We start from the raw sequence: 42,042 nt of genomic DNA, 5'->3' as shown, positions 1-42,042 counted from the left end.
CCGCCGCGTCGATGTCCGCCAGCCGCACGGTCAGGGCCCGGGCGAGGTTGGGCATGTTCGCGGCGGGATGAAGATGGACCACCACCGATGCCCGCCATGCCGCCGGATCCGTCATGCCCGCCGGGGCCCGGATCTCGGTATCCAGCTGATAGCGGCCGGCCGGAAGCTCACCATCAAAGCCGGGCAGGCGGAACGGCCGCAGGAACACCGCGGTGGATCGGACGATGCGGTCGGCCATGATGGTCCTCCTCCTGTCTCGGGGTCCGCTCGCGACCCGCTGAGGCGCTTCATGCCCGACGAGCGTCCGGAGCGGTCGTCCGCGCGGTGCCGGTATTCACAGGTCCGACGGGACGACATTTGCATTCGCGACCGCGGCACGATCCCGGCGCAGGGCACCATCCAGGGCGCGGAGATCGATTGGACGCCTCTCGCGCCGGTTCCAGTGCTCGATCGTGATGTAGAACTGGATCTCCCGCCAGCAAACTTCCTTCGGTTGATGGCTGGCATCGACCTCGGCCCAGATCTCGTACGTCCCCGGTGGGAACAGGTTGCCACCCAGGCGGAACGCGGCCTGGAAGGAAACATTCCAGTGGAAGGTGCGCCGTTTCATGGCAACTCTCCTTTGCAAGCAACCGTGCAGCGCTGATGCGGGCCGTCTTGCGTCGCATGGCGCGCCGTCCTGAAGGGCCGGATCTCGGCGGCCCTTGTGTTCGGGATCTGTCGTTCCCATATCGAGCCAGGGCACGGGTCCTGCACCGCGCCGCCTTTCGGACCAGGGCCGGGACTGGAGGCGCCTCTTGAAGCCCGCTTCTTCCCGAAAATCCCTGCGGCTTCCCTCCTGCAGCCTCGACCGGCGCGTGCCTGCCGGAACCCCTTCAACCGGAGAGCCCCATGGCCAAAGGCATGAACATCCGCGGAAACCGGCAGACGAAAAAGCCGAAACAGCCGAAGAAGGCGCCCGCCGTCGTTACGGTGACGCGCACCCACACGGCCTTGGCGCCGTCGTCGGGCTCGGGGACCCTGAAGAAGCCCTGAACGGCACGACGCGGGATGGCGGGTGCATCCGCCCGCGTCCCGGCGGCGGCGGGAATGTGAGCGAGACCACGGACCTCGATGACAGAACAAGGAACAGCCATGCGATCCTCCAAGCCCGACCCCGTTCGCGCCGGCCCTGGTCATGCCGCACAGCGCGCCGACGCTGCCTCCAAGGCAATTGTCGCCGCCGAAACAGATGCGCGGAATGCGCAGGTCGCGCGCCAACGGGCCGCCCGGCTCGAACGCGACGCGACGCTCGCGGCCTTGCCCGCGGCGCCCAAGCCGGTGCGGAAATCCGGCCGGAAATGACCGCCGTTCCCTGGGGAGCCGCCCGGTTCGACCACGGATAATGAGAACCGGCTCTTCCCTGCGAAAGAGCCGGCCCGCCGTCACGAAACGAACTGCCCGAATATCGCCGCATCATCAGGCACCGAGGAATTCCCTCTCCCGTCGCAGGCCCCGTCCGGACGTGCCGCACCCGAGCCCTTCATCGCCGTCGCAGCGTGTTCTGCCCGACGCTGATCCCGGCGATCAGCCGGGCCGCCTCCCTGTGCAACTCGGCATCACCGTCCTCGGGATGCCCCGCATGGGCCGCCGCCGCATCCTCGAGGAGGCCCACGATCTCGGCCTCTGGCAGGATCTTCCTGTCGAACAGCGAGAGGAGCAGGGCCTCGCAGATCGCGAGGGCCGCGACTCCTGCAGTGTCCGGGGGAGGCGCTTGCATGGTGGACCTTTACGACAGGTGTGGTGATCGGATGCTTGGCTGCCGATGCCGTCGAGTATCGCAGCAATCGCGGGGCGGGCACTGATCCAGAGCAGCGTCATGCCGGTTCGCTGTGATGGACAGGTTCGACGTCAGCCGCTCTTCGACGGCCGGGGATGCCATGCCGATCGCGAACCGCCCTCTCGGCCGCAAGCTCGACGCCTTTGCCGCGTGCTTTCCGAGGAAGAGTTGACGGTTCTCGAGGCCATGCATCAACGCCGTCGCGTCTATCCGCCGGGGCAGGCATGATCCATCAGGGGCAGGAGCGGCGCTCGCCCCATGTCCTCGCCTCCGGCTGGGCATCGTCCTGCAAGCTGCTCCCGGACGGGCGCCGGCAGATCGCCGATGTCCAGATCCCGCGTCATTTCCTCGGGCTTCGGTCGCTGCTGTTCCGCACGTCCGACGTCATGCCGGTGACGAGGATCGAAGCCTCCGAAGTCTCGATCCAGGATCTCCTCAGGGACTTCAACCGCGTGCCGCGTCCGGCGGCGGCGGTGCCGTGGGCGGCCTTGCGCGACGAGGCCATGCTGGTTGAACATCTGGGCGTCGGGGCGTGCTAGGCGCGGTGGTTCTTCTGGCCCTCGTGGGCAGGGTCGTGGCAACGGTGGTGAACTGCATGACCATCACGACCTGCCTGAGGCCATCCGAGGAACGGGGCGCCGTGGCGGTGCTGTCAGCCGCTCCGCAGGCCGGCCGGATGTGAGCCGTCGGGCGCGGCGTCCCCGTCGGCCGCGCTCCAGTCGAGGCCCGTGAAGGCCTCGCGGAAGGCGAAGGTCACAAGATGCGAGTCGATCACGAAGCGCGTCTGGATCAGCCCCTTGGGGTCCGGCGCCTCGATGCGGACCGTCAGGGCCCCCTCGTCCGCCACCAGCGCCGCGGTGCCGGTCAGGAAGGTGCAGGTCGCGCGGTGATCCTCGAGCTGCACCTCGACCTTGTGGGCGAAGTGACTGCCCAGCTGCCGCAGATATTTCGCCGCGTGGGGCGTGGCGTATCGGGCGGTCGTGGTCAGCATCTCTATCTCCGACTGTTTTTCTCTGGATATGGGCTGGACCGGAGGCGCGCAAGGCCTTAGGTGTCGTCCCGATGCGTGGAGCCAGTTCAAGCCACACGCCGGAGCATCGAGAGGAGATCGCCATGATCCGTCTTGCGTCCGGCCTGCTGGCCGGGCTTCTTCTGGCGGCACCCGCAAGCGCCGCGACCGTCGAAACCGCCCTCGGGCCGGTCACCGTCGGACAGGTGCCCGAGAGGGTCGCGGTCTTCGACATCGCCGCGCTCGACACGCTGACAGCCCTTGGCGTTCGCGTGGATGGCGCGCCGGTGCAGACCTTTGTGCCGGGGCTGGCCGATCTGGATGCGGCGCCCGTCGGCACGATCTTCGAGCCGGATCTCGAGGCGCTGTCCGCGCTGGCGCCCGATCTTGTGATCGCGGGGGGCCGCTCGTCGCCGCAGGTGAAGGCCCTGTCGCAGGTGGCGCCCACGCTCGACATGACCATCGGGCCGGACCTCATCGGCGATGCGCGGCAGCGGCTTGCGGCCTACGGCACCCTGTTCGGGCGGGAAGCCGAGGCCGAGCGGCTCGACGCCGCGCTGGGGGCGAAGCTCGACGAGCTTGCCGCCGCGGCCGAGGGCAAGGGGAGCCTTCTGATCCTGCTGACCAACGGCCCGAAGATGTCGGCGTTCGGGCGCGGATCGCGCTTTGGCTGGCTGCACGAGGCGACCGGCATGGCCGAAGCGGTGCCCGAGCTGGAGGCGGCGACCCATGGCGACGCCGTGTCGTTCGAGTTCATCGCGCGGACAAACCCGGACTGGCTCTTCGTCATCGACCGGGGCGCGGCCATCGGCGCCGAAGGCGCCTCGGCGCGGGCCGTGCTCGACAATCCGCTGGTGCGGGACACGACCGCCTGGACATCCGGTCAGGTGGTCTATCTCGATCCGGCCGAAGTCTATGTCGCGGGCGGCGGCTACCGCTCGCTCATGGGCACGCTCGAGGATCTCGTCACAGCCCTCGCCCGATGATCCTGCGCCTGATGCTTCTGGCGCTGGTGGCGCTGATGCTGGCCAGCCTCGTGGTCGGGGCCGCGGGGCTGGGTCCCGCGGCGCTTCTGGCCGATCCGCAGGCGGGGCTGCTGCTGGCCGTGTCGCGGGTGCCGCGGACGGCCGCCGTGGTGCTGTCGGGCGCGGCGCTGGCCGTGGCGGGGGTGGTGATGCAGCAGGTCGCGCGCAACCGATTTGTCGAGCCCGGCACCACCGGAACCGCCGAGGGCGCGGCGCTCGGCCTGCTGGCCGTCACGCTTCTGGCGCCGGGGGCCCCGGTCTGGATCAAGATGGCCGCGGCCAGCGGCGCGGCCCTTGCGGGCGCGGGCCTCTTTCTTGCGCTGATCCGGCGCCTTCCACCGCGCGAGGTGCTGCTTGTCCCGATCGTGGGGCTGGTGCTGGCCGGCGTGCTGCAATCGGTGGCCAGCTTCATCGCCTGGAAGGCCGACATGATGCAGCTGATCGGCATCTGGCTGATGTCGGGCGAGTTTTCGGGCGTGATCGCGGGGCGCTACGAGCTTTTGTGGATCGCGGGGGCGGCGGCGGCGCTCGCGTGGTTCGCGGCGGATCGGTTCGCCATTCTGGGCCTCGGCGAGAGGACGGCCACCGGCCTCGGGCTGAACGCCGCCGCGGTGATGCGGCTGGGGCTGGGCGTCGTGTCGCTGGTGACGGCGATGGTGGTCGTGACGGTGGGGATGGTGCCCTTCGTGGGGCTGGTGGTGCCGAACCTCGTCTCGCGGGTGATGGGCGACGACCTGCGCGCCTCATTGCCCGTCGTGGCGGCCGCCGGCGGCGCGCTGGTGCTGGCCTGCGATCTGGTCGGGCGGCTCGTGCGGCATCCCTACGAGGTGCCCGCCGGCACGGTGCTCGGTGTCCTCGGCTCGCTGCTCTTTCTCTGGCTTCTGTGGAGGCCCGTCCGTGGATAGGGCGCTTTTCTGGCTGGCCGCGCTGGCCCTGATCGTCTGCGCCACCTACCTGCTCTGGGGGCTGGGCGGGACGAACTGGCGGTTCGTCCTGGGCCTGCGTTCGGTCAAGCTGGCGGGGCTGGTCGTGGTGGGAACGGCGATCGCCGTGGCGACGGTCCTGTTCCAGACCGTCAGCGGCAACCGCATCCTCACGCCCTCGATCATGGGGTTCGACGCCCTCTATGTGCTGATGCAGACCACGCTCGTGGCCAGCCTCGGCATCACGGCCCATGCGCAGCTTCCTTCCAGCCTGTCCTTCGCGGTCGAGGTGGCGGTGCTGGTGGCCACGGGCCTTCTGCTCTTCGGCACGCTGCTGCGGCGCGGGGCTCAGGACATGATGCGGATGATCCTGACGGGAGTGATCTTCGGCATCCTGTTCCGGTCGCTCTCGTCCTTCCTTGCCCGGATCCTCGATCCGAACGCCTATTCGGTGGTGCAGGCCGAGAGCTTTGCCTCCTTCTCGCGGGTCGAGGCCGGGCTGCTGCCGCTGGGCGCGGGCCTCTGCCTTGCGGCGGCCGGCACGGCGCTGGCGCTGGCGCCCCGGCTCGATGTGCTGGCGCTGGGGCGGCGGACGGCGGTGCCGCTGGGACTGGCCTACGACCGGCTTTCGCTTGGGGTGCTGACGCTGGTCGCGGTGCTGGTCGCGGTCTCGACCGCGCTCGTCGGGCCCGTGGGCTTCTTCGGGCTGATCGTGGCCGCCCTCGCCCATTCCCTCACGACAAGCGCCCGCCACCGCGCGCTTCTGCCCGCCGCGGCGCTGGTGGCGATCGTGCTGCTCGTGGGCGGGCAGACACTCTTCGAGCGGGTCCTGGGGATGGGCGCCACGCTCAGCATCGTGGTCGAGTTCGCGGGCGGGCTGTTCTTTCTGTGGCTTCTGATGCGGGGACGGGTGAAATGATCGAGATCGAGGATGTCTCGCACCACATGGGACCGGCGCGCATCCTGGACCGCGTGACGACGCGGCTGCCCAGGGGCCGGCTGACCGCCCTGATCGGGCCGAACGGCGCGGGCAAGTCCACGCTCCTGAACCTCGTGGCGCGTCTTCTGCCGCTGTCGGCGGGCCGCATCCGCGTCGAGGGGATGGACGTGTCGCACACCCCCTCGCACGAGCTTGCGCTGCGCATGGCTGTGCTCGGGCAGGAGACGAGCGTGTCCAGCCGGCTCCGGGTGCGCGAGCTGGTGGGCTTCGGGCGCTGGCCGCACCACCGCGGCCGCCCCTCGCCCGCCGATGCCGCCGCCGTGGAGGAGGCTTTGGCCGCCTTCGACCTCGCATCGCTGGCGGGCCGCTTTCTGGACGAGTTGTCGGGCGGGCAGCGCCAGCGCGCCTTCGTGGCGATGGCCTTCGCGCAGGGCACCGACTGGCTGCTGCTCGACGAACCGCTGAACAATCTCGACATGGCCCACGCGCGGGCCCTGCTCGAGCGGTTGCGGGCGGCGGTGCGGGACGGCGGCAAGAGCGCGGTCCTCGTGGTCCATGAGGTGAACTACGCCGCCGCCTGGGCCGATCACATCGTGGCCTTGCGCGACGGGCGGATCCTGGCCGAGGGCACGCCCGCCGAGGTGCTGACGCCGGCGGTGCTGCGCGATCTCTACGGCATCGACATCGCCGTGGGGGAACATGCGGGCCGCCCGCTGGTCCTGCATCACGCCTGAGGCCGGGCCCTCCGGCCGGGCCGATCAACCGAAACCCAAGGCCCGGCCGGACGGCCGGGCCGGTCACGAAACCCAGGGCCCGGCCGGACGGCCGGGCCGTGCACGGGGCTCAAGGCCCGGCACTCCGGCCAGACCTTGCACGACCCCCGACCTCCCCCGGCCAGGGCGGGCACCCGAGGGCGCCCCGCCCCGCTCAGAACCGCGTCACCGCGCTGAGGGTGATGGTCCGGCCCGGCTCCTTCAGCGAGGTGACGGTGCCATATTCCGCGCCATAGGTCGCACGGTCGGCGAAGGTCGTGTCGAACAGGTTGTCCACCTGCAGTCGAAGCGTCAGGTTCTGCGCCTGCGGCGGCACATATTCGGCAAAGACATTGACCACCGAATAGCCCTCGAGATCGAAATCGGCCGCTTCGGGCATGTCGTGATCCAGCGCAAGGTCGAGCCCGCCGCCGAGGCGCAGGCCCGCCAGCGTCGTATCCTGCTGGACTTCGAACGCGGCCACGGTGCCCAGAGGCGCGCCGAAGTCGAGCGCCTCGTAGCCCGCGGCCTTCTCGCCATCCACCTTCACGTCGCTGTGCGACAGGGTGAAGCGCGCGAACCCGCCCTCCCAACCGTAGGTGGCGCCAAGGTTGAAGCCGCGGCTCTCGAAGTCGAAATTCTCCGAGGCGCTGCGGGCCCGGTCGATCTCGGTCAGGAACAGCTCGCCCCCCAGCTTCAGCGCGCCGCCATCCCAGTCGAAGCCGAGGCTGGCGTTCTGCGCCCGCGAGGGCCGCAGGTCCGCATAGCTCCAGCCCGGATTGAAGATGTAGTTGTCCTCGATATCGACGCCGCCAAAGATCGAGGACAGGCCACCGCGCAGCGTCAGGCTCTCGGTCAGCGCATAGCTGGCCGACAGGTTGCCCGAGCCGCCCGAATGGCGCTCGTCGCTGCCATCGACGCCCTCGAACTCCTGACGGTCGAAGCGCCCGCCAAAGGACAGGCGCCACCGCTCTGTGGGCTCGAGCCGGGCCTGCGCGAAGAGGCCGATGTTGCGCGACGTTTCCTCAAGGAACTCGCCGTAGGTGGGGCTCGAATATTCCCCGAACCGGCGCTGCCAGTCGATGCCGGCCGAGATCCGGTCGGTCGCGTTCAGGTGAAAGTCGTTCTGCAGCGTGGCCGACCAGGTGCCCGACAGGCCGTTGCTGTCGTAGGGCTCGGGGATGACGATGTCGCTCTCCGAATAGCCCAGCCGGACGCTCGGATCCCACAGGCCCCCGGCCTGCGTGTTCTCGTAGGACAGCGACCAGCTTTCCCGCGTCGTGTCATAGCGGCGGAGCGAATCCTCCACCCCGTTCAGGCCGCCGAAATTCGCCCGGAACTGGCGCAGCTCGTCATCGCGCAGGCGCAGGGCGGACAGCTCGACCCGGTGCCCCTCGGGGGCCTCGTAGGCCAGCTTGCCCAGAACGCTCGTGAGGTTCGCCGCCGTGCCGAGCCGGGTTTCGCCGTCGCCATCCTCGTAATCCTCGCCCGTGGCGCGCTTGCCGTAGGCCAGCCACTCGAAGCCGCCTTCGCGCCCGGCCAGCGTCAGTGCGCCCTGCGCGGTCTGCCCGTTGTCGCCATAGCTCAGGCGCAGGTTGCCGCCGAAGCTCTGGCCCTCGGCCAGGATGTCGGCCGCATCGACCGTCTCGAACACGACCGAGCCCGCCAGCGCGTAGGGGCCCGCGTCGGCCGGCGAGATCGTGGCATCCACCCGCACCTGCTTGAGCAGCCCCGGATCGATGGCGTTGGCCGAGACATGGTGGAAGGCGCGGTTGTTCTGGGCCGCCCCGTCGATGCTCACGCCGAGGTTCAGCATGTCCACGCCGTTGACGAAGATCTTCTGCGTCAGCGGCAGCGCGCCGCCCACCGACACCGAGGCGATGCCCGCGAAGACATCCTTCAGGTCGCCCGTCCGGGCCCGCTCAAGCTCGGCATCGGCGACATACATCGAGGTGGCACGGTCGGCGGCCTCGGCGAACTCGTCGCGGGACTGCACGACGATCGGATCGAGCGAAAAGGCCAGATCCTGCGCGAGGGCCGCGGTGCTCGGTCCGACGACAGCGGCACTGCCGGCCAGAAGCCGGATCATTCGGGAAGACAGGGGGGACATGGGACTCCAGGTTCTCAGCGGATGCAGGGGGTGCGGGCTGGGACGAGGAACCTGGCTCCGGTGACGCTACTGGAGGCCTGCGCCGGATGCAATCGCATGTTCGGACGGCGCGGGGGCGCGCCGCCCGAGTTCTCGATATGATCGCGGGCCCGGACGCGGGATGCCCATGCACTCCCCTCGGCCGGGGCGCCGCGCGAGGCTCAGAACCGCTTGGTCACTTCCAGAACCACCTCGCGGCCCGCGCCGTAAGAGCAGACATAGGCGGTCTGGCAGCCAGTCACGTTGGCCAGCAGCGTCACCTCGGTCCCGTCCGCGGTGGTGAAGCGGTAGGAAGGCGCCAGGGTGCCGCGGAAGCCCTCGTTCAGGTCGTCGTACCTGTCGCCGCCCTCGATCCGGCCGGTCAGGCGGAACGAAAGACCCGCGTCGAGATCGCGCCCCCAGTCCAGCTCCAGCCAGGCGCTCGTGGCGTCGTTGAGGCCGAACGTCAGCTCGCCGATGTCGCCGCCCGGCCGCTTCGAGACGTAGTTGACGAATCCCGCCGGGGTTCGAGCCGCCATAGAGCGCCGAGGACGGGCCCCGCAGCACCTCGATCCGTTCCAGCGTGTAGGGGTCGATGTAGAACGAGCCGAAGGCGAACGAGAGGTTCCGGGCATTGTCGAGGAAGACGCCGGTCTGGTCGGCCTGAAAGCCGCGGATGCGCAGCCAGTCGTACTCGTTGTCGTCGCCGAACACGTCCGAGGTGACGCCGGCCGTGTAGCGCAGCGCCTCGCTGACGCTCTTGGATTCGCCGCCCCGGTCTGCGGTTCCTCGGCGGCATCTGGCCGAACGACCCCACAGGGGGCATCATCCGTTCCCGTCCGGTCGCTGCATCGCGCCCAGGATGGTTGTGAGATGCCTGCGCATTGCGCCTTCGGCGGCCGGCGCGTCGGCCCGGGCAATCGCCGCGACGACATCGGCATGCTGATCGCTGTGCAGGCCGGTGAATTCCCCGACGCCGATCCTGCGGTAGGTCCGGTCCCATTCCCGTTGCCAGGCGGCGCGGCGCCGGGCGCTGGCCAGGTAGTCGAGAAACCCCAGGAGCAGGGGATTTCCCGCCACCTCGGCCACGCCGCGATGGAAGGCGGCATCCGCCGTCTCGGCCTGCCCGCGATCGGAAGCGCCCCGGCCCCGGGCCACGAGGCCCTGAAGATAGGCCATGTCGCGCGCCGAGGCGCGTCGGGCCGCTTCGGCCGCAATGGGCGGCTCGATCATCAGCCGGGCCTGCATGAGCTGATCCGGGGCGGTCGCACTCAGCAGGATCGTTTCCTTGACGGGGTGGCCAAGCGGGGCGGGTCCGCGGAAGGTGCCCTTGCCGACCTGCCGCCAGATCTCGCCCTTCCGCTCCAGCTCGAGCAGCGCCGCGCGGACGGTCTGGCGGCTGCAGCCCAGCAGACCCGCAAGCGCGCGTTCGGTGGGAAGACGATCGCCGAGGGAGGGGGCTTCCGCGTCGACAAGACGGCGCAACCGTTCCAGGGCAGTGGCCGGACTCGTTCTTGGCACGGGATCATCCCTCCGGGACTTCGCGGACCAATTTGCAGACCATTCCGGCGGCGGGCAAGAGCAGAGCGGTGATTCACCGGCCGGAGCTTGCCATGACCGTCTATCTTGTCCTGATCCTCGCGGGCCTTGCCGCGGGCGCGCTGAACGCCGTGGCCGGAGGGGGGACCTTCCTGTCCTTCCCGGCTCTGGTCTGGACCGGCGTGCCGCCGATCATGGCCAATGCGACCGCCACCCTTGCGGCCCTGCCCGGCTATCTCGGAAGCGCCTGGGCCTTCCGGGCCGACATCCGGCAGGGGCGCGGCCTTCCGGTGCGCCTGGTCCTGCTGGTGTCGGCCGCGGGCGGCATCCTCGGGGCGGCCCTGCTGCTGGTGACGCCGAACGCGGTGTTCTCAGGCATCGTTCCGTGGCTGCTGGCCTTCGCCACCGCGGCCTTTGCCTTCGGGCCTGCGATCACGCGGCAGGTCGCCCGTGCCGGACGGGGCGCGCCCGGTCTGCCCCAGTCGGCGGCTGTCCTGCTGGCCGTCACGACCTATGGCGGCTATTTCAATGGCGGCGTCGGGATCCTGCTGCTGGCGGCCTTCGGCCTGATCGGCCTGACCGACCTCAAGGAGATGAACGGGTTGAAAAATCTGGTCTCCTCCGTTCTCTCGGCGGTGTCCGTGGCGGTGTATGTCGCAGCCGGCCTGATCGTCTGGAAACAGGCGCTCGTGCTGGGGGCGGCCTCGGCGGTCGGCGGATATATCGGCGCGGCGCTCTCGCGGCGCATCCACAATGTGAAGGCGATCCGGGTCTTCATCACCCTGGTCGGTGCGACCATGTCGCTCGCCTTCTTCCTGCAGTGACACCGTGCCCGGAGTCGCTCAGGCGAACGGGCCGTGCCTGTCCTGCAGCGGCCGGATCGCAGGGTCCGGCCGAAACGGGGCCTGCGCGCCGGAGGGGTGGGCCATGACCCACATCAAGGCGAGGGCGGCTTGCCCTGCTATCGTGGCAAGCGACTGTGATCCGACGGCGGACGTCCCGTCTTCGGTCATTCATGCTGACGTTGGTTCGTATCGAGTGGTCGATCCTTCCGGGATCACGCGATCCTCCTGCGAACGGCCTACGAAAGGGGACTGCCGTGCTTGAACAGGCTTCCAGACCGCGGCGACGCGGCTTGCGCCGCGTTGCGATGGTGCTGCTGGCGGGCGTTGCGGGGTTTCTGGTCGTGACCTCACCCGCCACCTGGTCGATGATCCATCCGACGCGCGATCAGGCCGACGCGGGCCCGGCCGATCTCGAGAACGGCCGGACGATCTTCCTTGCCAGCGACTGCGCCACCTGCCACGCCACGCCGGGCCAGCCCGACCAGACGAGGCTGGGCGGCGGCCGCGTGCTGGACACCGACTTTGGCCGGTTCCACATGCCCAACATCTCGCCCGATCCGGTGGACGGGATCGGCAACTGGACCCTGGCCCAGTTCACCCGCGCGGTGCGCGAGGGGGTGGGTCCCGACGGGATACTGCCGGACGGGCAGAACCTCTATCCGTCCTTCCCTTACACCTCGTACCAGCGGCTGGACGCCAACGACGTGCGCGACATGTATGCCTATATCATGTCGCTCGAGCCGGTGGCGGGACAGGTGCCCGAGCACGAGCTGACATTCCCCTACAACATCCGCCGCGGGATCGGCCTGTGGCGGCTGGCGTTCCTGGACGGCCAGCCCCTGCCCTCGGCCGACGAGGACAGCGCCGACCCGCATCAGGCCCTGCTGGCGCGGGGGCGCTATCTCGTCGAAGGCGCGGGCCATTGCGCCGAGTGCCACTCGCCGCGCAGCTTCATGGGCAACGTGATCGCGGACAGCCGCTATGGCGGCGGGCCCACCCCCGACGGCCACGGCCATTTCCCCAACATCTCGCCGGATGAGACCGGGATCGGCTTCTGGTCGGTCAATGCCATCGCCAACTATCTCGAGACCGGGATCAGCCCGATCGGCAAGAAGGCCGGCGGCGACATGGAAGAGGTGATCCTGAACACCGCTCAGCTCTCGCGCGAGGATCGCCTCGCCATGGCGATGTATCTCAAGTCCGTGCCCGCCGTGGACGCGCCCGGCCCCGGCCGCCCCGAGCCGAACCGGACCCCGACGGTGGTGATGCTGGAGCGGCCCGCGGGCCAGGCGCCGGTGCTGCCGACATCCCCTGTGGCGGTGCTGGCCGAGGCCGCGGACGTGCATGTGGTGACGACAAAGCCGCTGTTCCTCGATCCGACCGGTGTGGGCACGGAGGGCGCCGAGGATGGCAAGCTCCTTGGCGGGGCGCGCCTCGAGGTGCTGGCGCGCGAGGGCGACCGGATGCAGGTCCGCCTCGACGGCTGGCAGGCCGTGGGGGCCGAGCAGGTGGTCTATGCCGAACGCGGCCAGCGCATCCTGCTGGCGGTGCTGGGCGATGCGGCCATGGCCGCGGTCAGCCGCAAGGCGCCGGAGGAAGATCCGGGCACCGGGCAGCCCTGGGCGCGGGCCAGCCTGACCGCCTGGGTGGATGGGCAGGGGCTTCATGCCGATCTGCCGGCGCTCTGGGGCTATGCGGGCGATCTGTTCAACAGCAGTTGCGCCACCTGCCACAGCCTGCCGCACACCGACCGCTACCTCGCGAACCAGTGGATCGGCAACCTGAACGCGATGAAGCGTTTCACCTCGCTGAACGACGAGCAGTATCGTCTGCTGCTGGCCTATCTGCAGAACCATTCCAGGGATGTCGGGCCACTGGCCGAGGCGGAGTGAGGCGCCTCGCCGCCGCCTCCGCAGGACAACATCCGACATTCGACGACAGAGGAGACACCCTCAGATGAGCAATTCGTGCGGCAGACCGGGCGACGATCGCAAACGCGGCCTCTCGCGCCGGGGCTTCCTGCGCCAGAGCGCGACCGTGGCGGCCCTCGGCATGGCGGATGCCGCCCTTCCGCGCGGCGCAGCCTTCGCGCAGTCGGCCGGGACCGAGATCCTGACCGGCTGCCACTGGGGCATGTTCCGCGCGACCGTCGAGAACGGGCGCGCCACCGCGATCCGGCCGTGGGAGGGGGATCCCTGGCCCTCGCCGCAACTGAAGGGGGTGCTGGATTCGATCTATTCGCCCACGCGGATCAAGTATCCGATGGTGCGGAGGGCCTGGCTGGAACAGGGGCCGGGCGCGGACCCCGCCGGCCGCGGCACCGATGATTTCGTCCGGGTGAGCTGGGACGACGTGACCGAGCTTCTCGCGCGCGAACTGGTGCGGGTGCGCGACAGCTACGGCCCCGAGGCGATCTTCGGCGGCTCCTACGGGTGGAAGAGCCCGGGAAGGATGCACAACTGCCAGACCCTGCTGCGGCGGCTCCTGAAGCTGAACGGCGGATTCACCAGCTCGATGGGCGACTATTCCACCGGGGCGGCCCAGGTGATCCTGCCCTATGTGACCGGCTCGATCGAGGTTTACGAGCAATGCACGGCCTGGCCGAACGTCGTCGAGAACACCGAACTCATGGTGTTCTGGGGCGCCAACCCGCTGCGCAACTCGGAGATCTGCTGGCAGGTGGCCGACCACGGCGCCTTCCTCGGGATCGACGGGCTGAAACAGAAGGGCACCAAGGCGATCTGCATCGACCCGATCCGCACCGAGACCGCGCAATATCTGGATGCCGAGTGGATCGCGCCCCGGCCGCAGACCGACACCGCGATGATGCTGGGCATCGCCCACACGCTCTACAGCGAAAACCTGCATGACGCGGAGTTCCTCGCGAAATACACCGTGGGCTTCGACCGCTTCCTGCCCTACCTGCTGGGCGCGAGCGACGGCACGCCCAAGACGGCCGACTGGGCCGCGAACCTGTGCGGCATCCCGGCCGAGACCATCCGCGATCTGGCACGCCGTTTTGCCGCCAACCGCACCATGCTCGCGCTCGGCTATTCCACCCAGCGCCAACACCATGGCGAGCAATCGACCTGGATGCTGGTCACGCTGGCCTGCATGCTGGGCCAGATCGGCCTGCCGGGGGGCGGCTACGGGCTCAGCTATCACTATGCCAACGGCGGCGCGCCCACGCATCTGTCGCCGATCCTGCCCAGCATCACCGACACGCCCGGCCAGTCGGCCGGCGGCGGCGCGGCGTGGCTTTCGGCGGGCGGAACGGTCGTGATCCCGGTCTCTCGGCTGGTCGAGACGCTGCTGAACCCCGGCGCGACGATGGACTACAACGGCACGAAGATCACGCTGCCGACGCTGAAACTGGCCTGGTGGGCGGGTGGCAACCCCTTCTCGCACCATCAGGACCGCAACGAGATGGTGCGGGCGTGGCAGGCGCTCGAGACCTTCATCGTGCAGGACTTCCAGTGGACGGCGACGGCCCGCCACGCCGACATCGTGCTGCCCGCCACCACCTCCTACGAACGCAACGACATCGAGCAGGTGGGCGACTACGCCCTCAGCCACATCGTCGCGATGCGCAAGCTGATCGAGCCGCTGCACGAGGCGCGGTCCGACTATGACATCTTCACCGCGGTCGCGGACAAGCTGGGCTTCGGCTACGCCTATACCGAGGGCCAGACCGAGATGGACTGGATCCGCAGCTTCTACGAGGCGGCGATGATCGAGGCGCGCGCCAAGGGCATGGAAATGCCGGTGTTCGACGTGTTCTGGAACAGCAACCAGCCGCTGGCCTTCCCCCTGCCCGAGGAGCAGCGCCAGTTCGTCCGTCATGCCACCTTCCGCGCCGATCCGCTGCTGAACGCGCTCGGCACGCCCAGCGGCAAGTTCGAGATCTTCTCGCGCGCGGTTCAGGCGATGGGTTATGACGATTGCCCGCCGCATCCGACCTGGATGGAACCCATCGAGCGGCTGGACGGCCCCACCGCGAACTATCCGCTGGGCGTGGCGGCCAACCATCCGGTGAAGCGGCTTCATTCGCAGCTCTGCGGCACCATCCTGCGCGAAGACTACGCCATCGCCGGGCGTGAGCCCTGCTGGATGAACCCGGCCGACGCGGCGGCGCGCGGGCTGAAGGACGGGGATCTGGCCCGCGCCTTCAACGACCGGGGCCAGATCCTTGTCGGCATCCGCATCACCGACGAGATCCGCCCCGGCGTGGTGCGCATCGACGAAGGCGGCTGGTATGACCCGGCCGACCCCCGCACGCCGGGCAGCCTGTGCCGCTATGGCGATGTCAACGTGCTGACCACCGGCATCGCCACCTCGCGGCTGTCGCAGGGCAACTGCGGCCAGACCGCCGTCTGCGAGGTCGAGCGCTACGAGGGGACGCCCCCCGAGGTCCGGGTTTTCCTCGAGCCGGGGGCGTGATCCCGGCCCGGGCAGGCGCGGCGCCGCAAAGGCTTCGGCAAAGCGGCAGGACCGGCCCCGGCATTGCCTGAGCCGGAGATCCTGGCCACGCGCGGGGCCCTTCCCGGAGGACCATGCCTCCGCGCCCCTCCTGCGGCGCCCATCTGCGAGAGCGCCGGGCGTCAGCGCATGGCGACGGGGACGCTGGCCGGCATCCCCGCCCCTGGCACCGCGCCTCCCTCACGGGCGTAGAGCATGGCGACCGGGGGCTGCGGCAGCGAGATCCCGGCCCGGCGCAGCGCCGAATCCACCTCACGCCAGATCGCATCGCGGCAATCCCATTCGTGATCGAACCGACCAAGCCAGTAGCGCAGCGCATACCGCACCCCATCGGGCTCGATGGCCTGGATGCGCACGTCGGGCGCGGGCGACTGGCGGATCAGCGGCGCGTCGCGCAGGGCCTTGTGCAAAAGCTCCGCCCCTTCGGCCGCCGGAGTGGCATGTCCCAGCTTGATCTCCATCTGCGCCCGGAATTCGGACCGGGGCGCGCTGTAGTTGACGATGCGCTGACGCGAGACCTGGCTGTTGGGCAGGATCACATAGGTCGAGTCGCGCGTCAGAAGCCGCGTGGTGCGCCAGCCGATCTCGACCACCCGGCCCTTGCCCAGCCCCTCGATATCAACCCAGTCCCCGATGCGGAACGGCGCCTCCAGCCCCAGGGCGATTCCCGAGAGCGTATCGGCCACCACGTTGCGGATCGCGAAGCCGAACAGGGCCAGCATGACCCCCGACCCCGCCAGCGCGCTGCCGGCGCCGTGGCCCAGGATGAGCAGCACCCCCGAGACGATCGCCGTCAGGAACAGAAGGGCCGAGACGAGATCGCCGAGCAGCTTCGGCAGCGGTCGGCTGTGCGGCCTCAGCCGGGCCAGCAACTGACCCAGGATCCGGCTGAGAAGCCAGGCGACGCCCAGATAGGCCGCCATCTGCAGCGCGTTCTGCCCGTTCCGGCCAAGCGGCGCCATGTCGAAGCGCCGGCTCACCTCGGCTTGCGCGAAGGTCATGCCGGCGATGCCGAGCAGCAGAAGCGCGGGCGCGATCAAGGGGCGCAGCCTGATCACGGCCGCCTCCCGGGCGGACGGGGTGCGGCTGCGCCGTTCCCGGCAGGGCGGCCGATGTGGGCCATCGGCCCCCCCTGAGAGGGTGGCCTTGAGCCGACCCCCGCCGGGGCGAACCCGACCCGGCAGGAGGGACAGCGTCCGGCGGCGGCCCGGGGAATGGCCGCGCCGCATTCGGCACAACGGGTGGGTATCATCCGATGCGACATGGCAGCCTCCCTCCCCGGCCGTCAGGACAGCTCGGGGCGCGGCGCGGCCGGGGCCGCAACGGGCCGGGGCTCCGACCCGACCTGCAGCACGGTGAGGCTGCGCCGCTCTCCGGCACGGGTCTGCCACTGGAACCGATCGCCCGCCGACAGACCCAGCAGGGCCACGCCCACCGGGGTCAGGATCGACACGGATCTGCGGCTGATGTCGGCATCTTCGGGCCAGGACAGCGTCACGCGCCGGTCACGCGCGCCCTGATCGTCATGATACAGCACCTCGCTGCCGATGGTGACGACATCGGACGGCAGGCGGGCGGGGGCCAGCAGTCGGGCGGATGTCAGCTTGTTGATCAGCGGATAGGCCACATCGGGCAGCCGCGCGATGGCGGCGCCGGCAAGCGTGTCCAGGCGCTCGATCAAGGTGACGTCGATGGCCGGCTGCGAACGGCGCGGAGTGGGGGACATGAGGAACCTCCGTAAAAGGGACTGGAAAAGGGGGAATTGGGCGGACCCGGCGGCTGGCTGGCCACGGCAGGCGCCCGGGAGACCCCCGGACACCCGCCATGCGCCCGCGAGGCCCGCCCTTCGGCAGGCCCCTTTTGGGCAGCCAGCGTCAGCCGATCAGCGCGGCCGGAGCATCCCGGCCCGGCGCGGCGCCGGACCCATGCGGGACGCACCCCGCGCCCGGAGGCGGCGGGACTTCGGAAGGGGATGGCATGATGGCTCCTTGCGGACGATGTCCGCCTGGCAGATCCGGATCTGGGAAAACGACAGCGCCCCGGGAAGAGGCGTCAGCGGGTGACCGCCTCTGCCCGGGGCAGAGCGTGCGTGAGCGGCGAACCGCAGAAGACCCGGAATCCGGCCATATGAAGGAGCGTCAACATGCGGTGAAGGTAGGCCCCTGCGGCCGTCAAAACAAGAGCGCCTGGCGAATCCCGCGAATAGCCCCGCACTGTGGCCTTTCTGGCACGGTCCTGTTGCAGCCACCCCGCGCCTGCCCGGCGGTGCGCGCGGCCGGAGCGTATTGCCACACCCACCCCGAAAGGCGGAATAAAAGCTTTTCCAACCGCGCAGGATCCTGTTCACCTGTTGGCGGCACAAGATCCGATCTGGTCTTGAAGACTTCTGATTCCCACGGAGAATTTGAATGACAATCAAGCTGCGCCTGACGGCGAGCTTCCTGCTGTTCTTCTGCCTTTCCGGGCTGTCGGTCGGTCTGGCCGGGCTGGGCCTCTGGCGCACCACCGGCACTCTCGACACGCTCATCCATCGCGACTTCGGCTATGTGCGCGCAGGCGACCGCCTGATCGCGGCGCAGCTCGAGTTCGACATCGCGCTGCACAACTATGTGCTGGCGGGGGATCCGGAAGAGCGTGAGGGCTACGCCGCCGAGCTCTCCGACCTGCGCCGGGAACAGGCCGATATCGTGGCCGGGCTTGAAGCCACCATCGACGCGGACGGGCTGGAAAAGCTGGACCTCTTCCGCGACCTCGGGGCCGGGGCCAACGAGGTGGCCGACGAGGTGATGCGGCTCCTGCAGGCCGAGGGCCGCGACGCGGCCCTGGCGTATCTCACGCGCGAGTCCCAGATCGCGCTGTTCGACGCCCGGATCGTCCTCGCCGACTTCCGTGACGGCTACGCCGCCCTCATGGAAGAGGCGACGGACGAAGCCGTGGGCAGTACCCACTCGACGCTCGTCGCGCTGGCGGCCCTGGTCGCGGCGGCCCTGCTGATCGGGGTCCTCGTCGCCGCGCATCTGATGTGGACCATAGGCCGGGGCCTGAACCGGGCGCTGGTCGTCTCGCAGCGGGTGGCGGCCGGAGACCTGACCTCGACCACGGCCGTGTCCGGGCGCGACGAGATCAGTCACCTGCTCGCCGCCAACGATGCGATGGTCGTCCGGCTGCGCGAGATCGTGACCGCAGTGGCCGCAGCCTCGCGGCTGCTGTCCGAAGGCGGGGAGCGCATCGCCCGCAGCGCCCAGCGGCTCAGCCAGCGGGCGAACGAACAGGCGGAGTCCACCGCCCTGGCCTCGGCCTCGGTCGAGGAAATGGCCGCGAGCATCCAGCAGACGGCTGACAATGCGCAGCAGACCGAGCAACTGGCGGCCAGCGCGGCCGGCGAGGCGGCCGAAGGCGGCCGCGCCGTCGTCGAGGCCGCCGACGCGATGCAGCGCATCGCCGAGCGGATTCTGGTGCTTCAGGAGATCGCGCGCCGCACCGATCTGCTGGCGCTGAACGCCGCGGTCGAGGCGGCACGCGCCGGCGAACACGGGCGCGGCTTCTCGGTCGTCGCCTCCGAAGTGCGCAAGCTGGCGGAAAACAGCCGCACCGCGGCGGTCGAAGTGTCCGATCTGTCGCAGAGCACGGCCGATCTGGCAGGGCGCGCCAATGGCGTGATTTCCCATCTGGTGCCCCGGATCCAGCAGACCTCGAGCTATGTCAGCGAGATCTCGGACGCCTCGCACGAGATCTCCGCCGGCGCGCAGCAGGTCGCCGGAGCGATCGGCCGTCTCGACGAGACGACGCGGCAGAACTTCGCGGCGGCCAAGGATCTGGCGGAAGAGGCCGAGCACCTGCTCGATCAGGCGAAGCTGCTGGACGAGGCCGTTTCCTACTTCCGACTGGAGGACGCTGACGGAAGCGCCCCCGCGGCACCAGAGCCGGCGGAGCACCCCGCCGCGCCGGACACCGCACCGGACACGGGGCCGGATCCGGCGACCGGCGAAAGCGGCGCCCCTTTCGGCCAGGACCCGCGGGAGCGGCGCGGCGCACGCAGGCGGATCGGGGCCCTGGCCATCGGGAGCAACCTCGGCTGAGCGCCGGCCCCCGCCGGACCGGCGCCGGTCCGGCGGGGGCCTTCCGCGCCAGCCTTCGGGCGCCGTCGGGGCCGCGGCTCGGCAGACCGACAAAAGTCAGCGACCATACCAATGCGCACGCGACCAGGACTTTCCGGAGTGGTATGCGCATTGGTCACCGAGAGATTCTCATGAACATGTCGCCCACGACGCACCCTCAGGACCGGACGCCTCCCCTTCGCAGGAAGCGTGGCAAGGGGGAAGCGGCCGGCGCGCCCGTGATGTTTCCGCCTGACCCGGACCCGGAACCCGGATGGCAGCCGCCCCTGCCCCTTGCCCAAGACCTCCGGCAGACGACGGCCGGGCTTCACGAGCGGACTGAGACGCTCCTCGGCCTGCCCGACAGCATCGCGGACCGGGCCGACTACATGGCCTGGCTCGGACATTATCTTGCGCTTTACGAACCGCTCGAGAACCGCATGGCCGCCTTCGACGGCTGGAGGGAACTGGGGCCGTTCGACCCGGACCCCGGCCATTCGCGGCGCCTGATCCGGGATCTCGACGACCTCGGCATCGACGCGCGGCGTCTCGGGCGCGCCCCTGCCGCGGTCTGTCCCTCGCTTGCAAACTTTGCCCAGGCGCTCGGCGCGCGCTATGTGCTCGAAGGTTCGGCGCTTGGTGGGAAGGTCATCCTGCGCCATCTTCAGGCGCGGATCGGCGACGCGATCGGGCCGGCCACCGCCTTCTTCGGCGGCCCGTCCCATCCCGAGGCGGGGCACTGGCGGAGCTTCAAGGCCGCGCTCGACCGGTTCGGCGACGAACATCCGGACGAAAGGGCGGATGTGCTGGCCGGAGCCGCGGCGACCTTCATGGCGCTGCTGGAATGGTTCACTCCCTTCATGGCGGAGCGGCGGGCGTGACCGCCCCGCGCCGTCAGAAGGCCCCTCGCCTGCCGGGACGCGATGGTCCCCGATCCCCGCGAGTGCAAGGACACATCCTCATGACGGCCGCCTGCGACCCTTCGATCTGCGAGACGGAACCCATCGCAACGCCCGGCGCGATCCAGCCGCACGGCGCGCTGGTCACGGCGCAGGCCGACAGCGGCCTCGTCGCCCACGCCAGCGCCAACCTGGCCGAGATCCTCGGCCTGCCGGCGGCCGCGGCCCTGGGCCGTCCCATCTGCGACGTGATCGGGCACGTCAACGAGGTACTTCTGCGCGAGGCGCGCCGTCGCGGCTCCGAGACACTGGAGTCGATCGGATCGCTGCGCCGGGCGGACGGGCGGCTGCTGCATCTCCATGCCTTCCAGTCGGGCGACTACATGTGCCTCGACCTCGAGGCGGTGCGCGACGAAGACGACCGGCTGCCGCCGGGGCTCACCCAATCGGTGATCGAGACCTTCTCGGCCGCCGTGACGCAGGTCGAGCTGTGCGAGCTTGCGGTGCATGGGCTGCGGCAGGTGACGGGCTATGACCGGGTGATGGCCTATCGCTTCGGCCCGGACGGCCATGGCGAGGTCATCGCCGAGGACCTCAGGCCGGATCTCGAGCCCTACCTCGGCCTGCGCTACCCGGCCTCGGACATTCCGCAGATCGCGCGGGCCCTCTACCTGCGCCAGAGGGTGGGCTCGATCGCGGATTCGCACTACAAGCCGGTGCCGCTGCTGGGCCATCCCGGGATCGACGCTCTCGACCTGACGCACAGCGCCCTGCGCAGCGTCTCGCCGATCCACCTCGAATACATGCGGAACATGCACACGGCCGCCAGCCTGACCATCGGACTGGCCGATGGCGACAGGCTGTGGGGGATGCTGGTCTGCCACAACATGACCCCCCGGACCGCCGGCCCCGAGCGTCGGGCGGCGGCGGGCATGATCGGTCAGGTGGTCTCGCTGCTGCTGAGCCGGCTGGGCGAGGTCGAGAATGCCGCCGAGAAGCTGGCCCGGCAGGCGACGCTCTCGACGCTGGTCGATCGGCTGTCGATCGGGGACACGCTGGCCGCGGCGATCACCGCGGCCGATCCGCTGCTGCTCGAACTGGTCGGGGCCAGCGGGGCCGTCGTCCGACTGGAAGGGCAGGAACTGCATTTCGGGCGGATACCGCCCGCCGACGCGGTGCGCAGGGCCCTGGAGATCCTGGGCCCCACCCGGCCGCCAGAGATCCTGGCCATCGACGATGTCACCCTTCGCCATCCCGAACTGCCGGAACTGGCCGCGGCGGGAAGCGGCCTCCTCCTGCTCCCCCTGCCCTCGGGCGACGGAGACCTGATCGCCTGGTTCCGCCCCGAGCATGTGCAGACCATCACCTGGGGCGGCAATCCGGCCGAACATGGGACCTGGAACCCGCAAACCCGGCGGATGAGCCCGCGCGCCTCGTTCGACGCCTGGAAGGAGACGGTCACCGGCCGCTCGCTTCCCTGGACCTCGATCGAACTGGCCTGCGCCCATGACCTGGGCGAGGCCATCACCGCCGAGATGGCGCAGCGCACCCGGGCGGCGCTCGCGCGCCTGCGCCACTACGATCCGCTGACGGGCCTTGCGAACCGCAGCTTCCTTCAGGAATGTCTGGCCAACGCCACGCTGGCCGGCGGGCCGGATGTGGCCCTGCTCTTCATCGACCTCGACCGGTTCAAGGCGGTGAACGACTCCATGGGCCACGGCGTGGGCGACGGGCTGCTGATCGAAGTGGCGCACAGCCTCGTGGCGAGCGTGCGTCCCGAGGATCTGGTGGTCCGGCTGGGCGGCGACGAGTTCGTGGTTCTGTGCCACGGGCTGGACAGGGCCGCGGTGATGGGACTGGCCGAGCGGTTGCGGCAAGTGCTCGAGCGGCCCTTCGAGGTCACCGGCCGCAAGTGCCACATCTCGGCCAGCATCGGCATCGCGATGTCCGACAGCATCGGCGAGCTCGATCTGGTGCGGGCGGCCGACATCGCGATGTATGCGGCCAAGAAGAACGGCGGCAACCGGGGCGAGCTGTTCCGTCCCTCGCTCTACGAAGAGACGACGCAGCTTGTCGAGCTTGACAACGACCTGCGCAATGCGCTCGAGAACGGCCAGTTCCATCTGGCCTACCAGCCGATCTTCGCCCTGGCCCCCGGGACGGAGCGGCTGGTGGGCTTCGAGGCCCTGCTGCGCTGGGAGCATCCGCACTACGGCTCCCTTCAGCCCGGCGTCTTCATCCCGATGGCCGAAAAGCTGGGCCACATCCATGTGCTGGGCGACTGGGCGCTGCGCAACGCCCTCCGGCAGGTGCAGGCGTTCCGGTCGGCCGGCCCGGAGCTGGATCTGAAGATCAATGTGAACGTCTCGCCCCTGCAGCTGGCGAAGCCGGGGTTTGCCGCGCGTCTGACGGACATGCTGGGGCAGATGCCGGACCTGCCGTCCCACGCGCTCTGCCTCGAGATCACCGAGACCTGCCTGAGCGACGAGGCCGTCTCCGAGGCTCTGGGCGCGATCCGGGCGCTGGGGGTTCAGGTCGCCATCGACGACTTCGGCACGGGCTTCTCGTCGCTGGCCTGCTTGCGCCGCCTGCCCGCGGATATCGTGAAACTGGACCGCGCCTTCCTGAAGAATTCCAGCGCCGAGCCGCAGGACGACAGGTTCTTCGCGGCGGTCAACAGCCTCATCCACGCGGTGGATCTGAAGGTGGTGCAGGAGGGGGTCGAGACGCCCGCACAGATCGACTTCATTCGCGCCACGGGGGCCGATTTTGCCCAGGGCTTCCATCTCGCCCGCCCTCTCTCCATTCCGGCCGCCCTCGACCTGATCTCGGCCTCGCGTCCGGGCCGGCCGCGCCCGCCGGATCGGACGTGACCGCGCGGCCGCCATGCGCGCGCCCCGCGCGGCTGCGGAAGGCGGCTTCGGTGACACCTGCCCGGCCGGGCCTGCCTCGCTTCGGATCCCCGCCGCCTGATCCGTGACGACACGGGCCGGTCAGGCGGTTCCGCGACAGACGCGCGGGTGTCGGCCCGGAACCGCGCGCGCGGCGCCGGTGTCGGCCCGCGGTCCTGCGATCGTGCGCCGGTCCCAGAGGTCCCGGGCCAGCCGCCGCGCCTCGGCCAGATCGTAGGGCGCGGCTCCTGTGGCAAGCAGGCCCAGGGCGGCCGTATCGACGATCGCGGCGATCGCCGCAGGATCGCGGGACTGCCCGTTCCAGACCGCCCTGCAATGTTCCGCGCTGGTGAGGCCCGGAGGCGGCGAGGCGCACCGTTCGGCAAGGCGGGCGGGGGCCGAGAGCCATGACATCTCCGCCCGCTCGCTCAGGGCCAGGCCCATCAGGCGGTGCGGCGTGGCCTGCGCCACGTCGCGATGGCTGTCGATGCAGAGCAGCCGGTTCCAGCCCAGAAGTCCCGCCGCCTCGCGGTGCAGCGTGGCGAGCGACGCCCCCGGAAGCCCCATCACCGTCGCGGGCGCCGCCAGCGGATTCAGCAACTGCAGGGACAGGTTGACCGGCGAGCGCATCTGGAGCACGCGGTAGAGGTTCACCAGGGCCTGAAGCTGCGGCAGGATCGCCGGCAGGGGCAGGAACACGCATCCCGGACCCGAGAGGCGCGCCTCCGCCTCCGCGACCGAACCGGCGACCGGAATGCCGAGCGCCTCCAGCACCGGATCGAGCGGCGACAGTTGCGGTCCGAAGCCATGCAGCAGGACGCGGTGCCCCGCCTCTCCCAGCAGGCGCGCCGCGGGCAGGAACCAGGGCGTGCGCCGGTTGCGCGGCGACAGATAGGCAGGCCAGTCCAGATCCACGGGCCCCGCGTCCGTCAGGGGCCGCAGGTGCCGCCGCGCCGCACGGACGAGGCCCGCCAGTTCGTCCGGTGTGATGCCGCGATATTGCAGCGCCACCAGAAGGGCCCCGACCTGCACCGGATCGGCCTCGCCATCCAGCAGGATCGCGAAGGCATCCTCGGCTTCGGCCAGATCCAGCGGGCGCGCGCGGCTGCGGCCCGCCCCGACCATCGCCACGTGACGCGCCAGCCGGTGTTGCGGCGGATGGGCGGGGCCGATCTCGAACAGGCGACGCAGACGACCGCACTCGTCCGGCTGCCCGTCCAGCCGCGCCCCCCTCTCGAGGGCCAGCGGCGGATGGGGCGGGGGCGGATCCGCCGGGGCCGGCTCGCCCCGCATCAGCGCGTCCGCCTCGGCGGCCAGCCCCCGCACCCGCAACCGCAGCCGGCCCGCGAGGGCCGTCGGCACCATTCCGCGGCCGGACCGGACCAGCAACTCGTCGTCGAAGAGGCGTCGCAGCTGCGCCAGCATCCGGCTCGCGGCCGGAGGCGAGATCCCCAGCGCCTTGGCCGCCCCCGAGACGCTGCCTGTGGCCAGAAGCGCATCGAGCGCCACCAGAAGCCGCAGCCGCGCCAGCGGGGCCACGGGCAGAAGCGGCTCCGGCCGGCCATTCGACGCTCCGCACCCGTCGGGTTCCGCAAAGCTGAATTTGGAATCGTTCTCGAACATCGGCATTGCCCTGACCGGCCCACACATTAATGACAATTCTTGTCAGGAATTATGGGAGAGCGCAACGCCATGCAGGATGTGGGCGTCCGACAACTCAGGTCGAGGACTTCAGCGACGGCGATAGTGGGGGGGCTGGCGGCTGTTGCCATGGCCCTTCCCGCAGCCGCCACAGCGCAGGAAGCGATTGCGCTCGACCAGATCGTGGTGACGGCCGGCGGCTTCGAGCAGGCGCTGAAGGACGCCCCGGCCAGCGTTTCGGTCATCCAGGCCGAGGAACTGGAACGCGGCGCCTTCACCAACCTCGCCGACGCGCTGCGTGAGGTGCAGGGTGTGTCGGTCACCGGCGTTGCGAACGAGCGCGACATCTTCATCCGGGGGCTGCCCGGCGCCTATACGCTGATCCTTGTGGACGGCCGCCGCCAGAGCACGCGCGACGCGCGCCCGAACGGCAATTCCGGCTACGAGCAGAGCTTCATCCCGCCGCTTTCGGCCATCGACCGGATCGAGGTCGTGCGTGGGCCGATGTCCTCGCTCTACGGGTCGGACGCCATGGGCGGGGTAATCAACATCATCACCAAGCGCGCCGATCAGGAGTGGCGCGGCAGCGTCACCGCCGAGGTGACGGCCCAGGAGCATGACGACAGCGGCCACAGCGGGCAGCTCTCGTTCCACATCGGCGGCCCGCTGGTGCGGGACCGGCTGAGCCTGCAACTCTGGGGCCGCGTGCTGGACCGATCCGAGGACCGCATCCTGGCCGGCAACCAGGGCCGGGAAGAGAGCGATCTCGCCGCACGGCTGACCTACGCGCTGACGCCGGAGCATGACCTGTGGTTCGAGGCGGGGCGCACGGTCGTGCGGGGCATCACCTCGGCCGGGCGGGTGCTTGCCCCCACGGCCGAGGATGCCTATCGCGACTACAGCCGCGAGTCGGTGGCCGTCGGCCACAGCGGGCGCTGGGGCGATGCGCGGACCGAACTGTCGCTGCAGGTCGAGGAAGGCCAGCGCGAGACCTACGAGCGCGAGACCTACGAGCGCGAGGCCGGTGGCGCGTTCGTCCGGGACGATCGGGTGCCGCGGATCCGCAACACGGTCCTCGACGGCAAGCTGACGCTGCCCTTCTCGATGGGCGGCGATCACACGCTGGTGACGGGCTTCCAGCACCAGAACGCCCGCCTGACCGACCGCGGCAGCCGCGAGGAGGACCAGCGGCTGAGCGTGGACCAGTGGGCGCTCTTCGCGGAGGACGAATGGTGGCTGTCGGACCGCTTCGCCGTGACCGCGGGCGTCCGCTACAATCATCACGAGACCTATGGCAGCCATGTCACCCCGAGGCTCTATGCCGTCTTCCACGCGACCGAGGCGCTGACGCTGAAGGGCGGCTATTCCACCGGCTTCCGGGCGCCCGAGATCCGTCAGGTGGCGCCCGGCTACTACCTGCCGACCCAGCGGGGCGCGGGGCTGCTGGCCCCGAACCCGGATCTGGAGCCCGAGACCAGCGACAGCCTGGAACTGGCGGCCCTGTGGGACAATGGCCGCGGGCTGAGCCTTGGCGGCACGCTGTTCCACACCCGCTTCCGGGACAAGATCAGCAACTTCAACACCGGCCGTCTGATCGACCCCGACACCGGCTCGATCATCGACCCGCTGGGCGGGGCGGCCTGCGACGCCGCGGCGCTGGAGCCGTTTCCCGGCTATTCCTGCCTCTGGCAGAATTTCAACATCGACGACGCGGTGATCAAGGGCGTGGAACTGACCGCCGACTGGGAAGCGACGGAGAGCCTGTCCTTCCGGGCAAGCTACACCCACACCAGCTCCGAGCAGCGGACGGGCGATTTCGCGGGCTATCCGCTGGCCCGGACTCCGCGGCATCAGGCGTCGCTGCGGCTGGACTGGATGACGCCGATCGAGGGTCTGGAAGCCTGGACCGCGGCCAACTACCACGGCAGCGAGCTGGCCGCCGGCCCCCGCATCGGCACCAACGGCGCCCCCGTCGTGATCAACGGCGTCGAGGGCCGCAAATATGCCGCCTATGCCACGGTGGATGTCGGCGCCTCCTACCAGGTGAACGACCGGGTCAGCCTGAGCTCTGCCATCTACAACATCACCGACAAGCGCACCGACGAGGCGGACTACAACAGCGTGGGCGAGGGACGCCGGCTCTGGCTGGGCCTCACCACGCGGTTCTGAGCCTTTAGGCCCCGGCACAAGGGCTCGGTGAGCGCTTGATCATCCGGCGAATGAGGTTGCAAGTGCACTTTATCTCTGCGGAACAAGCGCTTGTCCTGCTGTCCACCATGGCCGGGAAGGGCGGCTGCACACGAACCACGCCCTTCCCGCAGCAGACCTCCACCGTCTCGCCATGCCTGGCCCGGCGTCGTCCGAGTCCTTCATTGCCGGCGTCTTGACCCCCGACACATCTCGGCATTGACCCTGTCAGGCGACCGAGAGGAGGATGACCGTTCAGCGATCGCTCTGCCGGTGGCGCACGACCGGCCGGTCCCTGGACACCAGCAGCTTGTCGATGCGGCGTCCGTCGAGGTCGACAACCTCGATCCGCCAGCCCTGCAGATGGAAGATGTCTCCGACCGCGGGAATACGGGCCAGCGCCTCCAGCACCAGGCCGGCGGCCGTGTCGTACTCCCGGCCGTCCGGCAGCCGCAGCGACAACAGATCCGCAAACTCATCCGCCGGCATCCAACCCGCCACCAGCATCGACCCATCCTCCCGAGTGACCACGACCGGCTCATCGGTGGTTTCCTCGTTGAAGGCGCCGGTGATGATCTCCAGCAGGTCGAGCGGTGTCACGATACCCTCGAACGCGCCGTATTCATCATAGACCAGAACCATGTGCGACGGTGTCGCGCGCAACCGCTCGATCACTTCCAGCGCGCCCTGGTGTTCGTGGACCACCGGCGCCTCCTGCACGAGGTCACGCAGGTCAAACCCGTCGCTCGCGGGCGCGGCGGCCACATCGCGGATCGAGACCACGCCGATGATGTCATCCGGGCCGCCGGCGCGGACCGGAAGGCGCGAGCGGCGCGAGCCGTTGAACAGCGCCATGGCCTCGGCACGGGTGGCGCCTGCGTTCAGCACGTCCACCTCATGGCGCGGCGTCATCAGGCCGCGGGCGGTCCGGTCGGCCATGCGCATCACACCCGAGATCATCCGGCTCTCGGCCGCGTGGATCGAGCCCGAGGCCTCGGCCTCCGAGATCAGAAGCCGGACCTCTTCGTCGGTCACGGCCTGCGTGCGCGCGCCGCCCTGACCCAGCAGCGCCAGCACCACCTTGCCCGACCGGTCGAGCAGCCAGACCAGGGGCGCGGCCACGGCCGCCACGGCCCGCATCAGCGGCGCCACGCGGCAGGCCACCTGTTCCGGCGACCGCAGCGCGATCTGCTTGGGCACCAGTTCGCCCACGATCAGCGACAGGTAGGTGATGGCCACCACCACGGCGCCTACGCCCACCGATTGCGCGAGGGTGGCGGGCATTCCCGCGGTTGCCAGCGCCCCGGCAAGCCGGGCACCGAGCGTTGCGCCGGAGAAGGCGCCGGACAGGACACCCACAAGGGTGATGCCGATCTGCACGCTGGACAGAAACCGGCCCGGATCCTCGGCCAGACGGATGGCGGTGGCTGCGCCCGGGGTCTCCTGGTCGGCGAGAACCTTGAGCCGCCCGGGACGCGCCGAGACGATGGCAAGCTCGGACATGGCCAGAAGGCCGTTGATCAGGGTCAGAAGGACCACGATCGCGATTTCAAGATACATCACTCAACCTCTTGGGGCAGCAGACGCACGTGGCGCGCCCGTTCAGGATCGGCAGGACACGCTCGACCAGCGCGGAGAAATCCGCACGCGCCAGAGATCTTTCGGCATCGAAGCGCGGCTGCCAGGGCCGCTGGCCGAGCATGAGTTGGCTGGAGAGACAGACAAGAGGAAGACCCAGGAGGCCAGAAGTTCCGGGCGGGGTCGGCAGCACGCTCGGCAGGGCAAAGATGAGCCGCGATGCCTCGGAGGCCCGTGCGTCCAGGATCCGGAGCAGATCTGCCACAGACACGCGGTCACGCGTGCCGTCCTGTGCAAACTCCTGCAGGATTCCCGACAGCCGCCGCCGTTCCTTCGGCGGCCGACTTCGTCGGTCGCCCGGATCCGAGGGGGACCCGCATTCGTCCTTGTCCGTGGACATGGCCGTTGTATCACCCTGCGTCAGTTTCCGCCCTTCCCTCGCCGTGGCTGGACCTTCCCGCAATCTGCCACATTCTGGGGCGGTCCGTGGTCCATATGTATCTGACGCGGCCTTTTTCGCAAGGTCGTGCCTTGCCTCCCCGGCACTGCGGCCCCGAACCGGCTGTTCCCCTCCAGTTGCACTTGAACCGAAGCTGCGCCCCAAGAACGCGCCGTCCGTAATCCGTGAGCGCGCCATCCGGGCCCACGCAGCGGTAGAGTGTGATCCCGAGTTCGGAGCGGAGATCCGTAACGGAAACAAAGGCTCGAAAATCCGTCTTCAGGATCAAGAGGAACATCCTGCTTCTGGAGTGAACCCCGCGGGCTGGACCACGGGGGCTGGAAGATCTGATACGCTGGGCGGGCCTTGCCAGGAGAAGGCCCATGACGTCACGAGGTCCCTACCGTCGACATTCGACGCCGTTCAAGTTTCAGCTCTGCCAGGATATCCGGGCTGGCATCATCGGGCGGCGCGATGCGCAGCGCAGCCATAACATCTCCGCGAACCTCATCCAGACCGGGCCGTCGGAACCGCGGTCCACCGTCCTGACCGCGGCCGAAGAGGCGGCGATCGTAGCGTTCCGGCGCCATACGCTGCTTCCGCTCGATGACTGCCTCTATGCCCTGCAGCCGTCGATCCCGCACCTGACCCGTTCGGCGCTGCACCGCTGTCTTCAGCGCCATGGCATCTCCCGGCTGCCGGATGTCGAGGGTGACAAGCCCCAGCGGCAGAAGTTCAAGCGCTACCCCATCGGCTTCTTTCACATCGATATCGCGGAGGTGCAGACCGACGAAGGGAAGCTCTACTGTTCGTCGGCATCGACCGGACGTCCAAGTTCGCCGTTGCTCAACTCGTTGCAACAGCTGACAGAAAGACTGCCTGGGAGTTCCTCCAGCACATGCTCGAGGTCGTGCCCTACCAGGTCCAACGGTTCTCACCGATCGAGCCATTGGAACGCCATTGGTCCGAGAGACAATGGCGAAGGGCATCCAGTTCGCCGAGCAGCCCCGCAACCGGAACACCATCTACTCCCGGCCAATGCGCGTCGACATGATCTGCGAGGCGAACGGGATCGAGCACAGACTAACCAAACCCAACCACCCGTGGAGTGAGGCGGGGCAGAAAACGATCCAGTGGATCGTTTTCCCGCCGAACGGCCAGGTCGAATGAACCGCACGATCAAGGACGCCACCGTCAAGCGCTTCCAGTACGAGAACCACGACCAGCTGCGAACACACCTCGCCGACTTCCTGGCAGCCTACAACTTCGCCCGCCGACTGGAAGACACCCGGCGGCCTCACGCCCTACGAATACATCTGCAAAATCTGGACATCAGACCCGGATCGATTTGGTCTGCCGCCAGAAAAGTGGTCCTCCCTGAGGTAGGCTTTCGGGCCCGAAGGAGGACGCAGGAATGGGACAGAAGAAGCATAGACCGGAGGAGATCGTCGCCAAGCTTCGGCAGGTCGACGTGTTGGTGTCGCAAGGCCGCTCGGTGGCCGAGGCGGTTCGGTCGATCGGCGTAACCCAGTTCACCTACTACCGCTGGCGCAAGGAGTTTGGCGGCCTGAAGACTGATCAGGTGAAGCGGCTGAAGGAGCTGGAGAAGGAGAACGAGCGGCTGCGGAAGGCTGTTTCGGATCTGACACTCGAGAAGCTGATCCTGAAGGAGGCCGCCTCGGGAACCGAAGGTCCGCGTCAGCGAAACTATTGAGCCCCGCCCGCCGGCGGGCCTGCATCGATCACGTCCGCCAGAAGCTCGGCGTGTCCGAACGGGTCGCCTGCCGCGTGCTGGGGCAGCATCGCTCGACGCAGCGTAAGGTGCCACAGGGCCGGCCCGACGAAGAGGCGCTGACGGCCGACATCGTCGCGCTGGCCAGCCAGTACGGCCGCTACGGCTATCGCCGGATCACCGCGCTGCTCCGCGAGGCGGGCTGGGCGGTGAACGTGAAGCGGGTCGAGCGGATCTGGCGAAGGGAGGGGCTGAAGGTCCCGCAAAAGCAGCCGAAGAAGGGGCGCCTGTGGCTGAACGACGGATCCTGCATCCGCCTGCGGCCCGAACGGCCCAACCATGTCTGGTCCTACGACTTCGTCGAAAGCCGGACCCACGATGGGAGAAAGTTCCACATGCTCAATGTCCTCGACGAGTTCACCCGCGAATGTCTGTCCATCCGCGTCTCCCGCAAGCTCAACTCGACCGACGTCATCGACGTGCTGTCCGAGGTGTTCATCCTCCGCGGTGTGCCCGGCCACATACGGTCCGACAACGGGCCGGAGTTCATCGCGACTGCGGTCAGAACCTGGATCGCCGCGGTCGGCGCCCGATGCGCCTTCATCGAGCCCGGCAGCCCCTGGGAGAACGGCTACTGCGAGAGCTTCAACTCGAAGCTCCGAGACGAGCTGTTGAACGGAGAGATCTTCTACAGCCTCGCCGAAGCCCGGATCGTGATCGAGTCCTGGCGCCAGCATTACAACACAAGGCGCCCGCATTCATCGCTCGGCTACCGTCCCCCGGCACCACGGGCGGTACAGTGGCCGGCTTCGCCACCCGCACCCGCTACGCCGGACACTCCGACCGTGGCGCAAGACCCGTCATGCACTAAGATTGAAACCGGACCACCCCATGGGGGCAGGCCAAGTACTGACAGGCTTGCCTTTCCTTGAAGCGGCAGTGGAAGCGATCATTGATCCTCCGTTCGATGTTGCCCGCGGGCGCATGGGGCGGGTAAGCAGTCCTCGCAATCCGCAGAACACGCCTAAGTTGTGCGGTAGATAACGGCGCAACTTTGGGATGCAGGTACGTGAGGATTTGATGGGCGGAGGTCTGCTGCTCGGAAGGGACCCCGTGTCTCGCAAGCGCGAGATTGCCGCAAGGACCTGCCTTCGTGGCCCAGCCCTCGAACGACCACGGCCAGATCCGCGCTCTGGCTACCGGGCGCTTCGTCAACGGCCAAACGGTGTTGCTTCTTGAACAAGTCACGGTCAAAAAACCGGCTTTGCTCGCGCGGTTGCCGCGTCTGGCCGATGCACGAACTGCGCCTGCCTTTACAGCGCTGGCCGGCAGGGGCGACTTGCGCTTTCGGCCTCGCGCCGTGAAGGTTGACCCGAAGACAACGGCGAGGGAGTTCGCATGGACCTCGACAATGTGTACCGCCTGCTGCGCGACCCGCTACTGGTGCTTACGTGCGACCTGACCGTCATCAGCACCAACCCGGCCTTTTACAGAACCTTCGCCACCGACCGCGACAGCACCTGAAGGACGGTCCCGAGCAGGGCCGATCGCGTCCGCCAACTTGCCGAGAAGCTGGCAGGCGAAGGGCGACATCTGCACTTCTGCTATGAGGCCGGTCCATGCGGCTGCGGCCTGCACCGGCAGCTCACTGAACTCGGGCATGACTGCATGGTCGTTGCCCCGTCCCTCATCCCGATGAAGGCGGGCATCCGCCCAGTTCCCTGCCACCTTGCCCCGAATGCCGCTCCGCCTACACCTACGAGGCGGATTCCCTGCTGACCTGCCCGGAGTGCGGGCATGAGTGGTCGGCAGAGGCCGCACCAGACTCGGGAGCGGAGGTCCGGGACAGCGTTGGAAACCTCCTTGCGGACGGCGATACAGTCAGTGTCATCAAGGACCTGAAGCTCAAAGGCTCGTCGCAGGTGATCAAGGTCGGCACCAAGGTGCGCGGGATCCGGCTCGTCGACAGCGACCACGGCATCGACTGCAGGATTCCGGGCGTCGGGCAGATCGGCCTCAAGTCTCAGTTCGTGAAGAAGGTCACTGACTGAGGCGATCGCGGTTTGCGGCGCTGACCCGCCGCGCGGCCGAAGCGCGCGACAGGCCGCACGGTCGGTCTCAGGCCCCGAGCGCCTGATGACGGCGGGGGATATCGGGCGGCTCCACGCATGTTGGACGCGCAACATCCGCACTCGATGACCGACACTGTCCGCCCCATCTGCTGGGGCGGGTTCCTCTGCGTCAGACTCTGTCAGGGCTTGTGGTCGCCGTCAGACACGGCGGTTTCCTGTCATTCAGCCGTGACATGGGCGTCTTAAGCCGTGTGCAACCCCCTGATGAGGTTTGCCATGAAGCATCTTCTTTTCGTCACCTCTGCCGTCCTTGCGCTGTCGTCCGCAGCCGTCGCGCAGGATCTGCCGCAAAGCGGCAACGACTGGTTCAAGGCCGGTCAGGCCACGGTTGCCGACCGTCTCGCCAACCAGCCGATCACCAACAGGGCGAAGAACGTGATCCTGTTCACGGCCGACGGCAACGGCGTCGGCACCAACTACGCCATCCGACTGTTCTCGGGCCAGAAGGCCGGGGGCCTTGGCGATGACTATGTCCAACCGCATGAGACCTTCCCGAACGTGGCGCTGGTCAAGACCTACTCCTCGAACGGCCAGACGCCGGATTCGGCCCCGACCGCCGCCGCGATGAACTCGGGCATCAAGACCAAGAACAGCATGATCAACATCCTGGACAGCGTTGCGGTCGGCGACTGTGCCGCCGGCGCGCAGGCCGGCACCCGCACCTTCGCCGAGATTGCCAGCGAGATGGGCAAGTCGGTCGGCGTCATCTCGACCGCGCGCATCACCCACGCGACCCCGGCCGCGGTCTATGCCCGCACCGTGAACCGCGACTGGGAGGACAACACCACGATTCCAGAAGGCTGCACCCAGAAGGACATTGCGAGCCAGCTGATCGATCAGATGAAGGCGGGTGTGATCGACATCGCGTTGGGTGGCGGTCGGGCGCACTTCCTGCCCGAGACGGTCACCGACGTGGAAGGCAAGGCGGGCAAGCGCACCGACGGTCGCGACCTCACCGAAGAGGCGAAGGCCGCGGGTGCGCAGGTCGTATTCGGTCAGGACGACTTCGCGGCACTGACGATGGGCGGCAACGCTCCGGTGCTTGGCCTCTTCGAGGCGAGCCACATGAAGTATGAGCACGACCGCACTGGCGAGCCCTCGCTGGCCGAGATGACTGAAGCCGCGATCAGGTCGCTCTCGCAGAACGAGAAGGGCTTCTACCTCAACATCGAGGCCGGCCGGGTGGACCACGCCAACCACGACGGCAACCTCTACCGCACCCTGACCGACGGCAAGGCCTTCGCCGATGCGATCGCCAAGGCCATGGAACTCACCCGCGCCGAGGACACGCTGATCATCGTCACCGCCGACCATGAACATGCGATCGCCTTCAACGGCTACTGCGGCCGCGGTTCCAGCATCCTCGGCCTCTGCATGGAAGAGAATGAGCAGGGCGTGGAGCACACCGGAAAGCCGGACCTCGGCGACGACGGCAAGCCCTACACCGTCGCGGGCTATCTGAACGGCGTGGGCTCGGTGCTGATCGAGCAGGCCGACAAAAGCTATTCCGGCAGCCGCCCCGACCTGACCGAGGACGAGGTCACCGACCCCGACTACGTGCAGCAGGCGCTGATCCCGCTTTCGTCGGAAACCCACTCGGGCGAGGACGTCGCCGTGTTCGCGCGGGGGCCGTGGGCGCACCTCTTCGGCGGCGTCATCGAGCAGAACGTGATCTTCCACGTCATGCACCACGCCATCTCCGCTCCGGCTTCCTGAGCGGGCGGCACGGGGCGGAGCCCGGCCCGGCCGGGATCCGCCCGCTGTCCTTTTCCTGCGGGTCACCTGATGAACCGACGCCAGCTGCTTGCCCTGTTGCCGCTTCCACTGCTCGCCACGCCGCTTCGCGCCGCGGAAGACCCCGTCCGCCTGCGCGACCTCTACAACAAGGACCTGAGCTTCTCGCCCCTCGCGATGTCCCGCGAAGGTCGACGCATGGCCGCCCGCGGCTTCATGGCGCCGCCGCTCCGGGCGAACTCGGCGTTCTTCGTGCTGACGAACCGCCCCATGGCCGTCTGCCCCTTCTGCGAGCCGGGCATGCCCTGGCCCGACGACATCCTTGCCGTCCGCGCAAGGCGCGTGGTGGACGTGGTTCCCTTCAACGTGCCGATCGTGGCCGAAGGCGTGCTGGAGCTTGGCGACCATGTCGACCCGGAGCTCGGCTTCTACTCCCGGGTCCGGCTGACCGATGCGACCTTCCGGCGGGTGTGACGGCATGAGGCGCGGCCTGCTGGTCGAAGAGGTCGAAGTGCATGGTCCGGACGGCCGGTGCCTGCTGTCGGTCGGGCGCCTCGCCATTCCTGCCGGGCAATCGGTGGCGGTCTGCGGGGCCTCGGGCGCAGGCAAGACGACGCTCCTGCACGTTCTTGCGGGCCTCGTACGCCCCACCGCCGGCCGCGTGGTCTGGGGCGGGCAGGACCTTGCCGCTTTGTCCGACGCCGGCCGGGCGGCCTTCCGGCGCGACGGTATCGGCATGATCTTTCAGGATCATCACCTGTTAGAGGAACTCTCGGCACTCGGCAATGCCGCCCTCGCCGCGGCGTTCGCCCCTCCGGCCACCCGCGAGGCGCTGCGCGCGCGGGCCGCCGCCTGGCTTGATCGCCTGGGCATCCCCGCGGCCGAGGCGCGGAACGTCTCGACCTTTTCGGGCGGCGAGCGGCAGCGGATCGCCGTGGCGCGGGCGCTGGCCGCGGACCCGAGGATCATCCTTGCCGACGAGCCGACGGCCAGCCTCGACAGGGGCGCCGCCGATTCCCTCTCCGACGCGCTGGCGGAACTGGTGGCGGACGGCGGCCGCAGCCTGATCGTCGTGACGCATGACCAGGGACTCGCCCGGCGCATGCACCGGGTCCTCACGCTCGCGGACGGCCGCATCATTGGAGACAGCGATGACTGACCTCTGGAACGCGCTGACGCCGGACGCGCAGGATGCCGCAATCGCGCTTGCGCTGATCGCGCCGGGCCTCATTGCCGGATGGACGGTTCTGCGCGGGCTGGCGCCGTTTCCGCTCGTCCGCGCCCTGCTGCTGCGTTTTCGCTGCGTCAACCTGCTGTTTGTGGCGCTGATCGCCGTCTCGGTCGGTCTCGGCGCGGCGCTCGTCGCGCAGGAGCGCGGGCTGCGGCAGGGTTCCGCCCGCGCGGCCGAGAAGTTCGACCTCATCGTCGCCGCTCCGGGAAGCGAACTGACCGCCATGCTTGCGAGCGTCTTCCTCCAGCCCTCCGACATGGCTCTGCTCTCGGGCGCGCAGTTTGCAGAGATTGCCGGCACCGAGGGCGTGGCCTTCGCCGCGCCGATCGCCTTCGGCGACAGCATCGACGGCGCGCCGGTCGTCGGCACAACCGCCGAATTCGTCACCCATCTCGCCGGGCCGCTCGTCGAGGGCCGGCTGTTTGCCACCGCGTCCGAGGCCGTGGCCGGGGCTTTTGCACCGGTTGGCCCGGGCGACGCCTTCACCCCGGCTCACGGCGCGCATGAGAGCGACGACCACGAGGAAGAAGGGGCCGATCACGGCGACGGTCATCACGACGGTTTCGCCTATATCGTCACCGGCCGTATGGCCCCCACCGGCAGCCCCTGGGACCGCGCGGTTCTCGTGCCGGTCGAGGGCGTGTGGGAGGTGCATGGCCTGGCCAACGGCCACCCGCCCGATGAGACGCGGATCGGACCGCCGTTCGATCCGTCGCTCATGCCCGGCACACCGGCCATATTGGTGCAGGCGACGGACCTCTGGGGCAACTACGCGCTGAAGTCGCGCTTCACGCGACCCGACATGATGGCCTTCTTTCCAGGAACGGTGCTGTCCCAGATGCACGAGGTGATGCGCGACCTGCGCACCGCAATGTCGGTGCTGGCCACCCTGACGCAGGTTCTGGTGACGCTTTCAGTGCTGACCGCCCTCCTTATCCTCGTCAGGCTGATCGCCCGGAGCCTCGCGCTTCTGCGCGCGCTGGGGGCGCCGGCGCGCTTTGTCCTCGCCACCGTCTGGACCTACACGGCGGCTCTGGTCGCGTCCGGTGCGGTGGCGGGTCTGGCCATCGGCTGGGGCACCGCCGGGGCGCTTGCGGCCTATCTCACGGACCGGACCGACGTCCTGGTGAGCGCCCGCATCGGCTGGAGCGAGATCCACCTGACGGCCGGCTTCCTCGGCCTGACGCTGGTGCTGGCCCTGCTGCCCGCCTGGCGGGCGGTCGGCCGCAGCATCGTTCCCGACCTCCGCGCATGAACTTCGTGAACGTCGTGCAATGCCAGGGTCACAGGAATAACTCTGCGCTGCCCGCAATGATGATGGCGCTCCTTCACGGATCCGGCGGGGTTGTGAAATCCTGCCCGAAGATCGACATAATCCAGTCGTCATGGAAATTCTCCCCGCTCCGGGCGCGACCGTAGTACTTACGCGGCCATTTTCAGCTTCATGGCAGGGCCCTTCGCGTCAACCGCGCCTTGCACCAGACCTTGTAGGGGTGACGCGCCTATGGCTCTCTCCCGATCCCGGGGATGCCGGCAACTTCCTTCGCCAGGAACTCCACCATGAGCCGGATGCGCGCGATCTGTGCCCGCTCCGGGACAATGAGCAGGCTCAAGGGGATCGACGGGAGCGCATGATCCGGCAGGATCGATTCCAGCTGCCCGTCGGCCAGCAGATCGTCCACAAGCCACAGATGGGCGGGGCCGAGGCCTCGCCCTGCCCGGTAGGCCTCGCGGGCGGCGAGGCCGTGATCGACGCGCAGGCGCCCGCCAAAGGGAACGACGTGGGTCGCGCCATCAGGCCCCGCAAGGGTCAGCCTCTCGCTTCCAGTGATGTTGAACATGCGGATGCCCTCATGCCGCTCGAGGTCGGCCGGCGTTTCCGGGCGGCCCCGACGCTCGAGATAGCTGGGGGAGGCCACGAGAATGCGCCGGCTTCTCCCGAGGGGGCGCAGCTTCAATCGGCTGTCGGCCAGGGTTCCCAGGCGAATGGCCAGATCCACGCCCTCGCGCACCAGATCGATCCGCTCGTCGGTCAGGCCAAGATCCACCTCGATGTCCGGGTGCCGGTCCTGAAACTCGTGGATCAGCCGACCGATGTGGCGCACGCCGAGGGCGGCCGTGCAGGAAACTCGCACGAGGCCCGAGGAGGCGGCGCCTGCGCGGCGGGCCTCGTCGCCGGCTTCCTCGATGAGGCGCAGGATCTGAACGGCGTGCAGGTAATAGCGGTGGCCCTCCTCGGTCAGGGTCACGCGTCGTGTCGTACGGCTGAGGAGGGCGACGCCCACCGCCCGTTCCAGCTCGTTCAGGTGGCGGGTGACGCTGGACTGACCGATCCGCATGTCGCGGGCGACGGCCGAGAGCGATCCGCGCTCCGCCACCCGCACAAACGTGCGCATGCGGTCGAGCGTGACCTCCGATCCATCCATCTTACGGCACAATCCTATCCATTCATCCTGCATACCGCGGAAATACGCCAGCGCCTAGTTTCGCCGGGCAGATGTCCAGGAGGTTGCCCCCATGAACGTGCTCATCGTCTATGCCCATCCCGAATCCCGGTCGCTCAGCGCCGCCCTACGCGATGTGGCCATCGCGGAACTGACAGCCGAGGGTCATTCGGTCGAGTTGTCAGACCTGCATGCCATGGGCTGGAAGGCCGTGGTGGATCGCGCCGATTTTCCCGCGCTCGGCCCCGGCACGCGGCTGCGGGTCCCGTCCGCCTCGGGGCAGGCGGTCGCGACCGCCACGCTGACGGATGATGTGGCGGCCGAGCAGGAGAAGATGCGCCGGGCCGACTTGCTGATCCTTCAGTTTCCGCTCTGGTGGTTCGCCATGCCCGCGATCCTGAAAGGGTGGGTCGACCGCGTCTATGCCCATGGCTTCGCCTATGGGGTGGGCGAGCACAGCGATCGCCGCTGGGGTAACCGATATGGCGAGGGCACCTTCGTCGGGAAGCGGGCGATGCTGATCGTAACCGCCGGAGGATGGGAGCCGCACTATTCGGCGCGAGGCATCAACGGTCCGATCGAGGATCTGCTGTTTCCGATCCATCACGGAATCCTGCACTATCCGGGATACGATGTGCTTCCTCCCTTCGTCGTCTATCGCGCGGATCGGCTGGACCAGGTCGGTTTCGACCATGTGGCCGAGGGCCTGCGCCAGCGGATGCGCACGCTCGACAGCCTCCGGCCGATCCCCTTCCGCTGTCAGAACGGCGGGGACTACCTGATCCCGGAGCTCGAGCTCCGCGCCGAGCTCGGGGCACCGGGCGCGACCGGCTTCGCCCTGCACCTCAAGACCGAAGATGGTAGAGATCCCAGCGATCGCGACCCGTCGAGGTGATCCGCGCCTGCGGTCGTGCCGCCCGTTTTCTTCATATATGCTGCGGTTGGGCCGGCCGCAGCGGTTTTGCCGCCGCATGCGTGCCGGTCAGCCCATGCGTCCTGCGGCTGACCGATATGAGTGCCTCGGGATCCCGCTTGCCAAGCAACAGGTGCGTGACGTTCTGGGCTCAGTCAGCCAGATGACGCAGCAAGAGCTCCGCTGCGGCATCGGGTCGTTCCATCAGCGAAAGATGCGGCCCCTCGAGCCAGGCAAGCGTGGCAGCTGCGATGCCTGCGGCGAGTGTGGTCGAGGCTGCCGGATCCACCATCTGGTCGCACCGGTTCCCGATCACGAGCGTCGGAGCCCGGATCAGGCTCAGGTCTTGGGAGACATCGACCCTTAGATCCAACTCCGCCTGACGCGCGAAACCTTCCCAGTTGCCGCCCGACACCATGTCGGAGACGATCGCCTCCATGTCGGCAATTCCGGCCAGGAAGGTGTGGCTGAAACCCGTTAGCATCATGAGCCGCGCGAGGGCGGCAGGATCTCTCCGGGCCAGGTCCGCCCAGAGCCCGAACTGCAGACGCGAGCGCGGGTCGGCTCCATTGATGAACCCGCCGATCAGCACGAGCCTGTCGACTCTCCCGGGATAGAGGGCGGCGAGCCGGACCGCGACGGCAGAGCCGAGCGAGAAGCCCGCGAGATCAAAACTGTCGAGCCCAGCATGGTCCGCGGCGGCGATCACCTGCTTCACCAGATGATCGAGGGTCAGGACTTCGGTGGGATCCTCAGTGAGCCCGGATCCGGCATAGTCCGGCCGCAGCAGGCGCCGGCCCGACAGATGCGTCAGAAGGCCGATGCCTGCTGATCGCTCCCGCGAAGGACCCGGCCGGGTGTGATCATCCACGCCAACCTTACGGGATCCTGACACCGACCCACGGCATGAAAGAACCCGGCCGGCGGGGACACCGGCGGGGCAGGTACGGGCCGAAGGGACAGGTGGCCCGTCACCGGTCTGGCGGATCAGGCGACATCACCCGGTTCGGCGGGGCGCTTGAGGCCCGTGACCATCGACCGCGCCAGGTTCTCGCGGTGGCGGATCGAGGCCAGCGCCACGCCGCCGAGATGCAGCACGACCAAGGCCAGCATCAGGTTGGCCAGCGCCTCGTGAACCTCCTCGACGGCACCTTCGCCATGACCTTCGCCGTGTTCGCGCTCATCCGCAAAGGCGGGCGCGACAATCGCCGGCAGAAGGGCCGCGCGCTCGGGCTCGGCCATCAGCCAGCCGGTCCAGGCGGTGCCGGCCATCGACAGCAGCAGCGCCACGATCATCGCGGCCCCCGCCGGGTTGTGGCCGATGAAGCGCCGCTCGCGCCCCGTCGCCATGTCGCGCAGGTAGGCCAGCACAGCGCCCGGTCCGCGGACGAACTGCGCGAACCGGGCATAGTGCGAGCCCATCAGGCCCCAGATCACCCGCGGGGCCACCAGAGCGGCCGCGGCATAGCCCGGCCATTCGTGCGCGCCCTGCGCCTCCTCGGCCGTGAGCCAGGCCAGCGCGAAGCAGGCGGCGAGGCCCCAGTGGAAGACACGCACGACGGGATCCCAGACACGGATCATACTCACTCACTCCTTTCGCTGTTCAGGACGGTCGCGGCCGTGCCGCCCGTCCTCGTGGTCCGTCTCGATCTCGATGACGGCAAGAGAGGCCGGATCGAGCGTGATCTCGACCTCCACCCCGTCACGGTCCCAGCCCTTGATCTCGTAGCAGCCGTCGTCGACCTTCAGGCGCCGGATCGTCCAGCCTTCAGTCGCGGCCAGCGCCTCGACCGCGGCGCGGGGCTGCCAGTCGGCCATCGGCATGTTGCAGTCGTCGTCGGCCCGCGCTGCCCCGGCCACAACCAGCATCGCCATCGTCAGCAGTCCCGGCCTCATCCTGATCGCCTCCATGGGATCGTTGCTCCGTTTTCCCCCGCGCGCCTTACGGCCACCTGACAGGCGGCAGGAAAAGCTGTCAGCCTACCGTCAGGCAAGCGGCCGAGAGTGACGGCGGGCGGCAACAGAGAGTGACATGCGTATCCTGCTGGTTGAGGACGACGAGGTTCTGGGCAATGCGGTGGCGGACCACGTCGCCGACGAGGGGCATACGATCGACCGCGCGCGGCGGCTGTCAGAGGCCGCCGACGCGCTCGCTGTCGCGACCTACGACCTGATCCTGCTGGATCTCATGCTGCCCGACGGGCTGGGCATCCCGTTCCTGCGGGGGCGGCGCGCAAGGGGCGATACGACGCCGGTCATCATCCTGACCGCGCTCGACCAGATCACCGAGCGGATCGACGGGCTGAACGCAGGCGCCGACGATTATCTCGTGAAGCCCTTCGACCTGAGCGAGCTTTCCGCGCGCATCGGGTCCGTCGCCCGTCGCTATTCGGGCAATCCCAACCCGCTCCTGCGCATCGGCCCGTTCGAGATTGACCTCGCTGCCCGCAGCATCCGCCGAAACGGCAGGGCAATCCCGCTTACCGCCCGCGAGTGGGTGCTGTTCGAGGCTTTCCTCGCGCGGCCGAACCAGGTGCTTTCGAAGGCGCAGCTGGAAGAGCGGCTCTGGTCCTTCGACGTCGAGATCGAGAGCAACGCAATCGAGGTCTATGTCAGCCGCCTCCGCCGCAAGCTCGACCATGCGGTGATCGAGACCGTGCGCGGC

General features: G+C 68.9%; 37 protein-coding genes and 5 pseudogenes. 25 read left to right on the top strand and 17 right to left on the bottom strand.

What is annotated here, in order from left to right; all coding sequences use genetic code 11:
- A pseudogene (locus FG154_RS16825) lies at window positions 1-238 on the bottom strand (hypothetical protein); the annotation flags it as partial.
- Window positions 239-334: 96 nt separating this feature from the next.
- Window positions 335-610 (bottom strand): hypothetical protein, encoded by a 276-nt coding sequence (locus FG154_RS16820; protein ID WP_101342024.1) that lies wholly within the window; start codon window positions 608-610, stop codon window positions 335-337.
- 281 nt (window positions 611-891) lie between these two features.
- Between FG154_RS16820 and FG154_RS21105 the strand changes: the two genes are divergently transcribed.
- Together FG154_RS21105 and FG154_RS16815 are read left to right on the top strand one after the other, a co-directional pair.
- The gene (locus FG154_RS21105; protein ID WP_181969666.1) at window positions 892-1,035 is read left to right on the top strand and encodes a hypothetical protein; all 144 of its coding nucleotides are present in this window, start codon (window positions 892-894) and stop codon (window positions 1,033-1,035) included.
- A gap of 99 nt (window positions 1,036-1,134) precedes the next feature.
- Window positions 1,135-1,344, top strand: coding sequence for a hypothetical protein (locus FG154_RS16815; RefSeq protein WP_044249857.1), 210 nt, complete (start codon window positions 1,135-1,137; stop codon window positions 1,342-1,344).
- Between the two features lie 178 nt (window positions 1,345-1,522).
- On the opposite strand, the gene FG154_RS16810 is transcribed toward FG154_RS16815, so the two are convergent.
- Complete coding sequence (locus tag FG154_RS16810) at window positions 1,523-1,759, bottom strand: hypothetical protein (RefSeq protein WP_011911130.1); 237 nt, start codon at window positions 1,757-1,759, stop codon at window positions 1,523-1,525.
- A gap of 284 nt (window positions 1,760-2,043) precedes the next feature.
- On the opposite strand from FG154_RS16810, the gene FG154_RS21530 reads away from it, so the two are divergent.
- Window positions 2,044-2,358, top strand: coding sequence for a cyclic nucleotide-binding domain-containing protein (locus tag FG154_RS21530; RefSeq protein WP_246100370.1), 315 nt, complete (start codon window positions 2,044-2,046; stop codon window positions 2,356-2,358).
- A 113-nt stretch (window positions 2,359-2,471) separates the two neighbouring features.
- Here the strand turns inward: FG154_RS21530 and FG154_RS16800 are convergent, their stop codons facing one another.
- The gene (locus FG154_RS16800) at window positions 2,472-2,810 is read right to left on the bottom strand and encodes a DUF2218 domain-containing protein (RefSeq protein ID WP_145110389.1); all 339 of its coding nucleotides are present in this window, start codon (window positions 2,808-2,810) and stop codon (window positions 2,472-2,474) included.
- A gap of 122 nt (window positions 2,811-2,932) precedes the next feature.
- Between FG154_RS16800 and FG154_RS16795 the strand changes: the two genes are divergently transcribed.
- From FG154_RS16795 to FG154_RS16780, 4 genes are read left to right on the top strand one after another with little or no spacing between them, the layout of a single operon-like run.
- Window positions 2,933-3,814, top strand: a complete 882-nt coding sequence (locus FG154_RS16795) for a siderophore ABC transporter substrate-binding protein (RefSeq protein WP_145110387.1) — start codon at window positions 2,933-2,935, stop codon at window positions 3,812-3,814.
- Complete coding sequence (locus FG154_RS16790; protein WP_101342026.1) at window positions 3,811-4,758, top strand: iron chelate uptake ABC transporter family permease subunit; 948 nt, start codon at window positions 3,811-3,813, stop codon at window positions 4,756-4,758. The genes FG154_RS16795 and FG154_RS16790 overlap by 4 nt, the downstream gene beginning before the upstream one ends.
- Window positions 4,751-5,695 (top strand): iron chelate uptake ABC transporter family permease subunit, encoded by a 945-nt coding sequence (locus tag FG154_RS16785; RefSeq protein ID WP_145110385.1) that lies wholly within the window; start codon window positions 4,751-4,753, stop codon window positions 5,693-5,695. The genes FG154_RS16790 and FG154_RS16785 overlap by 8 nt, the downstream gene beginning before the upstream one ends.
- Window positions 5,692-6,450, top strand: coding sequence for an iron ABC transporter ATP-binding protein (locus tag FG154_RS16780; RefSeq protein WP_101342028.1), 759 nt, complete (start codon window positions 5,692-5,694; stop codon window positions 6,448-6,450). The genes FG154_RS16785 and FG154_RS16780 overlap by 4 nt, the downstream gene beginning before the upstream one ends.
- Before the next feature lie 193 nt (window positions 6,451-6,643).
- Here FG154_RS16780 and FG154_RS16775 read toward each other — a convergent pair whose 3' ends face one another.
- The 4 genes and pseudogenes from FG154_RS16775 to FG154_RS16765 all read right to left on the bottom strand — a co-directional run bounded on the left by FG154_RS16775 (window position 6,644) and on the right by FG154_RS16765 (window position 10,117).
- On the bottom strand, window positions 6,644-8,578 hold the full coding sequence (locus tag FG154_RS16775) for a TonB-dependent receptor plug domain-containing protein (RefSeq protein ID WP_145110383.1): 1,935 nt from the start codon (window positions 8,576-8,578) through the stop codon (window positions 6,644-6,646).
- A 200-nt stretch (window positions 8,579-8,778) separates the two neighbouring features.
- The gene (locus FG154_RS21525; protein WP_246100372.1) at window positions 8,779-9,135 is read right to left on the bottom strand and encodes a hypothetical protein; all 357 of its coding nucleotides are present in this window, start codon (window positions 9,133-9,135) and stop codon (window positions 8,779-8,781) included.
- Window positions 9,136-9,169: 34 nt separating this feature from the next.
- Window positions 9,170-9,310: pseudogene (locus tag FG154_RS21520) on the bottom strand (hypothetical protein); the annotation flags it as partial.
- 111 nt (window positions 9,311-9,421) lie between these two features.
- Window positions 9,422-10,117, bottom strand: a complete 696-nt coding sequence (locus tag FG154_RS16765; RefSeq protein WP_145110381.1) for a FadR/GntR family transcriptional regulator — start codon at window positions 10,115-10,117, stop codon at window positions 9,422-9,424.
- 92 nt (window positions 10,118-10,209) lie between these two features.
- Between FG154_RS16765 and FG154_RS16760 the strand changes: the two genes are divergently transcribed.
- The 3 genes from FG154_RS16760 (at window position 10,210) to torA (ending at window position 15,420) form a co-directional block, all read left to right on the top strand.
- Window positions 10,210-10,959: a sulfite exporter TauE/SafE family protein gene (locus FG154_RS16760; protein WP_145110378.1), complete on the top strand. Its 750-nt coding sequence runs from the start codon at window positions 10,210-10,212 to the stop codon at window positions 10,957-10,959.
- A 311-nt stretch (window positions 10,960-11,270) separates the two neighbouring features.
- On the top strand, window positions 11,271-12,872 hold the full coding sequence (locus FG154_RS16755; RefSeq protein WP_246100368.1) for a c-type cytochrome: 1,602 nt from the start codon (window positions 11,271-11,273) through the stop codon (window positions 12,870-12,872).
- Window positions 12,873-12,936: 64 nt separating this feature from the next.
- Window positions 12,937-15,420 carry a trimethylamine-N-oxide reductase TorA gene (gene torA / locus FG154_RS16750; RefSeq protein WP_145110372.1) on the top strand — a complete coding sequence of 828 codons (2,484 nt, stop codon included), beginning with the start codon at window positions 12,937-12,939 and terminating at the stop codon, window positions 15,418-15,420.
- A gap of 161 nt (window positions 15,421-15,581) precedes the next feature.
- On the opposite strand, the gene FG154_RS16745 is transcribed toward torA, so the two are convergent.
- The gene (locus FG154_RS16745) at window positions 15,582-16,517 is read right to left on the bottom strand and encodes a mechanosensitive ion channel family protein (protein WP_145110369.1); all 936 of its coding nucleotides are present in this window, start codon (window positions 16,515-16,517) and stop codon (window positions 15,582-15,584) included.
- 227 nt (window positions 16,518-16,744) lie between these two features.
- Entirely contained in the window at window positions 16,745-17,185 is a 441-nt protein-coding gene (gene rnk, locus FG154_RS16740; RefSeq protein WP_011911143.1) for a nucleoside diphosphate kinase regulator, read from the bottom strand.
- A 682-nt stretch (window positions 17,186-17,867) separates the two neighbouring features.
- On the opposite strand from rnk, the gene FG154_RS16735 reads away from it, so the two are divergent.
- The 3 genes from FG154_RS16735 to FG154_RS16725 all read left to right on the top strand — a co-directional run bounded on the left by FG154_RS16735 (window position 17,868) and on the right by FG154_RS16725 (window position 23,328).
- Entirely contained in the window at window positions 17,868-19,538 is a 1,671-nt protein-coding gene (locus FG154_RS16735; protein WP_145110366.1) for a methyl-accepting chemotaxis protein, read from the top strand.
- Between the two features lie 260 nt (window positions 19,539-19,798).
- Entirely contained in the window at window positions 19,799-20,437 is a 639-nt protein-coding gene (locus FG154_RS16730) for a biliverdin-producing heme oxygenase (protein WP_246100366.1), read from the top strand.
- A gap of 80 nt (window positions 20,438-20,517) precedes the next feature.
- Window positions 20,518-23,328 (top strand): bifunctional diguanylate cyclase/phosphodiesterase, encoded by a 2,811-nt coding sequence (locus FG154_RS16725; protein ID WP_145110360.1) that lies wholly within the window; start codon window positions 20,518-20,520, stop codon window positions 23,326-23,328.
- A gap of 120 nt (window positions 23,329-23,448) precedes the next feature.
- Here the strand turns inward: FG154_RS16725 and FG154_RS16720 are convergent, their stop codons facing one another.
- The gene (locus FG154_RS16720; RefSeq protein WP_145110357.1) at window positions 23,449-24,969 is read right to left on the bottom strand and encodes a glycosyl transferase family protein; all 1,521 of its coding nucleotides are present in this window, start codon (window positions 24,967-24,969) and stop codon (window positions 23,449-23,451) included.
- 147 nt (window positions 24,970-25,116) lie between these two features.
- On the opposite strand from FG154_RS16720, the gene FG154_RS16715 reads away from it, so the two are divergent.
- Entirely contained in the window at window positions 25,117-27,156 is a 2,040-nt protein-coding gene (locus FG154_RS16715) for a TonB-dependent receptor domain-containing protein (RefSeq protein WP_246100364.1), read from the top strand.
- Between the two features lie 273 nt (window positions 27,157-27,429).
- Here FG154_RS16715 and FG154_RS16710 read toward each other — a convergent pair whose 3' ends face one another.
- Both FG154_RS16710 and FG154_RS16705 read right to left on the bottom strand, forming a co-directional pair.
- The gene (locus tag FG154_RS16710; protein ID WP_145110352.1) at window positions 27,430-28,734 is read right to left on the bottom strand and encodes a hemolysin family protein; all 1,305 of its coding nucleotides are present in this window, start codon (window positions 28,732-28,734) and stop codon (window positions 27,430-27,432) included.
- On the bottom strand, window positions 28,724-29,152 hold the full coding sequence (locus FG154_RS16705; RefSeq protein ID WP_145110349.1) for an exopolysaccharide biosynthesis protein: 429 nt from the start codon (window positions 29,150-29,152) through the stop codon (window positions 28,724-28,726). Before FG154_RS16705 ends, FG154_RS16710 begins: the two co-directional genes overlap by 11 nt.
- Before the next feature lie 497 nt (window positions 29,153-29,649).
- Between FG154_RS16705 and FG154_RS16695 the strand changes: the two are divergent.
- The 9 genes and pseudogenes from FG154_RS16695 to FG154_RS16655 all read left to right on the top strand — a co-directional run bounded on the left by FG154_RS16695 (window position 29,650) and on the right by FG154_RS16655 (window position 37,275).
- Window positions 29,650-30,577 (top strand): annotated as a pseudogene (locus tag FG154_RS16695) (transposase family protein).
- 28 nt (window positions 30,578-30,605) lie between these two features.
- A pseudogene (locus tag FG154_RS16690) lies at window positions 30,606-31,855 on the top strand (IS3 family transposase).
- A 466-nt stretch (window positions 31,856-32,321) separates the two neighbouring features.
- The gene (locus tag FG154_RS21750; RefSeq protein ID WP_268876979.1) at window positions 32,322-32,447 is read left to right on the top strand and encodes a hypothetical protein; all 126 of its coding nucleotides are present in this window, start codon (window positions 32,322-32,324) and stop codon (window positions 32,445-32,447) included.
- Between the two features lie 45 nt (window positions 32,448-32,492).
- Window positions 32,493-32,636 (top strand): annotated as a pseudogene (locus FG154_RS21515) (IS110 family transposase); the annotation flags it as partial.
- Between the two features lie 8 nt (window positions 32,637-32,644).
- Window positions 32,645-32,974: a zinc ribbon domain-containing protein YjdM gene (locus FG154_RS16675; protein ID WP_145110346.1), complete on the top strand. Its 330-nt coding sequence runs from the start codon at window positions 32,645-32,647 to the stop codon at window positions 32,972-32,974.
- A gap of 297 nt (window positions 32,975-33,271) precedes the next feature.
- Window positions 33,272-34,771: an alkaline phosphatase gene (locus tag FG154_RS16670; RefSeq protein WP_145110343.1), complete on the top strand. Its 1,500-nt coding sequence runs from the start codon at window positions 33,272-33,274 to the stop codon at window positions 34,769-34,771.
- A 69-nt stretch (window positions 34,772-34,840) separates the two neighbouring features.
- Window positions 34,841-35,263, top strand: coding sequence for a hypothetical protein (locus FG154_RS16665; protein ID WP_101342223.1), 423 nt, complete (start codon window positions 34,841-34,843; stop codon window positions 35,261-35,263).
- A 4-nt stretch (window positions 35,264-35,267) separates the two neighbouring features.
- Window positions 35,268-35,948 (top strand): ABC transporter ATP-binding protein, encoded by a 681-nt coding sequence (locus tag FG154_RS16660; protein WP_145110340.1) that lies wholly within the window; start codon window positions 35,268-35,270, stop codon window positions 35,946-35,948.
- The gene (locus tag FG154_RS16655; RefSeq protein ID WP_101342225.1) at window positions 35,941-37,275 is read left to right on the top strand and encodes an FtsX-like permease family protein; all 1,335 of its coding nucleotides are present in this window, start codon (window positions 35,941-35,943) and stop codon (window positions 37,273-37,275) included. Before FG154_RS16660 ends, FG154_RS16655 begins: the two co-directional genes overlap by 8 nt.
- A 247-nt stretch (window positions 37,276-37,522) precedes the next feature.
- Here FG154_RS16655 and FG154_RS16650 read toward each other — a convergent pair whose 3' ends face one another.
- Window positions 37,523-38,446, bottom strand: a complete 924-nt coding sequence (locus tag FG154_RS16650) for a LysR family transcriptional regulator (RefSeq protein WP_145110337.1) — start codon at window positions 38,444-38,446, stop codon at window positions 37,523-37,525.
- Window positions 38,447-38,537: 91 nt separating this feature from the next.
- Between FG154_RS16650 and FG154_RS16645 the strand changes: the two genes are divergently transcribed.
- Window positions 38,538-39,359 carry an NAD(P)H-dependent oxidoreductase gene (locus FG154_RS16645; protein ID WP_145110334.1) on the top strand — a complete coding sequence of 274 codons (822 nt, stop codon included), beginning with the start codon at window positions 38,538-38,540 and terminating at the stop codon, window positions 39,357-39,359.
- 169 nt (window positions 39,360-39,528) lie between these two features.
- Here the strand turns inward: FG154_RS16645 and FG154_RS16640 are convergent, their stop codons facing one another.
- From FG154_RS16640 to FG154_RS16630, 3 genes are all read right to left on the bottom strand, one after another.
- The gene (locus tag FG154_RS16640; RefSeq protein WP_246100362.1) at window positions 39,529-40,248 is read right to left on the bottom strand and encodes an alpha/beta fold hydrolase; all 720 of its coding nucleotides are present in this window, start codon (window positions 40,246-40,248) and stop codon (window positions 39,529-39,531) included.
- 116 nt (window positions 40,249-40,364) lie between these two features.
- Window positions 40,365-40,958 carry a cytochrome b/b6 domain-containing protein gene (locus FG154_RS16635; RefSeq protein WP_145110328.1) on the bottom strand — a complete coding sequence of 198 codons (594 nt, stop codon included), beginning with the start codon at window positions 40,956-40,958 and terminating at the stop codon, window positions 40,365-40,367.
- Between the two features lie 6 nt (window positions 40,959-40,964).
- Window positions 40,965-41,273, bottom strand: a complete 309-nt coding sequence (locus tag FG154_RS16630; RefSeq protein ID WP_145110325.1) for a PepSY domain-containing protein — start codon at window positions 41,271-41,273, stop codon at window positions 40,965-40,967.
- Between the two features lie 136 nt (window positions 41,274-41,409).
- On the opposite strand from FG154_RS16630, the gene FG154_RS16625 reads away from it, so the two are divergent.
- Window positions 41,410-42,042, top strand: a 633-nt coding sequence (locus tag FG154_RS16625) for a response regulator transcription factor (RefSeq protein ID WP_145110322.1), incomplete at its 3' end; no start/stop codon positions are given.

Source organism: Cereibacter sediminicola (genome assembly GCF_007668225.1).
Lineage (GTDB): Bacteria > Pseudomonadota > Alphaproteobacteria > Rhodobacterales > Rhodobacteraceae > Cereibacter_A > Cereibacter_A azotoformans.
Note: the sequence above shows the minus strand (reverse complement) of the source record. Positions and strands in the feature narration are given on the sequence as shown.

Excerpts from the sequence above, each read along its gene's own strand:
- FG154_RS16760 (WP_145110378.1), top strand. The coding sequence starts at position 10,210 with ATGACCGTCTATCTTGTCCTGATCCTCGCGGGCCTTGCCGCGGGCGCG.
- FG154_RS16730 (WP_246100366.1), top strand. The coding sequence starts at position 19,799 with ATGTTTCCGCCTGACCCGGACCCGGAACCCGGATGGCAGCCGCCCCTG.
- FG154_RS16655 (WP_101342225.1), top strand. The coding sequence starts at position 35,941 with ATGACTGACCTCTGGAACGCGCTGACGCCGGACGCGCAGGATGCCGCA.
- FG154_RS16705 (WP_145110349.1), bottom strand. The coding sequence starts at position 29,152 with ATGTCCACGGACAAGGACGAATGCGGGTCCCCCTCGGATCCGGGCGAC.
- FG154_RS16630 (WP_145110325.1), bottom strand. The coding sequence starts at position 41,273 with ATGAGGCCGGGACTGCTGACGATGGCGATGCTGGTTGTGGCCGGGGCA.
- FG154_RS21750 (WP_268876979.1), top strand. The coding sequence starts at position 32,322 with ATGGACCTCGACAATGTGTACCGCCTGCTGCGCGACCCGCTACTGGTG.
- FG154_RS21525 (WP_246100372.1), bottom strand. The coding sequence starts at position 9,135 with ATGGCGGCTCGAACCCCGGCGGGATTCGTCAACTACGTCTCGAAGCGG.
- FG154_RS21105 (WP_181969666.1), top strand. The coding sequence starts at position 892 with ATGGCCAAAGGCATGAACATCCGCGGAAACCGGCAGACGAAAAAGCCG.
- FG154_RS16645 (WP_145110334.1), top strand. The coding sequence starts at position 38,538 with ATGAACGTGCTCATCGTCTATGCCCATCCCGAATCCCGGTCGCTCAGC.
- torA (WP_145110372.1), top strand. The coding sequence starts at position 12,937 with ATGAGCAATTCGTGCGGCAGACCGGGCGACGATCGCAAACGCGGCCTC.
- FG154_RS16635 (WP_145110328.1), bottom strand. The coding sequence starts at position 40,958 with ATGATCCGTGTCTGGGATCCCGTCGTGCGTGTCTTCCACTGGGGCCTC.
- rnk (WP_011911143.1), bottom strand. The coding sequence starts at position 17,185 with ATGTCCCCCACTCCGCGCCGTTCGCAGCCGGCCATCGACGTCACCTTG.
- FG154_RS16710 (WP_145110352.1), bottom strand. The coding sequence starts at position 28,734 with ATGTATCTTGAAATCGCGATCGTGGTCCTTCTGACCCTGATCAACGGC.
- FG154_RS16715 (WP_246100364.1), top strand. The coding sequence starts at position 25,117 with ATGGCCCTTCCCGCAGCCGCCACAGCGCAGGAAGCGATTGCGCTCGAC.
- FG154_RS16800 (WP_145110389.1), bottom strand. The coding sequence starts at position 2,810 with ATGCTGACCACGACCGCCCGATACGCCACGCCCCACGCGGCGAAATAT.
- FG154_RS16735 (WP_145110366.1), top strand. The coding sequence starts at position 17,868 with ATGACAATCAAGCTGCGCCTGACGGCGAGCTTCCTGCTGTTCTTCTGC.
- FG154_RS16795 (WP_145110387.1), top strand. The coding sequence starts at position 2,933 with ATGATCCGTCTTGCGTCCGGCCTGCTGGCCGGGCTTCTTCTGGCGGCA.
- FG154_RS16815 (WP_044249857.1), top strand. The coding sequence starts at position 1,135 with ATGCGATCCTCCAAGCCCGACCCCGTTCGCGCCGGCCCTGGTCATGCC.
- FG154_RS16775 (WP_145110383.1), bottom strand. The coding sequence starts at position 8,578 with ATGTCCCCCCTGTCTTCCCGAATGATCCGGCTTCTGGCCGGCAGTGCC.
- FG154_RS16670 (WP_145110343.1), top strand. The coding sequence starts at position 33,272 with ATGAAGCATCTTCTTTTCGTCACCTCTGCCGTCCTTGCGCTGTCGTCC.
- FG154_RS16790 (WP_101342026.1), top strand. The coding sequence starts at position 3,811 with ATGATCCTGCGCCTGATGCTTCTGGCGCTGGTGGCGCTGATGCTGGCC.
- FG154_RS16650 (WP_145110337.1), bottom strand. The coding sequence starts at position 38,446 with ATGGATGGATCGGAGGTCACGCTCGACCGCATGCGCACGTTTGTGCGG.
- FG154_RS16725 (WP_145110360.1), top strand. The coding sequence starts at position 20,518 with ATGACGGCCGCCTGCGACCCTTCGATCTGCGAGACGGAACCCATCGCA.
- FG154_RS16720 (WP_145110357.1), bottom strand. The coding sequence starts at position 24,969 with ATGTTCGAGAACGATTCCAAATTCAGCTTTGCGGAACCCGACGGGTGC.
- FG154_RS16780 (WP_101342028.1), top strand. The coding sequence starts at position 5,692 with ATGATCGAGATCGAGGATGTCTCGCACCACATGGGACCGGCGCGCATC.
- FG154_RS16810 (WP_011911130.1), bottom strand. The coding sequence starts at position 1,759 with ATGCAAGCGCCTCCCCCGGACACTGCAGGAGTCGCGGCCCTCGCGATC.
- FG154_RS21530 (WP_246100370.1), top strand. The coding sequence starts at position 2,044 with ATGATCCATCAGGGGCAGGAGCGGCGCTCGCCCCATGTCCTCGCCTCC.
- FG154_RS16665 (WP_101342223.1), top strand. The coding sequence starts at position 34,841 with ATGAACCGACGCCAGCTGCTTGCCCTGTTGCCGCTTCCACTGCTCGCC.
- FG154_RS16660 (WP_145110340.1), top strand. The coding sequence starts at position 35,268 with ATGAGGCGCGGCCTGCTGGTCGAAGAGGTCGAAGTGCATGGTCCGGAC.
- FG154_RS16820 (WP_101342024.1), bottom strand. The coding sequence starts at position 610 with ATGAAACGGCGCACCTTCCACTGGAATGTTTCCTTCCAGGCCGCGTTC.